This is a genomic window from Paenibacillus sp. ATY16 (genome assembly GCF_003399985.2).
In the GTDB taxonomy this organism is placed as follows: domain Bacteria; phylum Bacillota; class Bacilli; order Paenibacillales; family Paenibacillaceae; genus Pristimantibacillus; species Pristimantibacillus glycanilyticus.
On the sequence record NZ_NMOK02000055.1, the window covers coordinates 1 to 57416 of the forward strand.

General features: G+C 51.6%; 51 protein-coding genes and 1 riboswitch. Of the genes, 13 read left to right on the forward strand and 38 right to left on the reverse strand.

Annotation, left to right across the window (positions count from 1 at the left end):
- Positions 1-372 precede the first annotated feature (372 nt).
- From CFI03_RS29360 to CFI03_RS29390, 8 genes are all read right to left on the reverse strand, one after another.
- Entirely contained in the window at positions 373-1203 is an 831-nt protein-coding gene (locus CFI03_RS29360) for a sugar phosphate isomerase/epimerase family protein (RefSeq protein WP_116394434.1), read from the reverse strand.
- A 118-nt stretch (positions 1204-1321) separates the two neighbouring features.
- Complete coding sequence (locus tag CFI03_RS29365) at positions 1322-4249, reverse strand: S-layer homology domain-containing protein (protein ID WP_481857723.1); 2928 nt, start codon at positions 4247-4249, stop codon at positions 1322-1324.
- Complete coding sequence (locus CFI03_RS31490) at positions 4197-6977, reverse strand: hypothetical protein (RefSeq protein WP_481857722.1); 2781 nt, start codon at positions 6975-6977, stop codon at positions 4197-4199. The genes CFI03_RS29365 and CFI03_RS31490 overlap by 53 nt, the downstream gene beginning before the upstream one ends.
- Before the next feature lie 34 nt (positions 6978-7011).
- Positions 7012-7902 carry a carbohydrate ABC transporter permease gene (locus CFI03_RS29370; RefSeq protein WP_248762611.1) on the reverse strand — a complete coding sequence of 297 codons (891 nt, stop codon included), beginning with the start codon at positions 7900-7902 and terminating at the stop codon, positions 7012-7014.
- Between the two features lie 3 nt (positions 7903-7905).
- Entirely contained in the window at positions 7906-8790 is an 885-nt protein-coding gene (locus CFI03_RS29375) for a carbohydrate ABC transporter permease (protein ID WP_116394479.1), read from the reverse strand.
- Between the two features lie 95 nt (positions 8791-8885).
- The gene (locus CFI03_RS29380; protein ID WP_116394436.1) at positions 8886-10241 is read right to left on the reverse strand and encodes an ABC transporter substrate-binding protein; all 1356 of its coding nucleotides are present in this window, start codon (positions 10239-10241) and stop codon (positions 8886-8888) included.
- 129 nt (positions 10242-10370) lie between these two features.
- Entirely contained in the window at positions 10371-11933 is a 1563-nt protein-coding gene (locus CFI03_RS29385) for a response regulator (protein ID WP_116394437.1), read from the reverse strand.
- 3 nt (positions 11934-11936) lie between these two features.
- Positions 11937-13727, reverse strand: coding sequence for a cache domain-containing sensor histidine kinase (locus CFI03_RS29390; protein WP_116394438.1), 1791 nt, complete (start codon positions 13725-13727; stop codon positions 11937-11939).
- Positions 13728-14005: 278 nt separating this feature from the next.
- Between CFI03_RS29390 and CFI03_RS31385 the strand changes: the two genes are divergently transcribed.
- Positions 14006-16789 (forward strand): carbohydrate binding domain-containing protein, encoded by a 2784-nt coding sequence (locus tag CFI03_RS31385; protein ID WP_162862793.1) that lies wholly within the window; start codon positions 14006-14008, stop codon positions 16787-16789.
- Positions 16790-16854: 65 nt separating this feature from the next.
- Here the strand turns inward: CFI03_RS31385 and CFI03_RS29400 are convergent, their stop codons facing one another.
- Complete coding sequence (locus CFI03_RS29400) at positions 16855-17139, reverse strand: hypothetical protein (RefSeq protein WP_116394440.1); 285 nt, start codon at positions 17137-17139, stop codon at positions 16855-16857.
- A gap of 140 nt (positions 17140-17279) precedes the next feature.
- On the opposite strand from CFI03_RS29400, the gene CFI03_RS29405 reads away from it, so the two are divergent.
- Entirely contained in the window at positions 17280-17897 is a 618-nt protein-coding gene (locus tag CFI03_RS29405) for a DUF975 family protein (protein WP_116394441.1), read from the forward strand.
- Positions 17898-17947: 50 nt separating this feature from the next.
- Here CFI03_RS29405 and CFI03_RS29410 read toward each other — a convergent pair whose 3' ends face one another.
- The 10 genes from CFI03_RS29410 to chvE all read right to left on the reverse strand — a co-directional run bounded on the left by CFI03_RS29410 (position 17948) and on the right by chvE (position 29753).
- A complete protein-coding gene (locus CFI03_RS29410) occupies positions 17948-19222 on the reverse strand; it encodes a hypothetical protein (protein WP_116394442.1) in 1275 nt (424 codons plus the stop codon).
- On the reverse strand, positions 19203-19745 hold the full coding sequence (locus CFI03_RS29415; protein WP_116394443.1) for a sigma-70 family RNA polymerase sigma factor: 543 nt from the start codon (positions 19743-19745) through the stop codon (positions 19203-19205). Before CFI03_RS29415 ends, CFI03_RS29410 begins: the two co-directional genes overlap by 20 nt.
- Positions 19746-20130: 385 nt before the next feature.
- On the reverse strand, positions 20131-20565 hold the full coding sequence (locus CFI03_RS29420; RefSeq protein WP_116394444.1) for a rhodanese-like domain-containing protein: 435 nt from the start codon (positions 20563-20565) through the stop codon (positions 20131-20133).
- A 105-nt stretch (positions 20566-20670) separates the two neighbouring features.
- The gene (locus CFI03_RS29425) at positions 20671-21558 is read right to left on the reverse strand and encodes a LysR family transcriptional regulator (RefSeq protein ID WP_116394445.1); all 888 of its coding nucleotides are present in this window, start codon (positions 21556-21558) and stop codon (positions 20671-20673) included.
- A gap of 29 nt (positions 21559-21587) precedes the next feature.
- Positions 21588-22781, reverse strand: a complete 1194-nt coding sequence (locus tag CFI03_RS29430; protein ID WP_116394446.1) for a response regulator transcription factor — start codon at positions 22779-22781, stop codon at positions 21588-21590.
- A complete protein-coding gene (locus tag CFI03_RS29435) occupies positions 22747-24639 on the reverse strand; it encodes a cache domain-containing sensor histidine kinase (protein ID WP_116394447.1) in 1893 nt (630 codons plus the stop codon). Before CFI03_RS29435 ends, CFI03_RS29430 begins: the two co-directional genes overlap by 35 nt.
- Before the next feature lie 22 nt (positions 24640-24661).
- Positions 24662-25675, reverse strand: coding sequence for a substrate-binding domain-containing protein (locus CFI03_RS29440; protein ID WP_116394448.1), 1014 nt, complete (start codon positions 25673-25675; stop codon positions 24662-24664).
- 103 nt (positions 25676-25778) lie between these two features.
- The gene (gene mmsB, locus CFI03_RS29445) at positions 25779-26942 is read right to left on the reverse strand and encodes a multiple monosaccharide ABC transporter permease (RefSeq protein WP_116394449.1); all 1164 of its coding nucleotides are present in this window, start codon (positions 26940-26942) and stop codon (positions 25779-25781) included.
- A 6-nt stretch (positions 26943-26948) separates the two neighbouring features.
- On the reverse strand, positions 26949-28478 hold the full coding sequence (mmsA, locus tag CFI03_RS29450; protein ID WP_116394450.1) for a multiple monosaccharide ABC transporter ATP-binding protein: 1530 nt from the start codon (positions 28476-28478) through the stop codon (positions 26949-26951).
- A 108-nt stretch (positions 28479-28586) separates the two neighbouring features.
- Positions 28587-29753, reverse strand: a complete 1167-nt coding sequence (gene chvE, locus CFI03_RS29455; RefSeq protein ID WP_116394451.1) for a multiple monosaccharide ABC transporter substrate-binding protein — start codon at positions 29751-29753, stop codon at positions 28587-28589.
- Positions 29754-30012: 259 nt separating this feature from the next.
- Here chvE and CFI03_RS29460 point away from each other — a divergent pair, with 259 nt between their 5' ends.
- Positions 30013-30414, forward strand: a complete 402-nt coding sequence (locus CFI03_RS29460) for a VOC family protein (protein WP_116394452.1) — start codon at positions 30013-30015, stop codon at positions 30412-30414.
- A gap of 418 nt (positions 30415-30832) precedes the next feature.
- On the opposite strand, the gene CFI03_RS29465 is transcribed toward CFI03_RS29460, so the two are convergent.
- Positions 30833-31672 (reverse strand): helix-turn-helix transcriptional regulator, encoded by an 840-nt coding sequence (locus CFI03_RS29465; protein WP_116394453.1) that lies wholly within the window; start codon positions 31670-31672, stop codon positions 30833-30835.
- Between the two features lie 125 nt (positions 31673-31797).
- On the opposite strand from CFI03_RS29465, the gene CFI03_RS29470 reads away from it, so the two are divergent.
- Together CFI03_RS29470 and CFI03_RS29475 are read left to right on the forward strand one after the other, a co-directional pair.
- On the forward strand, positions 31798-32841 hold the full coding sequence (locus CFI03_RS29470) for a Gfo/Idh/MocA family protein (RefSeq protein ID WP_116394454.1): 1044 nt from the start codon (positions 31798-31800) through the stop codon (positions 32839-32841).
- A 99-nt stretch (positions 32842-32940) separates the two neighbouring features.
- Positions 32941-33879, forward strand: coding sequence for an aldo/keto reductase (locus CFI03_RS29475; protein ID WP_116394455.1), 939 nt, complete (start codon positions 32941-32943; stop codon positions 33877-33879).
- A gap of 64 nt (positions 33880-33943) precedes the next feature.
- On the opposite strand, the gene CFI03_RS29480 is transcribed toward CFI03_RS29475, so the two are convergent.
- The 7 genes from CFI03_RS29480 to CFI03_RS29510 all read right to left on the reverse strand — a co-directional run bounded on the left by CFI03_RS29480 (position 33944) and on the right by CFI03_RS29510 (position 40762).
- A complete protein-coding gene (locus CFI03_RS29480; RefSeq protein ID WP_116394456.1) occupies positions 33944-34351 on the reverse strand; it encodes a GNAT family N-acetyltransferase in 408 nt (135 codons plus the stop codon).
- A 13-nt stretch (positions 34352-34364) separates the two neighbouring features.
- Entirely contained in the window at positions 34365-34841 is a 477-nt protein-coding gene (locus tag CFI03_RS29485) for a GNAT family N-acetyltransferase (RefSeq protein WP_116394457.1), read from the reverse strand.
- Between the two features lie 135 nt (positions 34842-34976).
- Positions 34977-36107 (reverse strand): glycoside hydrolase family 88 protein, encoded by a 1131-nt coding sequence (locus CFI03_RS29490; protein ID WP_116394458.1) that lies wholly within the window; start codon positions 36105-36107, stop codon positions 34977-34979.
- Between the two features lie 44 nt (positions 36108-36151).
- Positions 36152-37564, reverse strand: coding sequence for a sulfatase family protein (locus CFI03_RS29495; RefSeq protein ID WP_116394459.1), 1413 nt, complete (start codon positions 37562-37564; stop codon positions 36152-36154).
- A gap of 7 nt (positions 37565-37571) precedes the next feature.
- Complete coding sequence (locus tag CFI03_RS29500; RefSeq protein WP_205411940.1) at positions 37572-38450, reverse strand: carbohydrate ABC transporter permease; 879 nt, start codon at positions 38448-38450, stop codon at positions 37572-37574.
- Positions 38451-38485: 35 nt separating this feature from the next.
- Positions 38486-39370: a carbohydrate ABC transporter permease gene (locus CFI03_RS29505; protein ID WP_116394460.1), complete on the reverse strand. Its 885-nt coding sequence runs from the start codon at positions 39368-39370 to the stop codon at positions 38486-38488.
- Between the two features lie 72 nt (positions 39371-39442).
- On the reverse strand, positions 39443-40762 hold the full coding sequence (locus CFI03_RS29510) for an ABC transporter substrate-binding protein (protein WP_248762612.1): 1320 nt from the start codon (positions 40760-40762) through the stop codon (positions 39443-39445).
- 129 nt (positions 40763-40891) lie between these two features.
- On the opposite strand from CFI03_RS29510, the gene CFI03_RS29515 reads away from it, so the two are divergent.
- The gene (locus CFI03_RS29515) at positions 40892-42367 is read left to right on the forward strand and encodes a sensor histidine kinase (protein WP_162862794.1); all 1476 of its coding nucleotides are present in this window, start codon (positions 40892-40894) and stop codon (positions 42365-42367) included.
- Between the two features lie 33 nt (positions 42368-42400).
- Entirely contained in the window at positions 42401-43087 is a 687-nt protein-coding gene (locus CFI03_RS29520) for a response regulator transcription factor (RefSeq protein WP_248762613.1), read from the forward strand.
- A 47-nt stretch (positions 43088-43134) separates the two neighbouring features.
- Here CFI03_RS29520 and CFI03_RS29525 read toward each other — a convergent pair whose 3' ends face one another.
- The 5 genes from CFI03_RS29525 to CFI03_RS29545 all read right to left on the reverse strand — a co-directional run bounded on the left by CFI03_RS29525 (position 43135) and on the right by CFI03_RS29545 (position 46750).
- Positions 43135-44097: a phosphotransferase family protein gene (locus tag CFI03_RS29525; RefSeq protein WP_116394463.1), complete on the reverse strand. Its 963-nt coding sequence runs from the start codon at positions 44095-44097 to the stop codon at positions 43135-43137.
- 39 nt (positions 44098-44136) lie between these two features.
- Entirely contained in the window at positions 44137-45039 is a 903-nt protein-coding gene (locus CFI03_RS29530) for an aldo/keto reductase (RefSeq protein ID WP_116394464.1), read from the reverse strand.
- 27 nt (positions 45040-45066) lie between these two features.
- Positions 45067-45624, reverse strand: a complete 558-nt coding sequence (locus CFI03_RS29535; protein ID WP_116394465.1) for a DUF2812 domain-containing protein — start codon at positions 45622-45624, stop codon at positions 45067-45069.
- Positions 45625-45629: 5 nt separating this feature from the next.
- On the reverse strand, positions 45630-45959 hold the full coding sequence (locus CFI03_RS29540; protein WP_116394466.1) for a PadR family transcriptional regulator: 330 nt from the start codon (positions 45957-45959) through the stop codon (positions 45630-45632).
- A gap of 191 nt (positions 45960-46150) precedes the next feature.
- Positions 46151-46750, reverse strand: a complete 600-nt coding sequence (locus tag CFI03_RS29545; RefSeq protein WP_116394467.1) for a DJ-1/PfpI family protein — start codon at positions 46748-46750, stop codon at positions 46151-46153.
- A 52-nt stretch (positions 46751-46802) separates the two neighbouring features.
- Positions 46803-46882: riboswitch (ZMP/ZTP riboswitch) on the reverse strand.
- Positions 46883-47016: 134 nt separating this feature from the next.
- Here CFI03_RS29545 and CFI03_RS29550 point away from each other — a divergent pair.
- Positions 47017-47730 carry a glycoside hydrolase family 25 protein gene (locus CFI03_RS29550; RefSeq protein ID WP_116394468.1) on the forward strand — a complete coding sequence of 238 codons (714 nt, stop codon included), beginning with the start codon at positions 47017-47019 and terminating at the stop codon, positions 47728-47730.
- Between the two features lie 196 nt (positions 47731-47926).
- Here CFI03_RS29550 and CFI03_RS29555 read toward each other — a convergent pair whose 3' ends face one another.
- From CFI03_RS29555 to CFI03_RS29570, 4 genes are all read right to left on the reverse strand, one after another.
- Positions 47927-48178, reverse strand: coding sequence for a hypothetical protein (locus CFI03_RS29555; RefSeq protein WP_248762614.1), 252 nt, complete (start codon positions 48176-48178; stop codon positions 47927-47929).
- 92 nt (positions 48179-48270) lie between these two features.
- The gene (locus CFI03_RS29560; protein ID WP_116394482.1) at positions 48271-48834 is read right to left on the reverse strand and encodes a glutathione peroxidase; all 564 of its coding nucleotides are present in this window, start codon (positions 48832-48834) and stop codon (positions 48271-48273) included.
- A 123-nt stretch (positions 48835-48957) separates the two neighbouring features.
- Positions 48958-49488: an NUDIX hydrolase gene (locus CFI03_RS29565; RefSeq protein ID WP_116394469.1), complete on the reverse strand. Its 531-nt coding sequence runs from the start codon at positions 49486-49488 to the stop codon at positions 48958-48960.
- A 6-nt stretch (positions 49489-49494) separates the two neighbouring features.
- A complete protein-coding gene (locus CFI03_RS29570; protein ID WP_116394470.1) occupies positions 49495-49959 on the reverse strand; it encodes a hypothetical protein in 465 nt (154 codons plus the stop codon).
- A gap of 148 nt (positions 49960-50107) precedes the next feature.
- Here CFI03_RS29570 and CFI03_RS29575 point away from each other — a divergent pair, with 148 nt between their 5' ends.
- The 3 genes from CFI03_RS29575 to CFI03_RS29585 are packed head-to-tail and all read left to right on the forward strand — an operon-like array spanning position 50108 to position 52746.
- Positions 50108-50905 carry an ABC transporter permease gene (locus CFI03_RS29575; protein ID WP_116394471.1) on the forward strand — a complete coding sequence of 266 codons (798 nt, stop codon included), beginning with the start codon at positions 50108-50110 and terminating at the stop codon, positions 50903-50905.
- Positions 50906-50915: 10 nt separating this feature from the next.
- Positions 50916-51734, forward strand: coding sequence for an ABC transporter permease (locus tag CFI03_RS29580; protein ID WP_116394472.1), 819 nt, complete (start codon positions 50916-50918; stop codon positions 51732-51734).
- A 22-nt stretch (positions 51735-51756) separates the two neighbouring features.
- Positions 51757-52746 (forward strand): ABC transporter ATP-binding protein, encoded by a 990-nt coding sequence (locus tag CFI03_RS29585; RefSeq protein ID WP_116394473.1) that lies wholly within the window; start codon positions 51757-51759, stop codon positions 52744-52746.
- Positions 52747-52805: 59 nt separating this feature from the next.
- On the opposite strand, the gene CFI03_RS29590 is transcribed toward CFI03_RS29585, so the two are convergent.
- On the reverse strand, positions 52806-54263 hold the full coding sequence (locus tag CFI03_RS29590; RefSeq protein WP_283094754.1) for a YncE family protein: 1458 nt from the start codon (positions 54261-54263) through the stop codon (positions 52806-52808).
- Positions 54264-54345: 82 nt separating this feature from the next.
- Positions 54346-55539, reverse strand: coding sequence for an ROK family transcriptional regulator (locus CFI03_RS29595; protein ID WP_116394475.1), 1194 nt, complete (start codon positions 55537-55539; stop codon positions 54346-54348).
- 248 nt (positions 55540-55787) lie between these two features.
- Between CFI03_RS29595 and CFI03_RS29600 the strand changes: the two genes are divergently transcribed.
- Both CFI03_RS29600 and CFI03_RS29605 read left to right on the forward strand, forming a co-directional pair.
- Entirely contained in the window at positions 55788-56420 is a 633-nt protein-coding gene (locus tag CFI03_RS29600; RefSeq protein ID WP_116394476.1) for a chromate transporter, read from the forward strand.
- 22 nt (positions 56421-56442) lie between these two features.
- Positions 56443-56973: a chromate transporter gene (locus CFI03_RS29605; protein ID WP_116394477.1), complete on the forward strand. Its 531-nt coding sequence runs from the start codon at positions 56443-56445 to the stop codon at positions 56971-56973.
- The last annotated feature ends 443 nt before the right edge of the window (positions 56974-57416 follow it).

Genomic DNA, 57416 nt, shown 5'->3' on the forward strand with positions numbered 1-57416 from the left:
GATCTTGGTACACAGACTATTTTACGTCATCTGGTAGAGTTACTTTCTCGATGGCTTAACGATGCGGCGCATCGTTAAGCTTGGAATGGTCAAGATGGAAGGTTGCTAGATTGCGGGGAGTGGTGCTCTATTAGCGGGCTGGCGGCAACAAACTGCGGTAGTACAGGTAAATGTGATCCACCGTAGCTCCGAGGGCCATCGTCATGCAAAAGTGCAGGTCATTCGCTCGTTGCAGCGCCTGGAATGGTCTAGATGGAAGGTTGCTGGATTGCGGGGAGTGGTGCTCTATTGGCGGCTGGCGGCAACAAACTTCGGGAGCACAGGTAAATAGAAAAGGCTCTCCCTGGCGGGAGAGCCTTTTTTTATCCTCGATTAAACATTAGCAAACACCTTATCAAAGCCGGCTTTGGAGCGTTCAAGCGCTTCCTCGACCGAGCTGACGATGTCGCCCGGCGCAAGAATTTCTTGCGCAACCGCGCCGGTGTAGCCGATTTTCTTCAAGCTGCGCAGGAAACCAGGCAGATCGATGACGCCTTCGCCCGGATACACGCGGTCATTGTCCAGCACCTGTTCGACCGGAATGTCTTTCGCATCGTTAATATGAACATGAACGATTTGCTCAGGGGACAGCTTTTCGATATCCTCCGTGCCCAGCCCGTTTGTATACCAATGATACGCATCAAACAGGAGGCCAACGTTCGGAGCATTAATCGCATCGGCAAATGCCAGCGTATCCTCCATCGAATAGATAAACGGATACTTCCAAGCCGTACGCAAATGATGCGGTCCAACAAACTCCAGTCCAAGCTTAACGCCGTAATGATTTAATATATTTGCAGATTCTCTAAGACGGCGGACCGCCTGAATGGTGAAAATCCCCGGGGATACGTCTGTTGCCGGCAAAATATACGTGCAGCTTGCCGTACAACCCAGCTGTGCCGCCGCTTTCGCCTGCTCCTCCAGCTGAGGCAGCCCGTCCCGGAACGCTTCGTCCGTCGTACGCCATTCAACCGGGAAGCCGCACGAACCGACCGAAATCCCGTTCGCCGACAGCAATTCCCGTGCGCCTTCCAAGCCGTATGTATGAATAAGACCCGCAGCATCCAGATCTACCGATTGAAATCCGTAACGTGCTGCCTGCTCAATAAAGGCTTTGTCATCACCGATTGGTCCAAGTCCTGCCCGCGTTAATCCTTTCAGCATCTGATCAGCTCCATCCAAATGTAAATAGGTACAAGTATCATTATACAAGAGCCTATCCCCCGTCTCTATTATAAAAAGGCGCCATAACTTTCGTTAAATGGCGCCTTTTTATTCTGTTTTACTGTAGCAGCCTGTCGAGCAGGCGGGCTAGCCCAACAGCCGCTTCGGCGCGGGTAACTTCCTTGTCCGGAGCGAAGTTTCCGCTTTCGGTACCATTCATCAAACCGGAAGCAAAAGCTTTGTCTACCGCCTCAAGCGCCCAGCCGGAGATCGCGTTAATGTCGTTATATTGATGTCTATCCGTCACGCCAACCGTCCCCATCTTAAGCTCAAAAGCTCTTACAATCAGAGCGGCCATCTCTTCCCGGCTGATCTTGTCGTTAGGCGCAAACGTATCCGCGTCGCGTCCATGAATCAGACCGGCTTGCGCGGCGGCCGCAACCGCATCGGCATAAAAGGCTTCTGCATTTACATCCGTAAACGGCAGGTTATCAGCCGCGGGCAGCTCCAGCACCTTCGCAAGAATAACCGCGAATTCACCGCGCGTAATCGACCGGTTAGGCGTAAAATGCTCCGTATCCGTACCGTTGATAATCTGTAGTGCTGCAAGCTGCCTAATGGAATCGCTCGCCCACGAACCATCCGGTACATCGGCAAAATGCTTCTCTCTCGTCAGCACCGCGTAGCTTCCCGACTGAGTAATAAACTCCCGGATAACTGTCCCTTCCTTATCCGTACGGCCGCCGGCATAAATCCATCCGCCGTCCGAACTGCCTGCATAAATGCCGGCAAGCTTTGGATTCAGCTCCTTGCTTACCGGGAGCTGCAGCAGAACAGGGTAGGCCCACTTCGTTAAAGGCTGCTTGATACCAGCTGCCGTCCATACGCCAACCTGGATATCGTATACCGTTCCCGATGCCTTCCACTTCTCGGTTGCTGCCGAAGAAGCTGGCGCCGAACCTGCCGAGGAAGTCAATGAGATATAGAGACTTGCTCCCGTGCCCTGCCCGCTTGCGGTGAGCAATTGGGAAGCGGCTTGCAGCGCGCCGGCACCTACCGTAAGGGCCGCATCGCCGATCTTAACTTGCAGATTGTTTTTCCCAAGCAGCGCTCCCGCCTGAAGCGGCAGCTTCAGCATGGTTACGCCTGCCGGAGCATTCAGCACAACCGTACCTTGCCCTGTAGGCTTGAGCTGATCGGCCGTCACTTCCCAAACCGTCTTATCTTGAGGGGTACCCGGATTAGAAGGCCCGCTTGGCCCCGGATCCGTAGGACCGGTTGGATCAGTCGGATCGGTATTCCCTTGATACAGTCCAATAGAGTCAAAGTACAACGTACCGCTGCCCACCGTACCGTCCCCTTGATTCACGTAAAGCGAGAACTCCGTAATCGCGTTCAAGTCCAGCGTGCCGTTGCCCGCCGTATTCCACGGCGCATGCACGAACTGATCAAACGGCATCTTCAGCACCTTTGCCTCCGTACCGGTCAACGTCACGTAGTACTCCCAGGTCTCGCCGTCCGACTCCTTGAATTGCACAACCAGCTTCCGGCCGGAACCGTCCGGCGTATACCAGAACCGGATACCGTCCTCGCCGCTCCAATCCGACAAGCCGAGCAGCTTTGTTGCTCCGGCAAAATTGGTTGCCGCATCCGGATAAGAGTATTCGTACTTCATGCCGAAACGTCCGCTTTCCTTATGCCCGGCATCCGGCGTTATCGTCAGGCTGCCGCCCCAAGGGTTGCGGGAATATGCCCCCAGAGCAACCAGCTCCCGGCCGTCATAATAATCGAAGTTGTCGATTACCGGAATAGTCGTCAGCCCAACATCGTCCAAGCTAACCGAATACGATCCGGTTGAGCCGCTGCCTTTGTTCACGTATATGGAGTATTCGGCTACGCTGGATACATCCATGATGCCATCCCCGGTTGACCATCTAGTACGGGTTAAACCTGCAAGCGGAATCGTCACTAACTGTTCCTCCGTACCGGCCATGCTTACCTGCGCTTCCCAAATATCGCCGTCGGTCTCTTTGAACTGGAAGGTCAGACCGTGATTCGCGCCGTTTGGCAGCATCCAGAACTGTACGGCATTGCCGCCTTCGGACCAGTTCATGGCGCCAAGCGCCTTGTTTACGCCGGCGTAACCTACCGCATCGGTTAAGGTGTAATCCAGCTTCAGCGCGTAGCTGCCGCTCTTTTTCCAAGCCGAATCCAGTGATGCTGTAATCATATCGCCGCTTGTATTGCGAGCATAAGCCGCCCCAACAAGCGAGGAGCTGCCTTGATAATAGTCGAACGAATCAATATCCTTGAGCTTCGCAGCCTTGATATCATCCAGATAAATCGCGCCGGTACCGGCTTCTCCCGCTCCGCGGTCCACATAAACCGAGAACTCCGCAATGGAGCCGATGTCGAGCTTCCCGTTATCCTTGCCGCTCCAGCTTGGCATGGCAAACAGATGGAAAGGAACGCTAACGGTCTGCGCGGCCGTGCCGGAAGTTGGGATCTTCGCTTCCCAATACTCGCCGCTTGTTTCCTTCACCTGCACCGTCACGCCCCGATTCCGGCCGTCCGGCTCCAGCCACAGCTGAATACCGTTGTTGCCGGTCCAATCAATGCCTCCAAGCTGTTTGGTCACGCCGCCAAAGCCCTTGCCGGTTAAATCATAAGCCAGCTTCAGACCTAAACCGCCTTCGCTCTTATGATCGGCATCCAGAGACAACGTAATCGGACCGCCATCCGGGTTAACCGAGTAACCCGCGGCCAGCTTGGTATTATCCCCGTCATAGCCTTCGAACGTATCAATCGTTGGCAAGCGATAAAGCTTAATATCGTCAATCATTAAGGTCGTATCGCCGGCCGGTCCGTCGAAATAGAATCCAAACGAAGCGGCCCCGCTCAAATCAACTTTACCGTTGCCCTGCCCCGCGTGGCTGCTCTTCCACCAATCAGGAATATAGAAGTTGCGGAACGGTAACTGCACCAGTACCGGCTCATTGCCGCTGATGCGGGTATCCGATTTCCACACTTCGTTTTGCGTGCCCATTCCTTCGGTCAGCTGCAGCGTAAGGCCAACCTCCTTGCCGCCCGGGTTTACCCACAGCTGAATGCCGCTGTTGCCCGACCAATCGGCGCCAGCCAGATCCTTCTCCATGCCGCCCCAGCCTTTGCTGAGATCCGTAACAAGCTTCATCGCATAGGCGCCGTTCACCTTGCCCGCCCACCTTGCCCGCCGTATCCAGCGACAACGTTACCGGCGAACCGTCCGCGTTCGCTTTGTATGCTGCACGGAGAGCGTTGTTCGAGCCTGTATAGCCTTCAAAATCATCGATAATCGCCGATTTCTTGATCTCCGCCGGCGGATCCAGCTTCGCGCCGCCTACCCCGATCTGCAGGCTGCTGACCTGCGGATTCCAGCGCTGGTCCTGATGGCTTTCCGGCACAACCGGGAACTCAAACTTCACGTAACGCGTGCCTGCAGGCAGCTGATAAGCGATATAGTCGGTTTTCGCCCAGTATCCTTCGCCCAGCTTGCTCGTCTTCACCACATTCGTAAATTCGGTAAAATCCGTGCCATTAGCCGAGGTATAGAACTTGAAGTCCGGCAGGACGTAATCGGCCGGGTTCTGCCTGGCGTACTCGTAGAACTTGAAGTAATTCATATCGCCGTCCGCCTTGTACGTGAACCATTCGTGCTCGTTGGACGTACGGGACAGCCGCTTCGCGTCGCCGCCGAAATATTCCGGCGTATCCGATGAGAAGCCAAGATTCGCCGAATGCGAATCCATCTTGAGGAAGTTATTCAGATCATCGGATAAAATCCCGTTCGTAATGCCGCCCTGCTGCACGGAGTCCGGGAACGTAAGCGCCGTGCCGTCATGCTCATACTCGATAACAACCTTGCCCAGCTGTCCCGAAGCCGATGCGGCGGGATAATCGATCCGCAGCACTTTTATGCCGTCAGCCAGTTCGCCGGTTGTATACGACCTTTTTTTCCACGAGCCGCCCGACTCCGCCGCTTCCGCATCAACTGGCTCAAACGCCGAGCCATCGGACGAAGCAGACAAACTGAAGTTTTGATCGCTGCTTGCCGAGGCAACATAACCTTCCACAGTTACGGACTTCACCTTTACCGGCGTGCCGTCATCATGAAGCGGAATCGCGTATTGCACGCTTTGCTGGTTGTCGGTTGCCAGAGCTTTAATACGGGATACATCCCCGCCAAAAGCACCCGGATCACGGCTTTCGTATTCCAGATCCGAGGTATGGCTGTAAAGCTTCCCGAAATTGCGCATTTCGTCCTGAATGACATGCTTTGCCGCAACTGGTCCAACAACAGCCGATGGTGCCGATTCTCCCGCGCTGTTCTTCGCCGTAACCCGGTAGTAATAGGTCTGACCCGATACGGCACTCGTATCGTCGAACAACTGGGATTCCGTAGGTACCGCGTCATACACGTTCTCGCCAACTACCGTCCAGCCGCCATCAGGCTGCTCCGAGCGTTCAACCCGGTAAGAAGAAGCGCCTACCGAGCCCAGCCAGCTGATCGTCGATACGGAATCAACCGGCAGCATCACGGGAGCTTCCGGCTTCGGCAGCGCAGGTGCTTCGCTGAAGCCGCGGATCTCAAACGCTTTGTCCCTAAGCGTATTCAGCATATTCGTCTCGTCAAAGCCGTCGCCCGAAGGGAAGCCCGGCCAGCGGTACGCCCCGTAAAAGACGCCGTTAAACGTCGATTCGGTATGCGGATAGAAGCCGCCGTCCCGGCTATGGTAACGAAGGCTCCAGATCATCGCGCCGGAGGTGCCGTTCTCGATCGCGTTATCGAGGAAAGCGCTGAGTTCATTCGTTGGCTTGAAGCCAAACTCTCCAACGATAAACGGCTTTTTGCCCGCTGCCTTGTTCTTGTCGACGTTCACCTGGGACGCATAACTCGGGTAATGGTCCGGGTAGTAGTGATTGGAGACGATATCGATCGCGTCATCCGTCAGGGAAGCATCGTCGATGCCGTATTTGCCGTCGAGCACGAGATGGTTGGCGTCGATGCTTTTAATATAAGCTGCCATATCATGCGTCCAGGCCGAAGACTGAGGCACCAGCTCGTTGCCCGTCTCCCACGCCAGAATCGTTGGATCATCCTTGTAAGCAACCCCGGTGAACGTATTCACGCGATTGAGCGTATACGAAATGACCGACTTGAAATCCGCGATCAGCTGCGGATCGGTCCAGAACGCGTCTTTGCTTTTGCCCCGGAAGGCCGCGTATTCCGCAATCCCGCCTTGCCATTGATACTGGTCCACAAAAGGAAGAATGAGATGAATCCCGTACTCTCCGGCCAGTTGGATCATTTTATCGTAAGCGACAAACGCATCTTCGTTAAAGATCAGCTTATCGTCCGAGCCTACGCCCATAATGTGGCGCACCATGTCGGCGGGATCATCCGCTTTGCGTACGGACAGCACGTACGGCCTAGTTACCGTTCCGCCCATCTGGACAAGCGTCTTGAACGCATCCTCCTGCTCCCACTCGGTTGGCGTTCGCCAGTAGATATCCTCTACCATCGACAGGGTTGGCACGTTGGCGGAAATAAACCGGAACTCCCGATCGCCGTCCATCAGCTTATCGCCGCTGCGCGTGATGAATGCGGATTTCGCAGCTATCGGCGCATCGGCTTCCTCCGCGTATACCCTCGAGCCCTGGATTCCGGGAATAACAACGGAAGCCGCTACGAGCACCGCGAGACCAAGCGACAGCATCTTCTTGCGTTTAAACATAAGTCCACTCCTTCAAAGGTAATTGAGACTTTAGTTATTTGACCGAACCGTTGACGATCCCGGAGAAGATGAAACGCTGCATAACGAGATAGAGGATAGTCGTCGGAATAAGAATAATAAGCAGCGCCGCGCATACCACGTTCCACTGCGCGCTGTTGACGCCCACGAAGTTCATCAACCCCGTCGAGACGACCCGCAGCTTCTGCGACGGCATGTACAGATACGGGATATACATATCGTTGTAGATCGATATGCTCTTCAGAATAACCGCCGTCGCCGTCGCCGGCGCAAGCAGAGGGAAAATAATCGAGCGGTAGATTCGGAACAGCGACGCGCCTTCGATCATGGCGTTCTCGTCGAGATCGTAAGGAATGTGGCGGATAAACTGCAGATACAGGTAGATCTGCACCACATCCGTCCCGATGTACAGAAGCACCGGACCGTACAGGGAGTTAAACAAGCCAAGCTCCTTGATAATGCCAAAGGTAGCGACCTGCGTAGTGACGGACGGAATAAGCGTGGCCGCCACGTAAGCGCCTAGAATCCAGGATTTCAGCTTGAAATTAAACCGCCCAAGCGCAAAGGCCACCATCGTCCCCATTAGCACGTTGCCTAGAACGGACAAGCCGAGAATCGTGCCCGTATTCATAAAAGCGTTCAGCATATCCCCGCGGTGGAACACCGTGGAGAAGTTATCGAGGTTAGCAAACGAATGCGGGAAATCAAAGACGCCGGACTTGGCATACTCCTCATTGCTCTTGAACGCGTTCAAGACGACGACATACGGCGGGAACAAAATAACAAACACGGCGGCAAGCAGCACCGCGTATTTCAAAGCCGCGGCAATCGTGCGGGAGGGCGAGACCGTGACCGGTTGAGCGGTTACGGTGCCGGCACTTTTTTTCAATGATGTCTCCAAGCTCATGCTCTAATCCCCCCCTCGCAAAATCAGCTTCCGCTGTACGAATATCACCAGCACAACGATAAACAGCAGCACCATCCCCATCGCCGATGCAAGCCCGTAATTGCTAAAGTTAAAAGCCGTCTCGACAGTCTGGGTAACAAAGGTCTGACTGGAGCCGGCCGGTCCGCCCTTCGTCATGACAAACGGCAGATCAAATACTTCAAGCGCGCCGCTGACTGTCAGCAGCATGCTGAGCTCCACGATCTTGATGATGCTCGGCCAGGTAATGTAGAGGAAGGACTTGAACGGTCCCGCCCCGTCAATCTTCGCCGCCTCGTACAGATCGCCGGGAATCGATTGTAAAGCGCCTAAATAAATAACCATGTTAAAGCCCATAAACTTCCACGCCGAGATAAAAGCAAGCGAGTAGTTGACGATCGCGGCGTCTCCCAGCCAGCTTTTGATCCAGGATTGCAGCCCGACGGAAGTCAGCAGCGCGTTCAGCGAACCGTTCTGCGCATCGTAGACATAGGTGAACATATAGGCAATGGCCACGCTGTTCATAATGTAAGGCAGGAAGAGCAATACCCGGAACGCGTTGCGCCCTCTTAACCGCGAGTTGAGCAGCACGGCAAAGAATAACGCCACGATGTTCTGGACGATCCCCCCGATAAAGTACACGAAGTTATGGGAAAGAACCTTGAAAATATCCGCGTTCGTAAAAATCTCCTTATAGTTGCTAAGGCCTACCCAAGCCTTCTCCGGGCTGTAGCCGTCCCATGAGGTAAAGCTCAGCCAAGCCAGATATAGCGCCGGGTAGAAGGAAAATACCGCAAGCAGCAGCAGCGGAAGCGTGAGGAAGGAGACTAGTATGACATAGCGCTGTACCTTGTAACTCATTGCAAACATCGGCAACCCTTCTTTACTCCTTGATAAGGAGGAAGAGAAAACGTTATCGATTCCGCCGATAAGCATCTTCTCTTCCTGTTAACCCGCTATGAACCTTATTTTCCTAAGGCTTTCTTGGCGTCTTTCCACTTCTTGTTGTAGGAATCAAATACCGCTTTCATGTCTTTGCCCATAATCGCGTCTTGAGCGAAGGCGCTTGTGTCGAATTGCATTTTGTTCGCAATCGCGAGGTAGTCGTCGTTCTCGGCAGCCATCTCGATTACCTTCGGATTGGTCGCCATAAATTCGTTCAGCTGAGCCAGCTTAGGCTTCTTGTCTTTCAGAACGGGGATAAAGCCCGCGTAATCGTCATAGCCGGATTCTTCGATCAGGAATTTGAGAAAGGCTTTTGCCGTTTCCGGATTTTCGCTGTTTTTATCGATGCCGTAGTAATAGTCGGAAGCCAGAATCACCTTCGCTTCGCCGCTGTTGTCGAGCGGTAGCGGGAAGAAGCCTACGTCCTCCGCGGCAGCGCCGTTGTCTACCACTTGCGGCACTACCCAGTTGCCAAGCAGGAACATGGCGATTTTGCCGGAAGCGACATCCTTCTTGGAGCCTTCCCAGTTCGTCGACATCAGGTCCTTCTCAACGTAACCGCTGTCCACCATTTTCTTCAGGATGGAGAACGCCTGCCAGTGCGGTCCATCCACCGCAAACGGTTCATCCTGCGTCGCCATCGTGTTGTGCAGGGACGGGTCATTGGCGAAAATAAACGCCTCCTGATCCCAGCCGTACAGCGGCCATTTGTCCTTGAAGTTAGTCGCGAGCGGGATGATGCCCGCTGCTTTCAGCTTTTCGGCTGCGGCATACAGCTCGTCGAGCGTCTTCGGAACTTCGGTAATGCCGGCTTGCGCAAAAGCTTTTTTGTTGTACGTGACGCCCATCGCGGCGCTGCCGGAGGAGATGCCGTACAGCTTGCCGTCCTGGCTGCGGTTGTCTTTGAAATAAATACGGTCGTTCAGGCCCAGATCATCGAGAGGAAGATAAAAGTTCGGCAGATCCGAGTTTTTCACCGTGCCTGGGATTAAGCTGATGTCGGCAAGTTCGTTGGATGCCATGCGGATCTTGGTGGTTTGGTCATAATCCTTGATCGCTTCGATCTCCACCGTCGCGTCCGGGTATTTCTCGTGGAATTTAGCCGCGTAGTTTTTGAGCTCCGTATCCACCAGGTCCGTCCGGTTGGTTGTGAACACTACCTTGCCCGCGATCTTCGGAGCAGCCGGCTCCTCGCTGGCTGCGGCGTTTGTTGCGGCTGCGTTATCAGCCTTCGTTGTTGCGGCGGCATTATCCGCTTTATTGTTGCTTGGCGCTGCCGTTCCTTCGTTGTTCCCGTTATTTGAGCCGCATCCTGCTGCCATTGTCATTGCAAGGCCTAACACGGCCATGGTGGAAATTAACTGTTGCTTTTTCAAACCCGACTCCCCCTCGAATATGTGGTGAATGCGCTTACTTACAAAACCGATTATAGAGAAAGCGCCTTCGCAATTTAATGTCGCGGTTTTTTGTTTATGGTCTTTAATTTGGGTCTTAAAAAAATAGGATTATATATTCCGGTACTCCTTAGGCGTAATGCCTACCATTTTTTTAAACACCTTATTGAAATAAATAGAATCCGGATATCCAACCTGTTCGCCGACCTCGTAGACCTTCAGGTCCATCCGCTTCTTCAGCAGCTCCTTCGCCTTCATCATGCGCAACTGCAGCACGTATTGCGTGATGGTCAGCCCCGTCTCCTGCTTGAATAACGTGCTGAGATAACTCGGGTTAAGGAATACCTTCTCGGACAGCTCGGTCAGTTCAAGGTCTTTATCGTAATCCTGCTGAATCAGCTGTTTAATCGTCTCAATCACCCGGTTGCCGCCCTCCTTGCGCGCGGAAGCAAGCCGGTACAGGGACAGCTCCAGCAAATGCTGGATTCGTTCCTTCAGCTCCGTCAGGTTAAAAAAGTCCGCAACCGACTGGTAGACGCCCACGCCCGGCGGCGTCAGCTTGACCAGCTCGTCAAGCAGGCCGTCTACTTTCTGTACGGCGGTATACAGCAGATTCGCCATAAACTGGACGAGATCCGGATAAGGCGGCCTCACCCGCTCGATCTCCGCGAACATCCGCTGAACCGCCGCCCCGATGCCTTCCGCATCAAGCCTTTCGAGCGCCTGGGTAAAGCCGCCCGTCAGCAGCCCGGTGAAAAAAGCAGGATCCGCTGGAGCGTTTGGTCCTTCCTTGCCCGTCACAACGGCAAACGCTTCGCGCTTGTAAATGCCGGCGCAGGACAACGCCAATGCCTCCTGATAAGCGCATATCGCCTTATCGCTCCCTTGATATCCGCCGCTGATTCCGATCGCAAACTTGCCTTTGGCGGCAAACTGCAGGTCGTTCATCAAGCGAAGCGCCGTTTTGTGAGCAAGCCTGCCCGTCTCCTCCTCCTTGGGAGCAGGAACCAACAGGGCGATAATCTGCGCCTCCATAGCCACGCTCTCTATGCCTTCAGCCGCCATCGTCCTTCCCCATTCCAGCAGTTGCTCCTTCATGCCCTGATTGGAAGCCCGGACGGCAAGCACCGCGTAAGGGCACTCAAATATAACCGGTAAGGAGAGCTCCTCCACCCCGGCGGATACAGCCGTATCCTTATCGCCGCCCAGCAGCCGGCGCAGCTGCTGCTCCTGCAGCAAAAGATCGCTCATTTGCGCTTTTTTGCTTAGCAGCTGCTCCTTTTCTTTTTCCTGCTTCGCCGCCTTAAGCTCCTCGTGAATATGAGTAAGGTTCGCCAGCAGCTCTTCCTTATCCACCGGCTTAATCAGATAATCCTTTACGCCATACTGCATGGCGGTACGCGCATAATCGAAATCATTATAGCCGCTCAAAATCAGACAGCGCGCATCCGGAAGACGGCGTCTTAATTCCTCTATGAACTGCAGCCCGTCCATATAGGGCATTTTAATATCGGTAATGACAACATCCGGAGAGAGACGGTCCAGCTCCTGGGAGGCCTCAAAGCCGTTCGAAAAGCTGCCGACAACCAGATATTCCTCGTTCAGCTTGGAAATGATCTTCTCCAGCCCGCGGCGGATCAGATCCTCATCGTCGATAATCATAATGCTCAGCATTTGTTATTCACCATGCTTTCTCGGAAGTTTTAGATAGACGGCTGTTCCTTCTCCCCACTTGCTCTCAATCTCCAGCCCATACGTCTCGCCGTAATGCAGCTTGATCCGTTCATTGACGTTACGCAGGCCTACCCCGGTCTTGGAGCTTCCCGCCTCGCGCGTACCGTTCATTGATTGGCGGAGCAGATCCAGCGTCATGCCGTCCATCCCCGCACCTTCGTCTTTAATAGAAAAAATAAGCAGCTGCTCCTTCAGCTCGGCCGACAAGCGGATCGTAACCTCGTTGGGCTTGCCCTCCATGCCATGGAGAATCGCATTCTCGACAATCGGCTGGAAGGTCAGCTTCATGACCGGGAAGTTCATCAGCTCCTGCGGAATGTCGAAGGCAACGACAAACCGGTTGCTGAACCGGTAGCGCAATAATTGAAGATACCGCTCCAAATGCTGCAGTTCTTCCCTTAACTCAACCGTCTCCCGCCCCCGGTTAATGCTGTATCTTAATAGCTTGCCAAGCGTAAAGGTCATCTCCGCGACCTCTTCGTCATCGTTAATCTCGGCGGTCATCCGGATGGTCTCTAACGTGTTGTATATAAAATGGGGATTGATCTGGCTTTGCAGCGCCTCCAGATCGGCCTCTTTTTTGCGGGACTGGATCACGTAAATTTCAGAGATCAGCTCCTTCATCCGCCTGAGCATGCGGTTAAATTCCGTGCCGAGAATACCCACCTCGTCCTTCTGCTTCACGTCAAAGCTGACGTCCAGGTTGCCGCCGCGCACCGTGCGCATCAGGTCCGTCATCTGGCGGAGGGATCTGGTCATCATAAAAGCCAATATAACCGAGACAAGCAGCGCAAAGCCGATAATCCCGATGGTTGTCGTAAGCGTGACGTTCCGCGTCAACTGGGCATCGTGATGCAGATAGTTCACCGGAACAAACGCGAATATTTTCCAGCCGGTATCCTTGGACACGGAGTAACTGCATATGTAAGAGAGGCCGTCGACCACGACATTAAAGCTGCCCTGATCGCCAACGGCTTTCTGAATGACCTCATTGCCCGTTATATTGGTAGCGGTCAGCACATGATCGCTGTCATAAGCCACATTGTTCTGGCCGTCAATAATAAGGGTCTTCCCGTTCGTTACCGTATTCAGCTCCTGCACGACATCCTCAATAACGTGAATGTCGGCATCCACCGCCACATAGCCGATTGTCTCCAGCGTGCCGATATCCCGGATGCTCCGGAGCACCGTGAACAGATATTGCGGAGTGCCGTTCGCGCGCATCACCCGCTGGGTCGGGATAATTACGGGATTGCCGTTGCCCTGCACAGCGAGCCGCTTCCATTCCTCGTAATGGCTCATCATATCCTCGCGGATGGCATCCGTCTTGATCCGGTAGAACACGTTGCCGTAATTATCGTAGAGATAGGCGGAATAGAGATTTTTCCTCATGCTGTCGAGCAGGCCGATATAGAAGTCCATCTGGCGCTGCTTCTCGAGCGTCATCTCCTGATGGCTCATGTATTGCTGCATTTCGACCGAGTAGAGCGGAATTTTGCTGACGGTCATCATGTCTTCCAGATGGCTGTCCAGATTCGCCTGCATGTTGCTGATCAGCTCGGTGACGTAATTTTTTGTATTCTTATTAATAGATTGAATGTAATTCTGATAGGAAATAAATCCCGTAGCCGAGATAGGAATAATAATAAGAACCACGAATACGATAATCAGCTTCTTCTGCATGGTCATGCTGCTAAACCCGTTAATATGGAAAAGGCCACGTCCTATGTTCATTTGCGCCGGCTCCCGTCACTCAAATATGTAAGCGTTTACTGTGATTCTGACACAGAGCCCAAGAAACAGGCAACCTTTTCTTCGTGTAAATCGGGAAGGCCTAAACAGAGTGCAATAAACCTAAAAATTAGCCAATAGTCAGGGGGCTGCGGTTGGCGTTAGATTAGTAGCACGCGGCCTGCGTATTTCGTGCGGAAAGGAGGTAAAGCGTTTACATTTTGTCCCAGGCCATGCGTGCTTGGCTGCTATTAGCCACCCAAATTGAAGGAGGTTATCGTGTGATCACCACTAGATTCCGTATGCTCTCCTACTCCCTTGCCCTGCTTCTGGCCTTTATGTCTTTGTTAGCTCTAGTCGGACCTCCGGCGAAAAAAGCTTCCGCCGCCGTCTCCGGCTTCGTCACCCGCTCCGGCAGCCAGTTGATGCTGAACGGCCAGCCTTTCCGCTACAGCGGTCCCAACATCTATTGGCTTTCCCTGGACGAGAATCCCGTCGAATATCCGACCGAATTCCGCGTAAACAATGCCCTGCAGACGGCAAAAGAAATGGGCGCAACCGTCGTCCGCTCCCATGCCGCCATCTCCTTCGGCTGTCCGAAGTGCATTATGCCATCGCTCGGTACATACAACGAGACCGCCTTCCAGAAGCTTGATTACGCCATCAAAGCAGCCGGCGACGCCGGACTTCGTCTTGTTCTCCCGCTCATCGACCAATACGATTATTACCACGGCGGCAAAAAATCATGGACGCGCTGGTTCGGCTATCCCGACGACGGCATCAGCTACACCGGCTACGAGTTCTACAACAAGCCGGAGATTATCAGCGCCTTCAAGCAGCATCTAAGCGTTCTCCTCAACCGCACCAATACCTACACCGGCGTCAAATACAAAGACGACCCGACCATTATGGCCTGGGAAACCGGCAACGAGCTGGGCTGGTACGACAATCCGACGGCCATGAAGAACTGGACGCAGGACATTGCCGATTATCTGAAAAGCATCGACGGCAACCACCTCGTCATGGACGGAACCTATGGCGTGAAGGACGCTCATCTTTCCATCTCAAGCGTAGACATCTACAGCGACCACTTCTACCAATGGCCGGCCGTTGGCGCCTGCTGCAAAGGCTTGTCGGTTACGGAACTGAATACGCAGGCAAGCAAGGTTCAAGCCGCCGGCAAAGCGATGGTTGTAGGCGAATTCGCTTGGAACCTGGAAACGTACGGTACGCTTGCGAACTTCCTCTCCGCCATTGAAGCCCAACCGGCGATTGCCGGCAGCAACTATTGGGCATTGTTCGGGCAGAACGACGATTATGGCTATAAAGTGCATAACGACGGATTCACCATCTATTATCCGGGCACGACAACGGATATGCGGACCAAAGCCCAGCAGCTGCGCAACCACGCTTACGCGATGCGCGGGATAGCCGTTCCTGCTGCGGGCGTTCCTGACGCGCCGCTTATTACGGGCCATCAGGCAAGCGGCGGCAAGGTTCAGCTGAAATGGAGAGGTGCGGCTGCGGCGGACAAATATACCGTCGAACGGGCAACAGCCGGTGCTAGCGGACCATGGACCGTTGTCTGCAATCAATGCGCGACGGACAATGATACACCATGGACCGATTCGACCTCCGTCTCGGGCACGGCTTATTGGTATAGAGTAAAAGCCCATAACCTTGCTGGGGTTGCCGGAGCCTACTCTCCTGTTTATGCTACTGGCGGAACGGCCCTGCCTGCTCCGGGCGCTTTTACGTTGTCGTCCCCGGCAAGCGGCGCCACGGTCCAAAGCGTGCTGCCGACATTCGGCTGGAATGCCTCCAGCAACGCCGCAAGCTATACGCTTGTTGTTGCGGACAACAGCTCCTATACGAGCCCGGTTATTAACGCCAGCGGACTTACTTCTACTTCTTATACTCCAGGCTCCGCGCTTGCCTACAACAAAACGTACTACTGGAAAGTAACGGCCGTGAACGGCACCGGGTCCACGGTGGCATCGAATGCCGGCCAAACCTTTACGACGGCAGCTCAATCCACGTCGGTTGCGATTGATGCCTTCGATTCGTACAGCTCGGACAGCGCGCTGCAAAGCGCTTATGTCCGCAATACGGACGGCGGCGCATTGACGGTTACAAGGGATACCGCAAACAAAAACGACGGCACCTACGGCATGAAATTTGCCTATACCATCGCGGCCTCTCCTGCCAACTTTGCAGGGGCAACCAAGCAGCTCGGCACGGCCGACTGGTCCGGAGCAACCGGATTATCGCTTTGGCTCAAGCCGGACGGGTCGAACCGGACCCTGACGATTCAGTTCAAGGAGACCAGCGGCGAGCTATGGGAAACGTACTATACGTTGTCCGGCACAACCGCGGGAATCGTCAATCTGCCGTTCAGCTCCTTCAACCATCCGGGCTGGTACAGCGGCGGCAACGGCGTGAAGGACCTGAATACGATTAAGGAATACAGTATCTACGTGAATCAGGGCTCCGGTTCAACGGGCAGCAGTTCGATTTATATCGACTCCGTGACGGCGGGTCAAGTCGGAGGAGGCACGCAGCCACCAAGCGATGCCATCGACAGCTTTGACAGCTACGCTTCGAACAGCGCGTTGCAGGCCGTCTACACGATGAACTCGTCCGGAAGCGCCATTACTCCAACTCTTGATACGTCCGTCAAAATCGACGGTACGAACAGCATGAAGCTGAGCTACAATATTACGACGGCCGCCAACTATTCGGGCGTCATTCACCCGATCTCCGCCAGCTGGACCGGCAAAACGGGCATCAGCTTATGGGTGAAGCCGGACGGCTCAAACCGTACGCTGACCGTCCAGTTTAAGGAAGCCGGCGGCGAACCGTGGGAGACGACCTATGTGCTCTCCGGCACAACGGCGGCAACGATCCAGGTTCCTTTCAGCAGCTTTGCGCGCCCAAGCTGGTACAGCGGCGGCAACAGCTCGCGCGATCTTGGCTCCATCGCCGAGATTAACTTCTATATTAATCAAGGCTCCGGCAGCACCGGCAGCAGCACGATTAATATTGATGCGGTAAAAACGTATTAAGACGGTTAAATAATAAAGCCCACTCAAGCGCAGGCTAATTGCCGGCTTGAGTGGGCTTTTTTCTCTTAGGATAATGTCGCGTATAAAAGCAAAGTCCCAATACTGCCCACCCATAACATAGGCACACAGTTCGATAGAATCGCTGCCCTTTTGTAACTCCGATGAAGAGTCCAGGCAACAATCGAGCAGGCGATCATAAAGAGCGGGTAAACGCCAAGACCTAGTACAAACAAAATGTTTAATGCCGAAAAGCCGCCGTCAAAGGACATGAAAGACATCCCAAACGTAAACAGCCACGGAATCAGAAACAGCAAATAAATAATCTGGCTAATAACGAGAAACTTCTTCAATGATTATCCCCCTAAATTCTATATGACCTTAATAGTTCGCTGTGCAGAAAAAATATCCTTTTCCTTATTTTCAGGAATGTTCCCCGCGTTCCCCCCGTATATTTAGATGGCTATTCATCTTATTATTTAAGGAGGTACATATGAACGCATCGTACTCGGAACTGAGGGCCAGAGCGAGAGAAAGCCTGAGAGGCAATTGGGGAAAAGCGATCGGAGGCTTTCTGCTGGCCATCTTAATGGCGGCCGTTATCGGTCTGATCAATTATTTGATCCCGGTGCTCGGCAATGTGATCAGCATTCTGATCAGCGGCGCCATCTCACTTGGACTCATCAGCTTCTATCTGGGCATTGCCAGGAAAGAAAATCCGCCTGTATCGGAAGTTTTCAGCGGCTTCGCCCAATTTATTAAAGCGTTCTGCCTGTACTTTATGATCGGACTGTTTACTTTCTTATGGACGCTGCTGTTTGTCATTCCGGGAATTATTGCGGCATTCCGTTACTCGCAAGCTTATTTTATTCTCCGGGATAATCCGGATATCGGCATTCTGGAAGCCATCAACGAAAGCAAACAAATCATGAAGGGCAATAAATGGCGCTACTTCGTTCTGCAGCTGACCTTTATCGGCTGGGCAATCCTGGCCGCGATTCCTTTTGGCCTGGGTTATCTGTGGCTGTGTCCATACATCAGCGTTACGCAGGCTCACTTCTATGATGAAGTGACCGGCAGACATTCGCCTCCAACCCCGGATTCGTTTTAAGCGTTTGCCAACAAGAAAGAGGCAGCGGGATTCCGCTGCCTCTTTCTTGATTAACCGGAGAAGTCGCTTTGCCGCAAATGAAACACCCATGGTCCGCGGAGGACAACGTCAGGACGGTTGATATGCAACGTTAGGTGCTTACTCCCCGGTTCTATCGTACATTCCAAATATACCACTTCGCCCGTTTTCTCCTTAAGCTTCGCCATGCCGCTCTCCTCGGCGCCAATCATATATAGCGAGGAAGGCGCCTTCTCGTCATAGTGAAGATCCGTGTAAACCCTAAGCGTCGTTGGGGAAGTCTTTTCCACGTGAGTAATGGTAACCGGATAACCGGCAATTTCGAAGGTTTGGTTCAGGCTATCCGTTGTCTCGGCCGGTACTTTTACTTTGACCTCATCTTGGTATTCGACGTTAATTTCCGGAATCGTAAGAGTGTAGGTTTCATCGGGCGTGCGGCCAAGCGGAAAGTACAGCTCGCTTTGGGGACTGCTCAAGCCTTGCACCGTGGTAATCTCCAGCTTTTTACCCGCTTTATTCACCACATGAAGCTTGAGACTTTCCTCATGCATGTAGACGCCATGGATCCCGTAATCGATGATGCGGAAATCCTGCCGTGGCGGGGTAATAATAGACACCCTTGCACTCTCCTCTACCTTATCGGTAATAGCCGTGATGGACAGCCCATTTGCCGTAGAGGTTGGACCAAGCTCGGAATAGCTGTCGAAGGATTCCGCCTTCGTTAGATGAATAGGCACTTCTATTCGAGCTTCTTCCCCAATCATCAGCTTGATATCACCCTGTACGTCCAGTTCTCCTTTATGCCAGAAAGAAGACGTCCAGATCGTTCCGCCCCATGAAGCCATAGTTGTGTCAATCGTTACGGCCTCACCCTGTGCATTAATTAGAGTAACATCCTTTAATCTGGCTGTGTTTTGCCCGGTCATCGTAATATAGGTCATTTCATGGTCGGACATCATGCCTTTAATAATAATCGTTCCCTCTTTCCCAACCTTTACGGTAATAGGCTTGCCCAGAATATAACGTTCTTCCGGAGACTTCTCTTCCTTCACCATTCCGGTACCGGGAATAAATTGCAAGGCATTCTGAATAGCCGCCCATACCTTCGTATGGTTAACTAATACCGTTGATATTAGAAGGACAACAATGACAGCAGCTATAGAAGTCCATCCGCGTCTTAATCGCGTAAACTTTCGTCTCTCTCTTCCTGCTTGCTCTATACCTAGGCGTGCCCTATAACGAAGCTGCTCAGAGGGAATGGGAATGGTCTGCATTTGCTGCTTTATTTTATCGGAGCCCGTATCCATAAACTCCATCCTCCTCTACCCGTTTCCTTAGCTTTTTCAACGCCCGATACAGCAAGGTCTTTCCCGTGCCTAGCGGTATATCCAATACTTCCGTAACTTCCCGGATCGTAAGATCATAATAAAATCGCAGAATAACAACGCTTTTCTCTTCCGGCTCCAAAGCCTCCACCAGTTCCTTTAACGTAATCGACAACGTAAAGTCCTCTTCATCGCTGACGGTAATCGAATCCAAATACTCCGGTCTCCATTGAATTTGTCTCTTCCGTTTGCGCAGCAGATCGATCGAACAGCTTATCGCTATCTTAATGAGCCAAGTTTTGAAGTAAGCAGGCTCCTTCAGCTTGCTTATCCCCTTGAACGACCGATATGCCGTTTCCTGAATAACGTCCAAGGCATCCTCTTCGTTCCCCACATGCACATATGCCGCCCTATACAAATCCTCTTCATGCTGCTGAAAAAGCTCCAAGTACGCGGACTCGTCGCCGCGCTGCGCCTTTCTCACCAGATCAATAATGCCCCTCACCTACTTTGCTTTAACCTCTCTCTTCTATAGATTAGACGCACGAGCGTTTCGTTTGGCTTTCACAAGAGAAAAAAATTCAAGCAGGCTAACCCAGCCCGCCCCCGGCCGCATGCGACAAACTCTAACGAAACTGTAACACGCTATTTCAGCAAAATGGAGCCTTTTGGAATTCTAACGAAACTACCTATCGTTATTCCCTGTGTATATGCCTCTTTTCACTCAAAATCGGCCAAATAGCGTTACCACGTTTCGTTAGATTAGAAATGAAGTTATTTTTGGGCAAATAAGGTTTCGTAGTTTCGTTAGCGGGGGGAGCGGATCGATCAGCACAGCAAAAAAACCAGATTCCCCTCTCCGGGAATCTGGTCCGCCACTCATTCATTCACTAGCCCACCATCGGTGCGGTTTCCACATGCGTGCCTTCCACCGGGTTGCCCTCTTTGCGCCAGTACTCGATGCCGCCGATCATTTCTTTTACTTTAAAGCCTAAGCCGGAGAGGCGCGCCGCGCCTTTGGTGCCGCCGTTGCACGCCGGGCTCCAGCAGTAAACGACGATGAGCTGCTCCTTCGAGAACGATGCCGTTGTTTCCGCCGTCATCTCTCTGGAAGGCAGGTTAATCGCCCCCGGAATGTGGCACTCGGCATACGCTTTCGGGCTGCGTACATCAATCAGTAGAAAGTCGTCAAGGCCGTGCTTCATATCGTAGTAAACATCCGCTACGTCCGTCTCAACGGAAAGCTTGTTGATATAGTGGCGGTGCGTAGCTTCCGGTGATGCGGCAGGAGTTTCAAGGACGAGCGAAAATGGTTGGTTTGTCATAGGGAGTGCCTCCAGTTAGGGGATTTGCCAAATGCCTTGGCTTGTTGAATTCAATATAGCATGATCCCTAACATCGGAGTTATCGATCGTTTTCGATTGCATACTTCAATGATTCTGATGATTGCCCTCGCCGATTAATTCCACGAAGCCAACAAAGGCTTTGGACTGCCATTTCTTCTTCGAATAAATCAGCTGGGTATAGAACCTGCAGGCCGGATGGTTAAAAGGCAGCGCAATCAGCTGCTGCTTCCGAATTTCCTCGGCAGCCGCGATACGCGGCAGCAAGGCAACGCCAAGACCATAAACCACGCATTGCTTGATAGCCTCCATGTTCCCGAATTCGTAAGAAGGCTTACTGTCTATCTCGCCATCCCGCAGCACTTTGAGCAGCATGGCCCGGTACGTGCAGCCATCCTCGGTGAGGATAAGAGGCTCGCCCGATAAATCCTCTGCCCGGACCTCGCTTAATGCCGAGAACCGATGCTCGGGACTCGCGATAATAACAAGCTCCTCTTCTCTCAACACCACCGTATGGAGCTCCGGATCCGAGAACGGCGGGTCCAGGATAATGCCTACATCCATCGTCCCCTCTTTGACGGCTTCTATGATAAGAGGCTCATTCCCAGGCTGCAGCATGATGTTAATATCCGGATACTGCTGGCGGTAAGCCTGCAAATACGGCGGCAAATAATAGGCAGCCAACGTCTCAATCGTGCCGATGGACAACGTTCCTTTGGACTGCTTCGACACGATTTCTTTCGACTCTTCGTGGAGCCTGATCACTTCTTTCGCGTAAGGAAGCAGCGCTTCGCCGGCGATCGTCAGCCTCATGCTCCGGCCGAACCGTTCAACCAGCACGGCTCCGTACGACTCCTCCAGCCGCTGGATTTGCGTCGTAATGCTGGACTGGGCATAGCCCAGACTTTCCGCCGCGCGGGTGAAGCTTCCGTGCTTCGCGACTTCGCAGAAGGTTTTCAAATAGGTTAATTCCACGCAAGACACCTCCTTTTCCAAAAAGCCAGCTAATTCCGTTTCCGATACTGATTCGGGGGCAGCCCCGTCGTTTTCTTGAATGCCGTACTGAAATAATGCTGAGACTCATAACCCGTCTTCTCGGCAATTTCATGTATGGCCAGGTCCGTCTCGTTCAGCAGCCGAATCGCTTCCTTCATCCGGGCGGTTGTCAGCATGCTTATAAAAGAAGTCCCCATCTCTTGCTTGAAAATACGGCTCAGATAAACGGCCGACACGTTCAACTCGCCCGCAATTCCCTCAAGGGACAAGTCCCGGTTCTCATAGCGGTCCGCAATAATCTCCTTCGTCCGCCGGACAAAGGGACTTAGCTTTGTCTCCCGGTTAACGGAAGCCCGTGCCTCCGCGTAAAGCGAGGGTACATCCCCCGATGAGCCTTCCTGGTAGCTGGCCACAATCTCAATCTTCAAATAGCCCGCCACATCCGCTTCAATCTGCTTAAAGACCGCCTCCTGCGGCTTGCCCCAGATCAGAACAACAATTAATCCTACTTTATCCCGGAAGTGAGCGGAAGTAAACGGCTCAAGATGCTCTTCCATAATATTTTCGATAGCAAACAAGAGAAGCTGACGGTCCTTCTCCGAGAAAAACGCCTTGCCCTTCGACTGCTCCGGCCACCGGATGACGCCTACATAGTCCGGTTCCTCGCCCGGCATCCGAAGGAATGAAAGCTGCTCGCGAATCTCCGCTTCCCCCAGCTCTCCCTTGATCCATTCGAGGCAAAATCTTTCCCTGAGCAGCGCGAGGTTTTTATCGATCTGCTTGGAAGCCATCTGCAGAAGCTCTTCGTTAACGGTGGTTTCCTCCAGCTTCTGAACGACTCTCGCCAGCACTTCTCCCAGCATATCGGGATTCACTGGCTTCAATATATAATCGTCCACCTCCAGCTTGATCGCTTCGTAAGCATAATTAAATTCATCATGGCCGGTAATAATGACGATCTTGCATTTGGGAAGCTGCTCCCGAAGGTGGCTGATCAAGGTGAGGCCGTTCATAATGGGCATGCTCAGATCGACGAGCAGAATATTCGCCTGCTTTTCCACGGCGAGCTCCAGCGCTTCCTCCCCGTCCTCGGCTTCCCCAACGACCTCCAGCTGCAGATCCTCCCATGGTATAGAGCTGCGGATTCCTTCCCGGATAATGGACTCATCATCCGCGATTAACACCTTCCATGTGCGTATCATGCGTACCCTGCCCCTTCCGATGAATAATAGGATGCTTAATGATTACCGTCGTTCCTGCCTTCTCTTTGCTCTCAATCGCAATGCCGTAGGTCTCGCCAAAGCTTAAGCGGATCCGCTCCTGCACGTTCCGGAGACCGTAGCTGGCCGCTTGCCCCTGCGGACGGCCGGGCGACGCTGCAACTACGGTTGTCCTCTGCGCCGCATTAGCCTCATGAACCGAAGGAACGGCCTGAAGCACCGCCCGCAGAGCTTCAAGTCTGGCTTCCGTCATTCCCGCTCCGTCATCTTGAATAACCAATTCCAATATCTCTTCCCTAATAATGGCGCGGATCGTTATCATCCCCGGCCCGCGGCGTTCCTTAATGCCGTGATAGATCGCGTTCTCTACAAGCGGCTGAAGAATAAGCTTCAGCACGAACAAGTTGTCGCTGCTTCCGTCTACTTCGATGTTATAGTTCAGCTTATCTTTATAACGGGTTTGCTGGATTTTCAAATAGCTACGGATATGCTCGAGCTCGTCGGTGAGCGGAATCATCTCCTGGCCTTTGCTTAGCCCGATGCGGAACAGCTTGGACAAAGCCTCCACCATCTCCGTCGCTTCCTTCGCTCCGTCCTTGCGGGCCAGCCACTGGATCGTATCCAGCGTATTGTACAGAAAATGCGGCTGAATATGGGCCTGCAGGCTGCGAAGCTCCGCCTCCCGCTTAAGGCGTTGCTCCGCCCATACTTGCGAGATCAGCCGGGTCATCTGCGACAGCATCTTGTTAAAGCTGCGGCCGAGCAGGCCAATCTCATCCTCCCGCTCCTCCGGAATGCGAATGCTCATATTGCCCTCCTCAACCTTGCGCATGAAGGAGGCCAGCTGCGAGATCGGCCGGGAGATTGAATGGGACAGGTAATACGAGGCGGCAATGCCAAGCATGCACACGATAAACACGAAGGTAACGAGGTAGAGGTTAATGTCCTTAATCTCCTGCACGCTGTCCTGAACGGCAAAGACCCCAACGGTCGTCCAATTCGTGAAGGAGGATTTCTGATAAATAAACTGCAGCTTCTGGCCCCCTACCGTTTGAGCGAACATGCCGGATAACTGCTGGCCGGGCAAGGCAACACCCAGACTTCCGACTTTGGAGTTTTTGGGTGCGTAGATGCTTTCGCCCTTATCGTCGATCACCATCAAGTAGCCGGATTTTCCAAGCCGCACATCCCGAACCGTCTCCGCGATGACCCTCAGCTTAAGATCAATAAGGACAACGCCTAACGTCTTCTGCGTATCCGGATCCTGAATGGCGCGGACAACCGAGACAACCTCGCTGTCCTTGTAATTGGAATGGGTCGTCACGTTCCGGTTGGCCGGATGGCCGATAATTTTGAAAATCCCTTTCGCCTCAACAGCCTCTTGATACCAGGACTCCTTCGCCAGACTGTCTCCCGTCCGGGCATACATCTCGTTGCTGAAATAATCGCCGTTAGGCCGTACGATGATAATTCCCGCCACCTCGGAGTAAAGCGAGGTAAAGCCCTGCAGAAATTTGGACATGCGGTATTCCTCATGATCATCGTTAATGGCTTTTTTCCCTTCGCTCAGGAAAGCCTGAATTTCCGGATTCATCGATATAAAATAGGAGATATTCTGAATATTGCCCGCGTAATAATCCAGCGACTTATTCACATTGTCGATAAGCTGCATCGTATGGCCGTTGACCTGTTTCTCAACAATGCCGTTAACGATCCACCCCATTAATAACCCAATAACAAGGGAAGGCAAAATACTGATCAGCAGGAAGTGAAGAATAAGCTTGTATCGAATAGACCAGTTGTTCAGCTGGAAGCTCTTCCGGAGCTGTTTGAATACCATGATTAGCGCTCCTCTTTACCCGTTACTTGGCATAAAACTGGTCAACGTCACCAGGGGTCACTACCGTAATGCCCGTATCGATGTTCGTCGGCAGCGGCGGAATGCTGGAATCCCCGTTATTGGACATCGGATTTACGATATGATTGCGGAGATGGAACAGCTGCATAAGCGACCAATACCCCATATTCCACGTCCCCTGCGCCAGAGTTGCCGAGATCGTGCCGCTCTTAACCATATCAAGCGTCCCTTTATCCGTGTCAAAGCTGATGATCTTGACCTGATCCAGCTTGTTTAACCGCAGAATGGCATTGCCCGCGCCAACCCCTCCGTTTGCCTCCGTTACGAAAATGCCGCTCAGATCCGGGAACTTGCCAAGCAGATCGCGCACCTTCTGCTCCGATATCATCTGATCGCCTTTGCCGTCGGCAATCCCAACCAGCTGAAGATCGGGAAATTCCTTCTCCAGCGTCTCCTCGAAGCCCCTTGTTCTCTCTTGATGGTTCAACTGATTAGGCAGCGTAATGACGCCAACCTTGCCGGTTCCGCCCGTCAGCTCGGCCATCTTTCGGGCTGCCGTCACCCCGGCGTTATAATTATTGGTGCCGATGTAGGAATACGCTTTGCTGTTTGGCGCATCCGCGTCGAACATGACAACGGGAATGCCCGCTTCCACCGCTTTATTAATCGCGGGGTTCAAAGCTTCGGAATCGATGGCGCTTACGGCTATTCCCGCGGGACTGCGCGCGATAACCTGCTCGAGCACCATCATTTCCTCCTGCACGTCGTATTGCGTGGAGCCCCGGTATTCCACCGATACGCCAAGCGCTTCCGCCGCGTCCTCGAAGCCTTTCAGCCCGTTTTTCCAATAGTCGATACCGGCCAGAAAATTCACCATCACGTACTTCTCGTCCAGCGTACCGTGCAGCCCTTCGGGCTCATCCAGCAGTCCGCTGTTGTCTTCCTTGACGAATACCATATACAAATAGGCCATCAGCGTCCCAATCAGCACGATATAGACGAGCAACAGCTTCTTCACCCGGATCCCCCCCCAATATGCAAAAAACCGCTTTCATTAACATAGCAGTTAAGCGCGTCTAGACACAAGAAGTGTTTAGACGCGCTAAGAGACGGCTCTGTTACTAAGCAGATTTGTTTTTGTTATAGAGATCGAAAGCGACCGCGAGCAGCAGCACCAGACCCTTGATGCCTTGCTGATAATCGATGCCCAGACCCACCAGCGACATCCCGTTATTCATGACGCCCATAACGAGACCGCCAACGATCGCCCCGATGACCGTACCTACTCCGCCCGTTGCCGAAGCCCCGCCGATAAAGACGGCCGCGATGGCATCCAGCTCGAAGTTCACCCCAGCCTTCGGAGTAGCCGCGTTTAGCCTTGCCGCAAACACAAGACCCGCAAGGGCGGCTAGCACGCCCATATTGACGAAGACCCAGAAGGTCATCTTTTTCGTCTTCACCCCGGACAGTCTTGCCGCCTTCTCATTGCCTCCAAGCGCATAGATATGACGGCCCATCACCGTTTTGCGCATGACGAAGGTGTATAGGGCAATCAGAATAAACAGCATGATCAGAATGTTAGGAAGACCTTTGTAGGAAGCGAGCACATACGTGAACAGGTTCGTAATAATCACGACGGCCGCCAGCTTGATCAGGAAGAAAGGAATCGGCAGCAGCTCAAGCTTGTATCTTTTCTGAACCAGACGCCCGCGCCACTCCATAAAGATGTACAGCACCGACAGCACGATTCCGATCAACACCGTGAGCAAATGAATGTCCCAGCCCCCCGGTATGTCAGGCAGGAATCCGGTACTTATCGAGCGGAAGCCCTGCGGGAACGGAGCAACCGACTTGCCGTCCAGTACCAGCATTGTGAGGCCGCGGAATAACAGCATTCCCGCCAGCGTGACGATAAAGGACGGAATCCGTACGTAAGCAACCCAGAAGCCCTGCCAAGCGCCAACGATAGCGCCGAACACAAGCGACAGCACCATCGCCACCGGGAAGGACATCCCGTGTTTGACCATCATAATGGCCGATACCGCGCCAACAAAGGCCGCAACGGAGCCGACGGAAAGATCGATATGGCCGGTGATGATAACGAGCAGCATGCCGATGGCCAGAATAAGAATATAACTGTTCTGCAAAATCAGGTTCGTAATATTAAGCGGCTTCAGCAGAATGCCGTCGGATAGAAACTGAAAGAGCAGCATGATTAGAATAAGTGCAATAAACATGCCGTACTGCCGGATGTTGCTGCGTAATAATTTCAGCGCGGTTTCCATGCTGTCCTACCTCCTGCTTTTCGTCATATACTTCATAAGCGTTTCCTGGCTGGCTTCGGCTCTTGGCACTTCCCCGGTAAAACGTCCTTCGTTCATGACATAGATCCGGTCGCACATCCCGAGCAGCTCCGGCAGCTCCGAGGAGATCATCAGAATGCCTTTCCCTTGCTCCGCCAGCTGATTTATAATGGTGTAAATCTCGTATTTCGCCCCTACGTCGATGCCCCGGGTTGGTTCATCGAGAATAAGGAGGTCCGGACCGGTAAAAATCCACTTGCTCAGCACAACCTTCTGCTGGTTTCCTCCGCTCAGGTTGCCGGTTTTCTGATGGACGCTTGGCGTCTTGATGTTCAGCTTCTTGCGGAAGCCTTCCGCCTCGGTTATCTCTTTGTAATCGTCCACCACAAACCATTTGGAAATGCCCCATAGGTTGGCAAGCGTTGTATTGCGTTTGATATCGTCCATCAGGACAAGCCCGTATTCCTTGCGGTCCTCAGTTACGTAAGCAATGCCCTCGTCAATCGCTTTGCTGATGTCGGGCAGCCGGATTTCCCGGCCTTCCTTGAACAGCTGGCCGCTGATTTTTTTCCCGTAGGACTGACCGAAAATACTCATCGCAAGCTCCGTGCGTCCTGCCCCCATCAGCCCCGCAATGCCAACAATCTCGCCGCGGTTAATATGGAAGCTGACTTCGTCGATCACTTTGCGTTCCGCTTGCTGCGGATGATAGACGTTCCAGTCTTTGACCTCGAACAGGACATCGCCGATGTGCGGCACCCGCTCCGGATAACGATGCGTCAGATCGCGCCCAACCATCCCTTTAATAATCCGGTCCTCGGTAATTTGATCTTCGCGAACCCGCAGCGTCTCGATCGTCTGGCCGTCGCGCAGAATCGTAATGGAGTCGGCTACCTTCATAATTTCGTTCAGCTTGTGAGAGATAATAATGGACGTCAGCCCCTGCTCCTTGAACGCCAGCATCAGATTCAGCAGATTCTCGCTGTCCTCTTCGTTTAGCGCTGCGGTTGGTTCGTCCAGGATAAGCAGCTTTACTTCCTTCGATAATGCCTTCGCAATCTCGACAAGCTGCTGCTTGCCTACCCCCATCGTTCCTGCAAGCGTGTTCGGGGATTCGGACAAGCCCACCGTTTTGAGCAGCTCGCGCGTCTTCACAACCGTCTCGTTCCAGTTAATAATGCCGCGGCTTGCCTGCTCGTTGCCTAAGAAAATATTTTCAGCCACGGACAGCTGCGGAATAAGAGCAAGCTCTTGGTGTATGATGACGATGCCAAGCTGCTCGCTGCTTCCGATATCTTTAAATTCGCAGGCTTTGCCCTTGAATAAAATGTCGCCTTCATAGGATCCAAACGGATATACGCCGGAGAGCACCTTCATCAGCGTCGACTTGCCCGCGCCGTTCTCTCCCATAAGCGCGTGTATTTCGCCTTCTTTTACCTTTAAGTTAACGTTCTCCAGCGCCTTTACGCCCGGAAAGGTTTTGGTGATTCCCCGCATTTCGAGTAGGATATCAGTCAAAGCTATCACCACGCCTTCAGTTGGATAAGGAATACGGAAAATGATTTAGCAACGGCTTTGAGGCCGTCGCTAAATCATTTGGCTGCCGCAATGCTTCATTCAATACGATTATTTCAGTTCGTCCTCGGTGTAGTAGCCCGAATCGACCAGTACTTGCTTGTAGTTCGTGCTGTCTACCGATACCGGCTCCAGCAGGAAGGAAGGTACTACCTTCACGCCGTTGTTGTACGTTTTCGTATCGTTCACTTGCGCCTCTTTGCCTTCGATTACCGCTTGAGCCATGCTGACCGCTACCTTCGCAAGCTCACGGGTATCTTTAAAGATCGTGGAGGTTTGTTCGCCGGCAATGATGGATTTCACCGAAGCAACCTCGGCGTCCTGGCCCGTAATGATTGGCATTGGCTTATCCGCCGTGCCGTAGCCCACCCCTTTCAGGGAAGAGATAATGCCGATGCTGATACCGTCATATGGCGACAATACAGCGTTTACCGTGTCGGTTGCGTAATTCGCGCTCAGCAGGTTATCCATCCGGGATTGCGCGGTTGCGCCATCCCAGCGGAGAGTTGCGACCTGTTCCATTTTCGTCTGGCCGCTCTTCACGACCAGCTTGCCGCTGTCGATGTAAGGCTGCAGAACCGACATCGCGCCGTCGAAGAAGAAGTACGCATTGTTATCGTCCGGGGAACCGGCGAACAGCTCGATGTTAAAGGGCCCTTTGCCGTCCTTCAGGCCAAGCTTATCTTCGAGGTAGGAGGCTTGCAGCACGCCTACTTTGAAGTTATCGAAGGTCGCGTAGTAGCTGACATGCTCGGTATTTTTGATCAGGCGGTCATAAGCGATCACTTGAATGTTCTGGTCGGCCGCTTTTTGCAGCACGTCCGTCAGGGACTCGCCGTCGATTGCCGCAATAACAAGCACCTTAACGCCCTTCGTGATCATGTTCTCGATTTGGGAAACCTGGTTCTCGATTACATCCTCCGCATACTGAAGGTCTATCGTGTAACCAAGCGCTTCGAATTCCTTCTTCATGTTGGCGCCGTCGCCGACCCAGCGCTCCGACGATTTCGTCGGCATGGAGATGCCGATTTTGCCTTTTTCGGTGGAGGCACCCGTGTTGGTGCTTTCCGCGCTGTTTCCGGCCGATGCGTTATTTGTAGCTTTCTCGCCGCCATTGTTGCTGCTGTTGCCGCCTTTGTTACTGCTGCCGTTCGCGCCGCAAGCGGCAAGCACCACGATTAATGCGGTTAACATCAGGATCGATAACACTTTTTTCATTTCTGTCTATCCCCTCTCGATTTGTGAGATGAATGAGCCGATAGACAAATCATACAAGCGGAAGCTTTTTAAATCTTTTCACTTCGTTAACTCGTTTTTATAAAAAAACAAACAAAAAAAGACTTAAGCAGATAAATGGTTAATCTGCTTAAGTCTCTATTTATTTTCTTGACTCTCCCCAGCCGAAAGATTCGCTTCCGTTCCCAAATTTAGAGTATAGTAGGACTAGTTGAAAAATATATTCCAGGAGGCTAGAGCCATGTCACAGGAGATTTGGATTAACCTGCCGGTCAAGGATGTTCAGAAATCAACTGCCTTTTTTAATCAGATCGGTTTTCAGGCAACTAACGTAGGCAACGAGAGGGCCAAGCTTTCGATCGGCCAGACTACGTTCCTGCTCTTCCCCGATGCGGCCCTTGAGAAATTCTCCGGCGCGAAAGTTGCCGATACCTCCCAATATGCAGAGGTCTTGTTCTCGCTTGGCGCTAACAGCAGAGAAGAAGTTGACGAATTTATTCAAAAAGTAGAGTTTGCCGGCGGCACCATCTTCGGCAAGCCAAGCGAATCGGACGGCTGGATGTACGGCGCAGGCTTTGCCGACCTGGACGGCCACCGTTGGAATCTGCTGTACATGGATGAGAGCAAAATGCCGAAAGGCTAGGGCACACCCAAAATCCGACGTAGGATGGGGCAGCTCCTTCTTCTGCGTTATGGCTGAAACTCCATTAACCTAGCACCAGTGAGGCAAGTTCATTATTTAATGAGCTTCTTCGCGTTCTTATCGAATGCTATCGCTACTTATAAAGCGATAGTGAGGCTGGCCTCATTATCTATGCGGGTAGAGGTACGAATAAGGCGGAAAAACTCACTCTGCCCGCTTTAGCACCCTATTGCGTGCGTAGTCAATAACGGAGAAAAGCCTCATAAATAATGAGTTTTCCCGCTGATTTAAGTGATAAGATACAAAATCAGGGGCCATCCCATTTATGGGACAGCCCCTTCGTTACAGTCCAATCCAGCCCTGGTTCCTCAAGTCCATAACCGACTGTTGATGCGGCTACTTTCGTTCTCTAATTAAGTTAAACCCCGTACAATCTTCGGTATGCCGTTGGCGTCATCCCTTCATGCTCCATAAACCGCTTGTTGAAATAGCTGACGCTCGGATAACCAGCCTCCTCCGCAATCTGGCCGATGTTATCGTCCTTCCGCTCGAGCAGCCATTGCTTTGCCGCCTGCAAGCGGCAGCGGGTAATAAAATCCATGGGCGTCATACGCGTGGCGTTCCGGAACAGCTTGCAGAAGTAATAAGGCGACACGCCCACCCGCTCTGCCCACTCCTCCAGGATAAAAGGCTTCACCGCATCCTGCTGCATAAGCGGAAGCAGCTCCATAATCCGCTCGCTTGAAGTCCCCGTCTTGTTCCCTTGCAGGGCAGACGCGTGCTCAACAAAAACCGTCAACAGCATGTAGGTAAGCATAGATAACTGGGCTGGCCGCAGCATCCGGTGAGTCTCCGCTTCGCATAACAGCTCTTCATGCGCCTGCTCCCAAATCTGGGGCTGCCTGAGCTTCCATAGCGGACTTTTATGAAAGCCCTGCTCAATCAGATAATCCCGAAGGCCTGTACCCCCGTAGAAATGAATCCATCGCACGTCCCACGGCTCATCTTGACTGCTGTAATAGCGCTGCTTCTGCAGCGGAAAATACAGCACGGCTTCCCCTGCCCGAAGTTCATGAACAACGCCGTCAATCTCCGCGTAGCCTTTGCCGGAAACACAATAATGGATGTTGAAATTGTTCAAAGCGCCCGCCTCCCGGTAAACGCTATGCTCGTGGTCAAACCGATAATGGCCAACCGATTCAGGCATGCAAAAATACGGCATATTCGGAAGCGTAAGCAGATGGCTTTGGCGTTTCATATCAGGCACCTCATTATGACAATATTGTTCTAATGGTATACAAAATAATATCATTTTAATTTTAATTATCTTCTCCTATAATCGCAATATAGTCATAAATCATTCTAACGAAGCGAGGGTGAAGCATGAGCAAAAAGCTTAGATGGGGCATTCTGGGATGCGCTAATATTGCAAAAAACGCGGTAATTCCGGGCCTTCATTTATCCGATTCGAACGAAGTGGCCGCGATCGCGAGCCGCGACGGAGAGAAAGCCAGACAAACGGCTGAAGAGTTGAACATTCCTACTGCCTATGACAGCTACGAGGCGCTTCTTGCCGACAGCTCGATTGACGTTATTTATATCCCGCTGCCGAACCATCTCCATAAGGAATGGGCCATCCGCGCAGCCGAAGCAGGCAAGCATATTTTGTGCGAGAAGCCTCTCGCTCTGAACGCACATGAAGCGGCAGAGATGGCCGAAGCAGCCGACAAAGCAGGCGTTCTTCTGTCCGAGGCGTTTATGTATCGCTATCATCCGCGCTATCAGCAGATTAAAGAGCTGATCGCTTCCGGTGCAATCGGTCAGATTCGGGGAATCCGAAGCGCGTTTACTTTCAACAACCCGAACGACTCCAAGAATGTCCGCTTCCGCAAGGCTTGGGGCGGCGGCTCCATCTATGACGTAGGCTGTTACCCGATTAACGTTGCGCGTCTGCTCTTGGATAAAGAACCGGAAGCGGTTACGGTTAACGCCCTCTTCTCGCCGGAGCATGACGATGTCGATATGATGGCCTCCGGCCTGATTGAATTTGACGACAACGTATCGCTTACCTTCGACTGCGGCATGTGGGCGGCATTCCGCAATCCGCTGGAGATTCTCGGAACCGACGGTATTATCGAAGTTCCGTCCGCGTTTGTTACGCCAACGGCGGAAAGCAGCCATATCTACCTGAACGCAAACGGTGAGCGCCGCCAGATTGAGGTACCGTACGTGAATTCGTATACGGCGCAAGCGGATTCCATTGCGCGTTCCATTACAAACGGTACTCCTCTGGAATTCCCGACATCCGATGCCATCCGCAATATGAAGGTTATTGATGCTTGCCTGTTATCTGCCCGTGAACATGCGAGAGTCCAATTGAGAAAACCTCTATCGAGGCCTCTCGAAGATGAGCGACCGCGTTTATAGGTAGGTTTTATCGCCAAATCGAATTTCAGTTTTCAACGGTTATCAAAACTTATAAATTCTATTGTGGTAAAATAATGATCTCTGAGGAGGCTGCTAACTATGGAATTCTTAAAGCTGCAAGGATTGGACAAACCGGTATCCCGCTTGATGAAAGGGACGGACTATTTCTACCACGACTCTTATGAAAAAGCCGCTGCCAACATGGACGCCTACTTCGCCATTGGCGGCAACTGTTTTGACTCCGCTCATATTTACTGCGGCGGACAAAGCGAGGAAGTGATCGGCCGTTACCTGAAGGAGCGAGGCAACCGAGATCAATGGGTGATCTTGACCAAAGGCGCCCATCATGACCATAACGGCCCGCGCGTCAGCCGCGAAGCGATCCGCAGCGACCTGATGACGAGCCTTGAGCGCCTCCAAGTCGATACGATCGACATGTACGGTCTTCACCGCGATGATCCCAACGTCCCTGCAGGCGAAGTAATTGAGATTCTGAATGAGCATATCAAATCCGGCGCGGTGCAAACGATTGGCGTATCCAACTGGACTTGGCAGCGCATTCAAGAGGCGAATGACTACGCAGCGGCAAAAGAACTTGTTGGCTTCTCGTTCAGCAGCCCTAACCTCAGCCTTGCGAAAGCCAACGAACCGTTCTGGTCCGGCTGCGTGTCCGTCGACGACGAGACTCTTGCCTGGCATGAAGCCAACCAACTTCCGCTGTTCTCCTGGTCCTCGCAGGCTCGCGGCTTCTTTACCGGCCGTTTCACGCCGGAGGATCGCAGCAATGCCGATCTGGTCCGCGTCTTCTACAGCGACGACAACTGGGAGCGCTATGAGCGCGCGAAGCAGCTGGCCGAGCAAAAGAACGTCACGCAAATCCAGATCGCGCTCGCTTACGTGCTTAACCAAGCCTTCCCGACCTGCGCCCTCATCGGTGCCCAATCGCTCGAGGAGCTCCGCTCCTGCGACGAAGGCTCGCGCATCAAGCTGACACGCGAAGAGATGGCATGGCTGGATCTGAGCTCGGATAAGAAATAAATAATCGTAAATAAAGACCGCTCCTGCTTGCAGGAGCGGTCTTTTTTACAAGCTAAATTAATGGCTAGGACCCCGGCCTCCTGACCATAAACCGCTCCGCATTACGCCTAAAGCCGAACTGCTCATATAGTCCATGGGCATCCAGCGTACCGAGCAGCCCCGACAGTCCTTCGTATTGCTGCACGATCCACCCTACAAGCTCCTTGCCTAAACCATGCCCCCGATGCTCTTCATCTATATAAACATCGGCCAGATAATAGACGGTAGCCCAATCCGTTATGACCCTGGCAAAGCCTACTTGCCTATCTTCATAATAAATACCGTAGCACGTGGAGTTCTGAATCGACTTCTCGATTGTTTCCTTTGTCCGCTGATTCGCCCAATAACTCTTCGCCAGAAAGGCTTGTATCGTATCCAGCTCAAGCAGGGACTTGTCGTCGCTAAACCGGTACTTGTTATATAGATGCTCCATGTTCAATGGCCTCCTAAATGAAACTCTTTGTAAAAGTAACTCGGTCATATCCTTCTGCAAAAAAGTCCTTCTCTTCATTAACCAAGTTAAATCCGATGCTGCTGTAAAAATCGATCGTCCCCCGATTTCCCGGATGGCCAAGCGTATACAAAATCACCTGCTTCTCTCCGAGTTCTCTCAGTCTATCGCAGATTTCGCTAAGCAGCGCCCGGCCAACGCCTTTACGTGCCGCACTCTGCTTAACAACAACGCCAACAATCTCGTAATGACCAACCTCGTCATTAAAAATAAAACCCGTGTGCCCAAAAACTTCACCCTTATCCTCCGCAATAAAATAATCGCTTCTGCTGCTAGAAGGAGATGAGGCGAAATAGTCCGCCCACCTTACGGGATATCTAGCAATAACGAAAGGCGGAAATTGCAGGGGATATTCTTCAAAAAGAGAAATAACAACATCTTGATCGTTCTGTTGGAGTTGGCGGATAAGCAATCGAGTTCCTCCTTCTGGCGGTGATATCATTACCCCCATTTTACAATTAAATCTCTGTGCCCACACTCGTATCTTCTAAAGTCACGCAAAAAAGCTGACGGTGGCCTTTGACCATCATCAGCTAATTTAAACGCATTATTTGTTATCCCGCTCATACCAATAACCCGGTATGCCGCGTTCCAATCGCATTAACGCTTCCAAGTAATAATAATCTCCCCAGATCATATAGTCATCCAGACCATTATTTCCCCGGACATGATAAGAGCCATGCTTCAGCAAGCCCTCCGCCTCTTCGCCAATCGTAGCATAATTGCTCACGAGGGAGCGCATCGTTTGATCCAGCCCCTGCTTGATCCAGCCGCGGTCGGCATCATCTTCAGGCAGCAGCTCCAGCAGCTCCAGCATCCCGCAGGCCGTTATGGCCGATGCCGAGCTGTCGCGGCTTGTATCGGCCGTAATCGGCGCATTGAAATCCCAGTAGGCGACATGATCTTCAGGCAAATGCTCAAGAAAGTAGCTCAATAACCGTTTTGCCGTCGTGAGGAATGCAGCATCCCTGGTATACCGGTAAGAAAGCGCGAATCCGTATATGCCCCATGCCTGACCGCGCGTCCAGGTTGAACCATCCGTATACCCTTGATGGGTGCCGCCGCAAAGCGGCTCGCCGGTTTCTCTATTGAAATAAAAGGTATGGTAGGAGGAATCGTCGCCGCGCACCAGATATCTTCTGGAAAGCTCGGCCTGCTTACGGGCAACCTCCGCATACCGCGGCTTTCCCGTCACTTCCGAAGCCCAATATAACAAAGGCAGGTTCATTAAGCAGTCGATAATGATCCGGCCGCCGTTAAGCTCGTCGTTTTCCGGTCCCCATGCTTGCAAGAAGCCGCCTTGCTCACGCCATCGGCCGAGTAAATGATCGGCCGCCTTAAGCGAAAGCGCTTGATAGCTGCCGTCCCTCTCTACAAACCATCCGGCAAGTACCGATAATCCAAACAAAAATCCGATATCGTGATGCTCGATGCTTATTTTCGCATCCAATCGCTTCTTAAAGTCGGCAATCTGCCGCTTAGCCTGCTCTTTGAAAAAGACATCCCGGCTATATTCATAACTTAGCCAGGTCAGCCCGGTATGAAATCCTTCAATCCAATCTGCATTCCCGGACCATTCATAGCGCTTTTCGTTCGTAATATGCGGAAAAGCTCCTTCATGCATTTCCAAATTCCGCCGAACCTTGCCGACTGCATCTTCAATCGCTTCACGCCACATTGCCGTATCCTCCCTGCCCTTTTATGGCTAATTGGTCATGGCCCTTATACCAGTTCAAACGGATCCTGCGTGACGTCTAACCAGCCTTGCAGCTCCTCTTCCAACGCCAACAGCAGCCCCGTCTGCGGCCGCTCCTTCATCCTAACGGGATGAAGCTGGTACGGGTCCTTCTCTAGGTCATACCAGATGCGCTGCACTTCGACGCCCGGCGTGTACCCTTTATGAACGACATACGTGTACTTCCTTGTTCGAATGCCCCGCCAGCCATATTTCCGGTTGTCCAGCCCCAGAGTGGCGTAGCTCTCGATAGCCTCTTTTCTCCCCGGGAAAGCGCAAAGAAACACCGATGAAATATCGGTATGGCTGGTTCCGAGAATATCGCCCGATAGATTCAGCCCCTGGGCAGAGGCAGGAACGGGAATTCCGGCTAGCCCAAGCAGCGTAGGCATGATATCGACGCTATTAAAAAGCACATCCGTGCTGCCCTGCTTGATCGTGCCTCTCCAGCTCATCAAACAAGGGATGCCAATGGATTCTTCATGCCACGAATGCTTCGCCATCAAGCCATGCGAGCCCATGAGCTCCCCGTGATCGGAAGAAAGCACGATTAACGTGTTCTCCGATAGCCCCAGCTCCTGCACCTCCCGCCAGATGCGGCCAAATTGCTCGTCCATTCCGGTTATCGCCGCGAAATAATCCCGCGTATACCGGAGCAATGCGTCCATTCCGCTCTCAAACGGCTCTCCCGTATGGGCGGCGAGCTGATCCGGACTAATATTCGGCCGTAATTGCAGCTCCCTTCCTTTGTAAAGGTCCTTGTAACGCTCGGGTACAAGCTCAAAAGGACTATGCGGCGGATTCCAAGAGATGAACAAGGCAAACGGGCCCTTGTCGATCCCGCGCCCTTTTGTCCGGATAAAGTCCAGCGCCACATCCGTCTCATGCTCAAGCGACCACTGATCCACTTGGATCATCTCCGGCGTATCCTTCCAATAATGCGGCTTCAAGTGATGATCGTACGCGCCGTAGGAATACCAGAAATCAAAGCCGTGCCGCTTCGGCCCCGGCGGAGTATAGGCATCCCACTCCCGAGCACCGGATTCCGGCTCCGGGCATTCGTTCTGCTCGGGCAGATCCAAATGCCATTTGCCGATATATCCGGTCTGATACCCCGCTTCCTTCAAAACATCGCCGATACAGATCTCATCCGGGCTCAGCATGACATCCGCCCCGTTCTTGCAGTTCGTATACACGCCATTGGTTTGCGGATACCTGCCTGTCATAAGCGCTGCGCGGTGAGGGGAGCAAAGCGGCGTACAAGAAAGCGCATGGTTGAACACCAGACTCTCCTGTGCGAACCGGTCGATATTCGGCGTAAACACCTGATCTTCGCCCATAAACCCGGCAGCCTGCTTGCGCCATTGATCTGCAAATATATAAATGATGTTTGGCTTCATCTGATGTTCACCCTTTAACCGCGCCGGCGGAAATGCCCTCTACAAAGTGGTCCTGGGCCAAAAAGTAAATAACTATAGTCGGTATAATCGCGCACACCGCGGCCGCCATTAACGGCCCATACTCCGTCGCATGCTCGGTTTGAAAATGCTGCATACCGAGCTGGAGGGTAAACAGGCTGTCCGAATTCAAGTAGATTAACGGACCCAGAAAGTCGTTCCAGGAATGCATAAAGGTAAAGATAGTCAAGCTGGCAATCGCCGGACGAATAAGCGGCAGGATAATACGCGCATACACCCCAAATTCGCTTAGTCCATCGATTCTGGCCGCCTCCGAGAGTTCTTCCGGAATGGACATAAAAAACTGTCTGAACAGAAAGACGCCAAACGGGCTAAAAGCTCCGAGCAGAATGAGCGACCAGTGCGAATCCATCAGTCCGATTTTCTTGATTAACACAAATTGGGGAATCATCATGACCTGATAAGGCACCATCATCGTTGCTACATATAAGAAGAACAGCTTATCGCGTTCCGGAAACTTCACTTTGGCAAAGGCATACGCAGCCGTCGAGCATGTTATGATCTGCAGCAACGTGGTTAGCACGGCGATTTTTATCGTGTTGAGGTAATAGGTGAAAAACGGAAGCTCTGTCCATACCTTGCTGTAATTCGACCAGAAAAAACGGCTTGGAATCCACTGAATCGGGAAACTGAATATTTCCGATTCCGATTTCACTGAAGCGGACAGCATCCACAGGAAAGGAACGACCATCGACAGGGCTACGGCCGTGACAACGGCGTACAGCGCTGTTTTTCTAAACCATTGTCCAAATTGCTGACGCCTTGCTATTGTGATCATTGTCTGACTTGCTTCTACTCGCGTACTCATTGCTTGCTTCTCCCCTCTCTAACCCGCTATATCCGTCAGGAATAATTCACCCATCGTTTTTGCCCTCTAAATTGAATCAGTGTAATAACGAGGATGATCGCAAATAGGACATAGGCCATGGCAGAGGCATAGCCGTATTCGTAACGTTTGAAGGCCGTATCGTAAATATCGTATACAAGCATATGCGTTGAGCGGCCCGGTCCTCCCTTGGTCAAAACATAAACCAGGTCGAATACCTTGAACGAATTGATAATGCCCATAATAACCGTGAAGAAAATAACCGGGGACAGCATCGGCAGGGTAATATTGCGGAACTGGGATACCTTGCCCGCGCCGTCAATTTCCGCCGCTTCATAGAGATCCTTCGGAATTCCTTGCAGGCCTGCCAAATACAAGACCATGTAATAACCAATGGAATGCCAGATACTGACGATAATGACGGATAGGAGCGCCCATTGCGTTGACGCAAGCCAGGCGGGAGGATTAGCAATGCCTAGGCTTCTCAGTAATCCGTTTATCGGTCCCATGGTCGGGTTATAGAGCAGCTGCCATACGACGGCTACGGCAATGGTTGCTGTAATGTGAGGCAGGAAAATGGCCGTTCTAAACAGCTTAACGCCTTTTATCCCTCTGTTAAGGGCAACTGCGGCCAAGATGGCGAGAATCAGCGTAGCAGGTACGGAGACCGCCGTCATAACCAAGCTGTTAATCAAGGAAATCCGGAACGTGTCATCGCTCCAGAGGCGCGTGTAATTTGAAAATCCGGTAAATTTGATTTCGCCGAATCCGTTCCATTCGGTAAAGCTTATCAGGAAGGAAGCGCAGACCGGAAAGCAGATAAAGATTAAGAACCCCAGAATGTTGGGAAGTAAAAACGTATACCCTGTCAAACGATTACGCCTTAACGATTTACTCGACATTTCCTCACCTCATCTGAAGCAGCCGGGCTCTGCTCTTCAAGCAAAGCCCGCCTTCTCTGTTCTGTGCATTCCTTATTTTCCGGATTTGTAATCGTCGGCGTATTTATCAGCCCATTCGGAGGTTATGCGCTGACCAATCTTGTCGATGGCCTGTTCGGCCGATTGAGCACCCGTTAAGGCCAGCTCCCCTTCTTGCAAGTACACGCCTTGCACAAGAATGTTTTTGACGCCCGGCAGCAGCGGATATTCCGGATATTCCTTTTGCTCGACGAAGTAGTGAATGTTTTTGGGCTTCAAGCTGCCATCGCCAATATAGATCTTGCGAATATCGTCATTCATGTAGCCGGTGAGGAAGCCTTTAGCCGCAAACTGCTCTGCGCCTTTCGCGCCGCTCATGAATTGAACCACTTTAAAGGCCTCTTCTTTATGCTTGGAATCTTTATTTACCATCAGAGATACCGGAGTAGCTAAGCTTGTATTGGCAGCTACGCCATCCGGATGCGGGATAGGCACAACATCCCAATCGAAGTCTATCTTTTTCTCCGCCTCGGCTTGTCTAAGCTGAGCGACATGCCAGTCCCCGATCAGGTTCATCGCGACATTGCCTTTCTGGAAGGCGGAGTTGTAATGAGCCGAGGTCGAAATTTGCTCCGCCCAGCCCATAATGGAGCCGTCCTTTTCCAGATCCATCCGGAATTGCAGCCCTTCCTTAAACGGCGTTAGATCCTTGTCGATAATGGAAGCGCCGGTCTGAACGCCCTGCATATACCAGGTTTGCGCCCAAGGCTGCAGGAACGCGCCGTAAATTTTATTCGCCCCTTCGCCTTTGGTCATTTGTTTGGCCAGCTCGCGGAATTCGCTCCAGGTCATGTCGTCTTTCGGATAGGCTACGCCCGCCTGATCGAATAGCGTTTTGTTGTAGTACAGCATCCAGTTGGATTTCCGGTAGGGAAGTCCGTATACTTTGCCGTTTACTTTCAAGGAGTCGTATAGCGGACCATAACCGGAGACGTCGACGTTATCTTGCTTGATATAGTCATCGAGCGGCTCCAGAATGCCCGTGTCCAGGAAAACGTCCATGTTGCCGCCGAACAAATCGATATTGTCCCCGGAGGAGAGCTGCATGCGAAGCTTTTCGTAATATTGCGCTTGCGGTATAGTCGCGAATTCGACTTGAATATTAGGATTTTCCTTGCTGAACTCCGCGTAAGCGGCCTTGAACGTTTCCAAATCATCCTGAAGGACCGTGGCCTTCAAGTGAACGACCTCCGTCTTATCCTGCGAAGATGAAGCCTTGCTGTTATTGTCTGCAGTCTGCCCGTTAGAACCGCAGCCGGCCAGCAACCCCATCAATAATGAGCCCGTTACGGCAAGCTTTAAACTTTTCCTCATTGACACTCACCCTTTTTTTGATATGATTTGTGTGCGTTTTCTTAATTTGAATATTACGTAAATGCCGGGCTGGCCGATAGATGAATGTTTTATACCCCCACTTTGCACGAAGAGAAGGAAGTGACTTTTTTGCTGTTCATTACACTCTTGCTGCTCATCTTCACGATTTTGTTTACGTATAAAAAGCTAAATCACGCATCGACCCGCTTCATGTACGGAATTATTATCGGTTGGGTGCTTTCTTTCATCTCGTTCACCTTGTACCTTAGTAAATTCAATTATTACTTTAATGTCATTCATAGCTTCTTTGACTTCAGTCCCGGAACCTGGAACTATCTTGTATTAACCCAATTCAATCCGAACTGGCTTATCCGTATTCTGAATATCGGCGTCGGACTCTTCTACTGCTCATTGCTAGGCTTCGCCATAGCCTTTACGCATAGCCTTGGCCCGAAGAGTCAGAGAATCGGCTACGCGAGCATCCTATTCTATTTTGCGATTCAAACCGTCTACTTTGATCCTTCCATTCAAATCTCTTTAAGTAATGAAATTCATCATCCGCTAGTGTTTAACTTGATAGAAACCGTCTTGAAAGGCCTTCGCTACCTCATACTTTTTGTTGCGTTTGGCTTGCTGCTCAATTATTATTTGAATTATCCGAAAATTAGGTTCATTAAAAATTTGACCTTATATCATGTCCTGCTCTTTATTCCGCTTGTCGTCATCCATCTGTTTCTTTTCTCATGGGCCCCGAAAGTACTGGTGAGAGCCACCTATTTGAAAGGGTATTACAACTATTTGCAGCCGCCGTTAAGCTATCAATCCATTCTTCTTCCGGTGTTTCCGTATGCGATTTATTTGATTCTATTCTTAATGATCTATCTGGTCTATAAGTTTCATTCGATAGAGAATTACCGCAAAAATCGCGATATCCAAATTAACAAAAGCATTGATACGGCCACTCTCGGTACGCGAGCTTTTACCCATGCCCTGAAGAATCACTTGATCGGCATTCAATCTGAAGCGGCTTATCTAAAAAAGCGCCATCAGGCTGATCACGAATCCTCCTATAGCCTTGATTTGATCCTTGAATCTTCTCATGCAGCGTTAAACAGCATCAACGACGCCGCTGAAAAGTTGAAAAATATAAACTTGAATCTGCAGCCGATGTCTATCGACCTGCCGGTACAACAAGCGGTTGCCCGGCTATCCGAGCTGAATGTCCGCTGCAAGGTGCAGACTTCGCCAAGTTTGTCGCCAGCCATTTGCTATATAGATTCGAACCATTTGAGCGAAGCCATTTATAATCTGCTTCTTAATGCCAGCGAATCCTTGCAATTCCGGGAGGACGGTCATATCGCTATCGAAAGCAGCCAGCAGAACGGCTGGGCGCTTATCCGGATTTCAGATAACGGTCCCGGCATCGCGGACGAGCATTTAGAGACGATCTTTGATCCTTTCTTCACCACGAAAGCTTCGGTAAACAACTGGGGAATCGGCTTGTCCTATTGCCATAAAATTATCCTGGGACATGACGGCAAAATTGTAGTAGACAGCAAAAAAGAGGCGGGAACAACCTTTACGGTGTTCTTGCCGATCATTTAGATAGAGACGCAGATGAAAGGGGATTTTTGTACCATGACACAACAAACCATCCGTATTCTCATCGCCGATGACATGGAAGCCCATCTTCGAAGGCTGGAAAGAACATTCGCAGGGCATGATGAATTTATATGCGTGGCGCGTGCTTCCTCTGGACATGATGCGCTCCTCCAGGCCGGCCTGCACCAACCCGATGTCATTCTTATGGATATCGAGATGGAATCCCAATATGCGGGTATTCAAGCAGCAAAATTAATCAACGAGAAATACCCGCGCATGAAAATTATCGTCCTCACCGTTCACAAGGATGAGAATTTCATTTTTGCAGCTTTCCAAACCGGAATTACCGATTATTTATTGAAAAACGCAGCCGACATTGAAGTTCTGGACGCTGTCCGCGCAGCCTACATGAATGCCTCTCCCATCCGCCCGATGATTGCCGAGAAAATCCGCGAGGAATTTGCGCGCGTGAAACGAGCCGAGAACAGCCTGATCAATATTATTCAAATCATTTCCGATCTTACGCCAAGCGAGCTGCAGGTTCTAAGGCTGTTATGCGAGGGCAAGAAACGGAGGCAAATCGCGGAAGAACGCTGCGTCGAATACGAAACGATAAAGAAACAGATTAATTCCATTCTGCGAAAATTCCAAATGCCCGACTCGGCGATGGTCATTCAGACGATTAACGATCTTCGCATATTCGAGGTCATGAAGAAGCTCTAAAAAAAAAAGCTGATGGCGGCTCAATTACCGTCATCAGCTTTGCTATTTTACAAGGCTTGCAGCTGCTTATAGCCCTCTGCGAAATTCTCGTAAGCCCACTTGATATGATCCTTGCTTTCGTATTTGCGATAAGTGCATTCAATGGCCATGATGAGATCGAGATAGAAATCGTACAGCACGCGTCTTCTCTGCTCTGACTCGGTTAAGCCGTTAATGCCGTATCCCTCGCAGAACGCGCCTAAAGTACTCTTCGCGAAGCGGCCGAAATAAAATTCGCTGAGCGGGTCGCCCCAGAAGGCACGCTCGAAGTCGATCAGCCCGGAGATTCTGCCTTCATGGACAAACACGTTGCCATCCCACAAATCCCAATGAATAAGCGAAGCTTCTTTAACTACTCCCAACAGATCTCTGTAATGAAGCACTTCCTTCTCGATTTCCGCATAGGATACCGGCAGCTCGACGCCTGCATCCTTGCCGTCGGCCAGCACATCCGCCATCATGCCCTCAAACGCTTCCGACCAGTTATCCTTCCTGCGGCCCTCCGGTTGAAGCGACCCAAAGAAGCTGTTCTTATAGGCATTAATGGAACGGCTGTAGCCGCCAAGCTCGCGTGCGATGGCCTCCCGCTCCTCCAATGAGAGAGAGTCCCTTATTTTATTCATGGCAGTTCCTTCTACGTATTCCATGAAAAAATACTCCGCCGGGATGATCGAACAAGCAGCATCGTACGCATAAACGCGCGGAACAGGAAGTCCTGGCGTGTCCGCTACGAGGCGCATGGCTTCTACTTCCGTCCGCATCATGTTCTTCTCGTAACGCATGACCAGCTTATCCGCGGAAGGCGCAATCTTCAGGACGGTCTTCCGTCCATCTTCCAGCACAATCGAGTAAGCCATGTTCGCCCAGCCGTCCGTAAGCTCGCTTGCCGAAAAATAAGCCTGTCCAAAAGCCTCCCGTACGATCGTTTCGATCTCCTTGTCATTCAACCTGTACTTGTTCGCATTTTCCATTGCGCCTGACAACCTCCGGATCTTGGAATCGGGCTTGGCTTAGCGGTGAACCTTGTACACGCCCGCTTTGCTTAAGCGGCGAATAAGCTGTACTTCTTCTTCCGTTAATGGCGAAATATCCGCCGCGGAGATATTTTGCAGAAGCTGCTCGCGGGAGCTTGCACCCGGAATCGCCACGGCTACAGCAGGATGACTAAGGGAATAACGAATCGCCAGCTGCGACAGGCTCCGTCCTTCCGATGTCAGTTGCTCCAATTGCCTGCGAAGCTCAAGAAGCTCATCGAGTTCATAGTCCAGCACGCCTTTGGACGGCTGGCGGTTTGCCGCAAGCGCGCCGCTTGCAACAGGCCCACGCGCGATCAGGCTTAGCCCCTTTTCTTCCAGCAACGGGAGCACCGTTTCCTCTGCCCGCCGGTCCACGATGCTATACTGATTCATAACGCTAACGATGGAAGACCGCGAAGCATACTCCCGAATGACATTCGGACGGATCGAGGAAATGCCGTATTCCCGGATTACGCCCTCCCGCTTCAATTGCTCGAACGCTTCGATCGTCTCGTCAATCGGATCCTCGATCGTCCCGCCGTGCAGCTGGTACAGATCGATGTAGTCGGTTCCCAGCCGTCTAAGGCTGTCTTTCACGGCGGATAAAATATAGGCTTTCGACGGATCCCAAGCCCAGCCCTCCTGTCCGGCTATTCTCCGGTTGCCGACCTTGGTCGCCAGCACCACCCGCTCACGGCGTCCCCGGATGGCCTTGCCGACAAGCTCTTCGTTCCGGCCGCTGTCATACAGATCGGCTGTATCCAGCAGAGTAACTCCACGCTCCAAGGCTTCATGAACAAGGGAAATGGCCTTCTCTTCATCCGTACCCAGCGACATGCAGCCAAGTCCGATCTCCCCTACATATAATTCCGAACCGCCCAATTGATTTTTTCTCATAGCAGATTTGCTCCTCCGTTATCCAGATTAAAGTTTAAGCGCGTTTACTTTCTTCTGCATCCTCCAGCAGCCATATCCCAATACGCCGAACAAGAGCAGATATAGGACTGTCACCGGCAGGCCTATCGTCCAAAACCTGTCGCCGCTGAGGAAGTTTCGCAGATTAACCATATTGGCAAGCATGATAATCAAATTAACGAGCATCATAATGGCCATTACCCTTTGCATTCTTTTGTACAGTTGAATCAGCGAGTCCCGGTCCGTATAAAGCCGCGGTTCTTCCCCTGGCTGCCACTCCCTGCGAAAATAATGCCAGAGCGAGCCGTAAGAGCTGACATACTCCCAGCCTGCGTCCCGATACAAATCAATATACTCCTGAAACTTGCTGCTTCCAAGCCCTTGCCCCGTCTGATAATCCAGCCTGTACGTATACCGGACCGATTCATCCTTTGCGAAGAAGCTGCTTGCCATACTCGCTTTCTTGAAATGCAATCCGTCACGGGACATCTCGTTAATCCACTTCTCTTCTTTCTCAAAGTCCCAGCTCATCGTCAGCCGATTCCGCTTAATCAGCTTGTCGCTCATACGCCTCACCCTTTCTTCGTAATCAGAGCTTGCCGCCCTACGTTCAGAAGCTCTTCCAGTCTTGCGATCTCCGCTTCGACTACCAGCATGCCGTTCTCCGTAATGGCATACATTTTGCGGCGCGAGTCCGCTCCCTCCGGAACGGGATATTGCTCAATCAGCCCTTTGCCCAGCAAGGTATTAAGCGCCGTATATAAAGTGCCTGCACCAAGCTTTACGCGCCCGCCGCTCCTCTTCTCGGTATCCTGCATAATGCCGTATCCATGCGATGGCTCCGTATAGAGAACGATCAGGATATAATAAAACGCCTCGGTAAGCGGCAGCATCTCTTTCATGTCTTTTCATCCTTCCCACCACTCGAACTATATCGTCTGTCGATATATCTTATGCTTATATATTAAGTCTCGATATATCGACTGTCAATATAGTTTGTGGAAAATTTATCAAAACAAATCTCACAAAAAAAAGAACATGCCGTGAGTCTCGACATGCTCTGATAGGTTTCTTTCATCATTGCCAAAGTGCATCAGGAATGCTCTATTGGCACCCAATCGTATTCCATTAGTTTTGCGGTATGCAAGGCTCTCTCCTCGCCAAGAAGGCGGCTGATGACATAGAGGGACATGTCTATGCCGGCCGAAATGCCGGCAGACATTATTATTTTTCCGTTATCCACATATCTGGCGGTCTCGGATATTTCGGCGGATGCCGGTGCAACCTGCCTCAGCTCATCGGTTGCAAGACGATTCGTCGTCAGCTTCAGCCCTTCCAGCACTCCCGCCTTCGCAAGGAGCAGCGCGCCCGTGCAGACGGATAGCAGAAGCTCCGACTCGTCAGCGCATTTCCCGATCCAATCGGTCAGCACCTTGTTGTGCATTTCCTGACGGGAGCCCCAGCCGCCGGGGATAAGCACGATATCGGGCTTGGGACAGTCGTGAATGGTATAGGCCGAATTGACGCTCAGATTGCCTAAGGCCGTAACGGGACTGTTATTCTCCGCCACGGTGAACACATGGAAATCCTGCCCGCGATTGCTGCCCGTAATAAACACTTCAAACGGTCCCGTAAAGTCCAGCACTTCCACGTTGTCGTAGATCAGAATAGCTACATTTCTCCTCTTCTGCATCCGCTTCATCCTCCCCAATAAAAAAGAGCATCGCCTCTCTTCACGAGAAACGATACTCTGCCCAGGCGTACGGCTCATGACATATGTGCTCCCTCGTGGTTCTCCACGTTTACGCCAGTCACACATACCAGATATTTACTTTTATCATAAACCGGGCATATGCGCGGGGCAAGTTAAATTTCGCGGAAACAAATAAGGACATGCTGACGTCTATGTATGGGAATGTTCAAAGTAAAATTAAAGGCAGGAACAAAGGATAGGTGGCTATGAAGCTAAAAAGATGGCAGAAAAGCACCGCGTGTATACTGCTGCTCTTCGTGATCGCCGGTGTATTGGAATATAAGGGCATCATTTGGCATAACAACCTGTTCGCGTCTAAATACAAGGTTCGGGGAATCGACGTGTCCCACTATCAGGGCGAGATTGATTGGGGCAAGGTTGCCGGCAGCGGCAAATGGCGGTTCGTCTATATCAAGGCAACCGAAGGAAAGGATATGACGGATAAGGACTTCAAATCGAATTGGGAGCAAGCAAGAAGCCAAGGGATGAGGACCGGCGCTTATCATTTTTTCACGACGCAAAGCACCGGCGCCCAGCAGGCGGCGCATTTTATCGAAGAGGTACCCAATGAGTCCGCCAACCTCCCGCCTGTTATCGATATCGAGATTGCTCTTGATAAGGATGTCGCCCGCATACAGCGGGAACTGACCATCCTCTCCAGCGATCTGGAGGAGCATTATAAGCAGAAGCCTATCTTGTATGTCACTTACGATACCTTTAATACTTATATAGCAGGCAGCTTCAAGGATTACGAAATCTGGATCAGGGATATCGTCAAGCATCCGCGTTTACGAGGAGACCGCAGCTGGTTATTCTGGCAATACAACAACCGGGGTCATATCCCCGGCATCGATGCGTACGTCGATATTAATGTTTTTAACGGAGACTACGAGCAATTTAAAGCAAGGTTTGAGCGCTAAAAAATAGAAGCCGAAACTTCTTGGGAAGCATCGGCTGACGGATTACTTTTCGATTTTATAGGTAAACTTCCACTCGGCCGTATTCCCCGAATACCTGCCGCGGTTCTCCGTCACAACGACCTTCAACGCTTTATTGACGGTTTTTGTGATGGAAGATGCTTTTACCGTATCATTGGCTGAATTGCTATCGGGAATTTTATCCTGCTCTTCGGCATATAATGCTGTCCGTCGATTTCAAGCTCAGGGTGATACTTTTGTTTTTCTGTGCTTCCTTGCCGTTCACGTAAGCCTTAGTCAACCACTCGTTACCGACATGATTATTCTCAATCAGCTCCACGCTGACTAGCGTCACTTTGAATTTGGTTGATTTGTCCGAAGCCGAGACCGGTTGCATAAGCAGCGCAAAAACAGCCGTAACCGCCATAGCTACCTTCAAAAGCTTGCTCAATGCGAATGCCTCCCTCAAATTTTTCCAATAGAGAAATTTCTTCCGGGACGCATGTTTATCCTGCCTCTTTACTATTTTCGCAATAATTAGACTTATTGCTCCGAGGATAACGCCTCCTCGATGGCCAATTCCAAATCGGCTGGCTGCGTCGTTGGCTCGAATCGGGCGATAACCTTACCTTCCCGGTTAACGAGGAACTTGGAGAAATTCCACTTTACGCCGTCTCCTTCATACAGGTCCGGATGATTCTGCTGGAGAAAATCCTTCATCCACAGCTCATCGGAATTGTCCGCATCAAAGCCCCGGAAAGGTGCCTGCTCCGTCAAATATTGAAAGAGCGGATGAACGGATTCACCGCGGAGCTCTACCTTTTCGAACAGCGAGAAGGTTACTCCAACATTGCGCCGGCAATGCTCTTCCACCTCCGCATTGCTGCCGGGCTCTTTGCCGTTGAACTGATTGCACGGGAAACCCAATATTTCGAAGCCGTGCATCCAATATTTTTCGTACAAATGCTGCAGGCCTTCGAACTGCTTGGAATAGCCGCATTGGCTTGCTGTATTCACGATTAGAAGAACCCTGCCGTAAAAAGCAGACAGATGAATAGGCTCCCCATTTATCTCATTAACCTGAATGTCATAGATGGACTTGTTCATCATTAATCCCTCTCCCCTTTTTTATATTTAATCCATCATATAACCAAGAAGCCTATTTGAATAATATATAAAAACAATAATCTTCATAGGCAATTTCAATAAAGTATATATTGGAAAAAAGGCTTATAAAAAGCCTTCTCTCTCCATGAACTTCACAGCTTCTTTCAGAATAATCCGGTCGCGCATCAGCATAAAAAGCTTGGCGTGATTATCGCCGCCGCCCGCCACTGCTTTTTCCATAATATCCAGCGCTTGTGCGGCAGACAGCCATTGAACAGACATTCCGAGCTGTTCTTCGGCTTCGGTGAGAGCAGCCTCACCCGCGCCATGCCGCGCTTTTGCCAGATAACAATGCGAATGCTGCAGAAACCCGTTCCGATTCTTATGCTCCTCCACAAAGCCAAGCTTGCAGAGTACATCCGCTAAGCAACCGGTCTCCTCTTTTATTTCCCGCACAAAAGCTTCCTCGGGGGACTCGCCTTCCTCCATTCCTCCGCCGGGCAGCTTGTAGAGATCAAGCTCGGCCATATACATCATCGCAACTTGTCCATGATCGTTGAATAGCACTCCCCTTGCGGCATAACGCGAGACGATATCCAGATACGCCGGGTCGCCTCCTATAAGATCACTGTCGGTTATCTTTAGGCTTAGCATGATCCCTTATCTCCTTTTTAAACTTAACGGTTCAGGCAACTGATTGCCTTCGTTTTTAAAGGCATTAAACTTCTTGACCAGGTCCAGGTAAGCCTGCTCCCGGTCTTCGCCAGTTCCCTTCATCTCCTGCCAATCCTTAACGCTTGCTTCCCACGGGATGCCTGCTCCTTTCCGGCGAATGTATTCGATCGGATAATCATCCACGGACCAGTTCTTTTCATGGTCACGCCTTTTTCTAAACACATATCGCGCTCCTTCAATCAGCAGTGCCATGCAGAGGCTGGGAATAAGACTATTAACGGCGTTATCGGGATTAAAGTGCCTCGCAGAGGAATAAATGCCGTCGCATATTAGGAAAAGCATTAAAGCATACAAGAGCCATCTCAAGCCTTTGGCCAGCTTCCTAAACCGTTTAAAGTTCAGCAAAGTTAAATAAAATACCACGATAAGAATGATCAGAATCATTGCCACTTCCGTTACGCCTCCCCTGCAATCTTAGGTCTAACCTTATAAATAACTATATTAAAAATATCCGTAGCCTACGGGATTCAAATCGATTAATATAAGAGCATTGTAATTGTCATATTTTACATATGAAGTCACTTTTAAGGGGGTTAATATGCTTCAGGCTTACTGGTACATAACGAAAATGAAGCTACTCGTTAATCTGACTTACCGGTTTGAAGTATTCACTTCCGTTGCAACCAATCTTATTCTGATGCTGGCTTCCGTATTCTTATGGCAGACGGCTTACAAAGGCGGCTCCGGATCGGTAGAATCGCTTAGCCTGCAGGATATTACGACCTACACCATTCTCTCGATCATTATCTCTACCCTCTTCGTATGCGATGTACAGAATACCATCTATTACAAAATACGGGAAGGCCAAATTGTGACCGACTTCTACCGCCCCATTCCTCTTTTTGCCTGCTACCTGGCCGAAGATATCGGCGAGATGCTCAGCTCCTTGTTAAACAGGGCGCTTCCGCTTGTCGTATTTGCCTCCATCTTTTTTGGCATTCCGTGGCCCGCTTCCTTCGGGAGCTTCCTGCTCTTCCTTCCAAGCTGCCTGTTAAGCTACGCCATTCTATGGCTGCTTAGCGCGCTTATCGGACTGATTGCGTTCTGGGTGATGGAGCTTGGCAACATGGGGAATGTCAAGGACGCTATCGTCCGCGTATTGTCCGGCAGTATCGTGCCGCTGTGGTTTTTCCCGGAATCGGTGCAGACCGTCTCGAAATTTCTTCCGTTCCAATACACGTACCAGACTCCGCTCGGCATTTATATCGGCAACACCAGCATGTCCGAAGCCTTTACCTCCATGGCTGTTCAAGCCGTCTGGATCGCGGTATTGTATCTGATCCTGGCAGCCGGATGGGCGCGCACGAAGAAAAAAACGTTAATCCAGGGAGGCTGAGAAGGTCCTTATGGTATCTACGATCAAGCATTATGTTTCCGTCGCTTCCTGCTGGGCGCGTCTCGCCGTGCAGCGGCAGCTGGAGTATCCGCTGTTCCTGTTCAGTTGGCTCCTCATGATTCCGATTCAATACTTCTCCGGCATCTGGATGCTCAAGATTATCGTCGACCGCTTCCAGGCGCTTAACGGCTGGGATTTCCCGCAGCTTACCTTTTTGTATGGACTTGGCCTGATCAGCCACGGCATCTTTGTCGTCTTCTTCATTAATACGTGGAGTATCGACCATATGGTCATCAACGGCGGCTTCGACCGTCTTCTGCTTAGGCCGATGAACGTTTTCTTCCAGCTCGTTGCGAGCTACGTGAATTTTATCGGGTTAATCGATTGCATACCGGGCGTTATCATCTTCCTCTATGGGGCCGATATCGCCGGCTTTGACTGGACGCTCGCGAACATCGGCAAGCTGATTCTCGTGCTGATCGGCGGTATTCTGATCCGTGCCGCGTTGTTCACCAGTCTTGGAACGATCGCATTCTGGACCAAGCGCAACGGCTCCATGGTTGGCTTCGCCCTGACGATGCTCGAGCGCGCAACCATGTATCCGCTTAGCATGTACCCGTACTTCCTGCAGGCGTTATTCACCTTTATCATCCCAATCGGCTTCATCAGCTTCTATCCTGCCGCGGAATTTCTGAATGCGGACAGCGGCGGCCTCGATCTCCCGCTAAGCTTTGCGCTGTGGACACCGCTCGTGGGCGTGATCTGCTTCCTGATTGCGGGCGGCATCTTTAAATTCGGCATGAGAAATTACGAGAGCGCAGGCTCTTAAACCATAGGGGGATCTGACTGGAATGGAAACCGTTATTGAGGTTAAGGATCTCGTGAAAGAATATATAATCGTAAAAAAAGAAAGCGGGCTTCGCGGCTCGATCAAAAGTCTTCTCTTCCCGAAAAAAACGAAATTTAACGGCGTAAACGGCATCAGCTTCTCCATCGCGCCAGGCGAGATTGTCGGCTATATCGGACCAAACGGCGCAGGCAAAAGCACCACCATCAAAATGCTGACCGGCATCCTCCATCCGACCTCGGGCTCCATCAAGGTATGCGGCATCTCTCCGCAAGCCGACCGGAAGGCCGTCGTCCGCAAGCTTGGCGTTGTATTCGGGCAGCGCACGCAGCTGTATTGGGATTTGCGTCTCGGGGAATCATTTGAGCTGCTGCGCCGGATTTACCAGATTGATCAACAAGCCTACGACGACAATCTCGCCATTTTAACCGACGTGCTGAAGCTGCAGGAATTCATCAATACGCCGGTGCGCCAGCTGTCGCTTGGCCAGCGCATGCGCGGCGATATCGCGGCGGCCATGCTGCATTCGCCGTCGGTCTTGTTCCTCGACGAGCCTACGATTGGGCTGGATGCCGACGCCAAGCTTGCGATCCGCAACTTCATTAAGGAGATTAACCGTACCCGCGGCGTTACCGTTATTCTGACCACTCACGATCTCGATGACGTAGAGCAGCTCTGCAGCAGAATTATTGTCGTTAATAACGGCAAGCTCGTAGAGGACGGTCCTATCGGCTCCATCATCCATAAGCTTACTCCTCACCGCTTGCTGGTTGTGGAGCTTCACGAGCCGGCCGACGATCTCATCACTCCGCATGCCACCGTTATCAAGCAGGAAGGGCTGAAAATCTGGTACCAGTTCGAAAAGGAAAGCATCTCCGCTTCGGAGCTTATCGCCGCCCTCTCGCAGAAGCTTCCGATTCAGGATATTAGCGTCAAAGAGCCTAACGTGGAAGACGCGATCCGCGAGGTCTATAAAACGACGGCAACTAGGTAAGCAAAGGTATGAGAAAAGCCGGGGCATACTCCATTTGGAGTGTGCCCCGGCTTTCGCTATTATTCATGAAGAGCCATACCGCTAGGGCTGGCGTCTGTATCAATCTTGTTCGTCACCTCAAAGGTCTCTCCGTCAATGACGGTTATCCCGTCGCTTACCGCTACATAGATCCGGTTGGTCTTTGTATGAACGGCCACCGCCTTCGGACAGCTTCCTACCGGAATAGTCTCAATAACCTTGTGTTTGGATGCATCAATAACCGAGACGGTATCGCTTCCGGAATTCGAGACGTACACCAGATTGGCGAAGGTATCTACTCCGGCCGCATAAGGATTTTTGCCGATCCCTTCCGTTATTGTTTTCAAGACCGTGTTGGTCCCGCCATAAATAACGCTCAAGCTATCGCTTAAGAAATTCGGCACATAGATGAGATTCGCGTCCTCGTGAATACCCGCAAGGCCCGGCTCATGTCCGACAGGAATATCCGGGAACAGCCTTGTATGGGTGTATCCGTCTATAACGGAAATATCATGATCCGGGCTGCCGTTTGCTACGTAAATCCGATTCGTATCGGCATTAATAACGATTCCGGCAGGAATGTTGCCTACGCCAACGGAATCGATAAGATGGTTGGCTTCCCCATCCAGAACATCCACGGTATTAAGAAGCGAGCTTGCAATATAGACCCGGTTGGTCTTCACGTTGACGGCTGCGAGCGACGGAAACGGGCTTACCGGTACAACGGCTACCGCTTCCTTCGTGCTCCCATCCAGTACTATAAGCTGATGCTTGCCGCTGTTAATTGCATAAATCCGGTTCGTCACCGGGTTAAGAGCTATCCCCTTAACGGAGCCGGCAGTCGGCAACGGAATCATATCGGCGACGGTATCCGTCTCCCCGTCGATAACCAGGATCTGTCCCTTCTCTGACAAAGAGACAAACAGCTGATTGTTCCTCATTGCTGCCGGAGTTTTGTCCTCAGCGGGAGCCGGCATTGGAGTTAGTGTTGGAGCTACTGTTGGAGCTGGGGATTGAGCTGCTGTTGGAGTTGGCACTGGGGCTGGCGTTTGAGCTGCTGTTGGAGTTGGTACTGGGACCGGTGTTGGAGCAGGAGTTGGCGTTGGAGCCGCTGCAGCCAGTTGCGAGACCTGGACTTCGGCCGAAGGTGGAGTAATGGAAGGATCTGGATCTTCTATAAGCTCGGTCTCAAGCAGCTCTTCGGCTTCGTAATCCGGTTCTTGCCCGGTCTCATCGTCAAGCATATCCAGCCATTGCGGCAGCTCCTGCAATTTCCTTTTCCGTAACTTCCTTGCCGGTTGTTTGTAGCGTTGTTGCGGAGTTACGGGTACGGCAGCGGCTGCCGTTGTCTTCGGAACGCTTGGCTTCACCGCTTTTTTCTGCTGTTTCTTTGGTTTCACTGTCTGTTCTATGCGACTAGGGGGGCTTAGAAAACCCGACTGCTTCTGAGGCAGGTACATCAGCAGCGGTGCGGATTCTTTTTTGCCCCGGCTATACATTTTCACGCGCTTCCCCTCCCCAAGCATACTTAACCGCTTATTTATTATAAGTAGGTAAGTATGGAATGGCTTGGGTATTTGCTTATAATTTCATGCGGCTTCTTACCATTAATGCGGCACCCGTCACAACCGCGTCTTCCTTTAATCGGCCCATCGAAAATTGCGGGATATACGCTTCGCCGTAATACGTCTTCTTAACCGCTACCTCTGTCGCTACCCGATAATACATGGGATTGGCGCTAATCAGAGCCCCGCCTAGAATAATCAGCTCCGGGTGGAACGTATTGATCAGATTCGCCAGCCCTACTCCGAAATAAGAGGCGGATTGCCGGAATATCTCCCGTATAAAAGGATCGCCGGCGTTTAGTCCCTCCGTAATCGTGTCCAGGTTTACTTTTTCCGGTGCAACGTTATTTAATAATAAGCCGCCTCCAACCTTCAGCCTCGTCCGCACCTGTCTTTCCAGCGCTTGAACCGAAGCAAAGGTTTCGAGGGAGCCGTAGTTGCCGGATTCCTCCAGCCTAGGGCCATCCACATCGATAATCATTTGCCCGATGGAACCCTCCATGTCTACCTTTCCGTACACGATTTGTCCATGGGACATCATGGCCGATCGCAAGCTGATCCCCGCGGAGACGTACAACGCATGCTCCACGTTATCTTGCCTCATAGACCAATGCTCTCCAACCAGAGCCGTATTAGCTCCATTCTCAAGCAAGGTCGGCAGCCCCGCGGCCTTCTCGAACATCGCGCAGATCGGAACCTGTTCCCAGCCCTTAGCCGGAAAATACTGAGGATTAATAATAACCCCGCTGCTGCGGTCAAGCGGTCCTACCGCCCCGATCCCCAGCCCCAGAATACGGCTCTGCGAGAGGGCATGATCCTTCATAAAAGCAAGCATCATACCGACCGTATGGGCAACCAGACGCTCTGGCGTCATCGTCTCGTCCATCCGCCACCGGACAACGGACTTCTGATTCATATTCATGTCAAATAAACCAAGGGTCGAAGTGAACCTGGAGATTTCGAGGCCAAATATATATCCGTAATCGGGATTAATCTGATAGAGAAGCGGTTTTCTGCCGCCCTTCGACGGACCTAATCCGGTAACGAGAATAAGCCCTTCCTTGGCCATATCGTCCAATAGACGGGTCATTGTGCTGCTCGTAATATCATGGGCTTCAAGCAGCTCCGCTTTTGCAATTGGTCCAAGATTAGCGATGTAATCGTAAATAAGCTGTTTATGCGAGGGGACGGAACGCAGAGAATGACTCATCGTTTCATCCTTTCCGGGTAGATTGTCGTTGCTACCTGCAATTATACCCCAGATCAAGAATAGGGGCTATGCCGATTGGTTCTCTCCACTTTATTCAATTTTGAACAAAACTAAACAAAGTACAAAGGGTTATTCACTCGTTTTTATCGGTATAAACATTTCTTATAATCCAAATTGTCCAAACTTTAATTCAAAATGAATTTAAGTTGCTATAATAGCTATGTAAGAGTCAAAAGGAGAGAGTTTATATGCAGACAAACTGGAAAGAACGACTCTATTTTTTGGCACAGTTATTCTGGGTATTTGTACGGATCGGTCCTTCCACCTTTGGCGGCGGTTATGCCATGATGCCCGTCATTGAACGTGAGGTCGTTAATAAGCGCAATTGGATTGCCGAGAAAGAACTTGCTGATGTCGTATCGCTAGCCGGATCCGCTCCGGGCGGCGTTGGCGTCAATGCCGCAGCCTTCATCGGGTACCGGAAAGCCGGCATACCGGGAGCCGCTATTGCGGTTATTGGCGTAACATTGCCAACCTTTATTATTATCATCACGCTTAGCCTTTTTTATCTGAAGTTTCAAGACAATCCCAAGGTTGTGGCTGCCCTGAAGGGGGTTCACGGCGCGGTTGTGGCACTGATCGCAATGTCCGCGTACCGAATGGCCAAAGCCGCTATCTTTGACAAGACAACGTTAGTCATGCTGGTCCTTGCGCTTCTCATTCTGCTCGCGCTTCCGCTTACTCCGCTATATATCGTAGCAGCAGGCATCCTGGTTGGTATCGGCATGGTTCGGGTCAAGGAGAAAACGGGCAAACAAGCCAATACGGAAAAGCCATCCTCCAGCAGCCAAGAGCTGATGTATCCGGAGTATTATATTTGACAAGCGCAAGGGAGAGTTACGTATGATCTGGGACTTATTCCTGACTTTCTTCAAAATTGGATTTATCTCGTTTGGCGGCGGTTATTCCGTTATTCCGATGATACAAAGCAAGGTGATCTCGCACGGATGGATGACAACCGCCGAATTTCAGAAGGCCGTTTCCCTTGCCGGCATGGCGCCGGGGCCAATCGCCACTAATGCCGTAACGTTAATCGGCTACGATACAGCGGGAATAGCCGGCGCCATTGCTGCCTGCGTGGGAATTGTCCTCCCGTCGCTGCTCGTCGTAATCGTGTTGTCGGCCTTCTTCTTTAAGCTTCGGAATAACAAGACGATGAAATCCCTCTTTTACGGCCTGCGGCCCGTCGTTACCGGATTAATTTTTTATGCGGCGCTTCATTTCGGCGGCTTCGACAAGCCGGGCAGCTACACCTGGACGACCGGGTTTACGCTGCTGATCTGCGCAGGCTGCCTATGGCTTTTGTTCAAATACAAGCTGCACCCGTTAACCGTGATCGCGGCGGCGGGAGCAGCCGGAATTATCTTTTTATAGCCATTTTGAGTCCCCCGCGGCAAGCTGGTAATCTTGCATGAGATACCATTTTGAAAGCGGGGGATTTCGTTATACCCCGTGCCTTCTTTCGTAAACGCGGCCAGCTTTCCCGCCTCCCAGCTGCCTTCACGATGCGGCGCATCGTTAAGCATAGCCACCGCACCGCCCGCAACACTCACACTTCCCGCCAACATAAGCAATAAGACCCTCTCAGGGTCTTATAATGACTAATATTACTCGTTTTCGCCAAATAAGACCCTGCCAGGGTCTTATCCCAACGCCGTACTCCCGCATCACTTACATTTCCAGCCCAACCTAAGCAAATAAGACCCTCTCAGGGTCTTATAATGACTAATATTACTCCGCTTTCGCCCGATAAGACCCTGCCAGGGTCTTATCCCAACGCAGCACGGGTAGCGTCAAGAAGTTTGTGTAGTAGGGAT

What these genes read in the sequence shown, in the direction of transcription:
- CFI03_RS29490 (WP_116394458.1), bottom strand. Translation starts at nt 36,107, where the DNA reads ATGTGGCGTGAAGCGATTGAAGATGCAGTCGGCAAGGTTCGGCGGAAT.
- CFI03_RS29405 (WP_116394441.1), top strand. Translation starts at nt 17,280, where the DNA reads ATGAACGCATCGTACTCGGAACTGAGGGCCAGAGCGAGAGAAAGCCTG.
- CFI03_RS29525 (WP_116394463.1), bottom strand. Translation starts at nt 44,097, where the DNA reads ATGGAAAATGCGAACAAGTACAGGTTGAATGACAAGGAGATCGAAACG.
- CFI03_RS29365 (WP_481857723.1), bottom strand. Translation starts at nt 4,249, where the DNA reads ATGGGCACGCAAAACGAAGTGTGGAAATCGGATACCCGCATCAGCGGC.
- CFI03_RS29510 (WP_248762612.1), bottom strand. Translation starts at nt 40,762, where the DNA reads ATGAGGAAAAGTTTAAAGCTTGCCGTAACGGGCTCATTATTGATGGGG.
- CFI03_RS29550 (WP_116394468.1), top strand. Translation starts at nt 47,017, where the DNA reads ATGAAGCTAAAAAGATGGCAGAAAAGCACCGCGTGTATACTGCTGCTC.
- CFI03_RS29560 (WP_116394482.1), bottom strand. Translation starts at nt 48,834, where the DNA reads ATGAACAAGTCCATCTATGACATTCAGGTTAATGAGATAAATGGGGAG.
- CFI03_RS29410 (WP_116394442.1), bottom strand. Translation starts at nt 19,222, where the DNA reads ATGGATACGGGCTCCGATAAAATAAAGCAGCAAATGCAGACCATTCCC.
- CFI03_RS29535 (WP_116394465.1), bottom strand. Translation starts at nt 45,624, where the DNA reads ATGAGCGACAAGCTGATTAAGCGGAATCGGCTGACGATGAGCTGGGAC.
- CFI03_RS29435 (WP_116394447.1), bottom strand. Translation starts at nt 24,639, where the DNA reads ATGGTATTCAAACAGCTCCGGAAGAGCTTCCAGCTGAACAACTGGTCT.
- CFI03_RS29580 (WP_116394472.1), top strand. Translation starts at nt 50,916, where the DNA reads ATGGTATCTACGATCAAGCATTATGTTTCCGTCGCTTCCTGCTGGGCG.
- CFI03_RS31490 (WP_481857722.1), bottom strand. Translation starts at nt 6,977, where the DNA reads ATGTTTAAACGCAAGAAGATGCTGTCGCTTGGTCTCGCGGTGCTCGTA.
- CFI03_RS29530 (WP_116394464.1), bottom strand. Translation starts at nt 45,039, where the DNA reads ATGAGAAAAAATCAATTGGGCGGTTCGGAATTATATGTAGGGGAGATC.
- chvE (WP_116394451.1), bottom strand. Translation starts at nt 29,753, where the DNA reads ATGAAAAAAGTGTTATCGATCCTGATGTTAACCGCATTAATCGTGGTG.
- CFI03_RS29520 (WP_248762613.1), top strand. Translation starts at nt 42,401, where the DNA reads ATGACACAACAAACCATCCGTATTCTCATCGCCGATGACATGGAAGCC.
- CFI03_RS29585 (WP_116394473.1), top strand. Translation starts at nt 51,757, where the DNA reads ATGGAAACCGTTATTGAGGTTAAGGATCTCGTGAAAGAATATATAATC.
- CFI03_RS29390 (WP_116394438.1), bottom strand. Translation starts at nt 13,727, where the DNA reads ATGAACATAGGACGTGGCCTTTTCCATATTAACGGGTTTAGCAGCATG.
- CFI03_RS29590 (WP_283094754.1), bottom strand. Translation starts at nt 54,263, where the DNA reads ATGTATAGCCGGGGCAAAAAAGAATCCGCACCGCTGCTGATGTACCTG.
- CFI03_RS29595 (WP_116394475.1), bottom strand. Translation starts at nt 55,539, where the DNA reads ATGAGTCATTCTCTGCGTTCCGTCCCCTCGCATAAACAGCTTATTTAC.
- CFI03_RS29565 (WP_116394469.1), bottom strand. Translation starts at nt 49,488, where the DNA reads ATGCTAAGCCTAAAGATAACCGACAGTGATCTTATAGGAGGCGACCCG.
- CFI03_RS29375 (WP_116394479.1), bottom strand. Translation starts at nt 8,790, where the DNA reads ATGTTTGCAATGAGTTACAAGGTACAGCGCTATGTCATACTAGTCTCC.
- CFI03_RS29605 (WP_116394477.1), top strand. Translation starts at nt 56,443, where the DNA reads ATGATCTGGGACTTATTCCTGACTTTCTTCAAAATTGGATTTATCTCG.
- CFI03_RS29370 (WP_248762611.1), bottom strand. Translation starts at nt 7,902, where the DNA reads ATGAGCTTGGAGACATCATTGAAAAAAAGTGCCGGCACCGTAACCGCT.
- CFI03_RS29385 (WP_116394437.1), bottom strand. Translation starts at nt 11,933, where the DNA reads ATGCTGAGCATTATGATTATCGACGATGAGGATCTGATCCGCCGCGGG.
- CFI03_RS29420 (WP_116394444.1), bottom strand. Translation starts at nt 20,565, where the DNA reads ATGACAAACCAACCATTTTCGCTCGTCCTTGAAACTCCTGCCGCATCA.
- CFI03_RS29505 (WP_116394460.1), bottom strand. Translation starts at nt 39,370, where the DNA reads ATGTCGAGTAAATCGTTAAGGCGTAATCGTTTGACAGGGTATACGTTT.
- CFI03_RS29575 (WP_116394471.1), top strand. Translation starts at nt 50,108, where the DNA reads ATGCTTCAGGCTTACTGGTACATAACGAAAATGAAGCTACTCGTTAAT.
- CFI03_RS29495 (WP_116394459.1), bottom strand. Translation starts at nt 37,564, where the DNA reads ATGAAGCCAAACATCATTTATATATTTGCAGATCAATGGCGCAAGCAG.
- CFI03_RS29360 (WP_116394434.1), bottom strand. Translation starts at nt 1,203, where the DNA reads ATGCTGAAAGGATTAACGCGGGCAGGACTTGGACCAATCGGTGATGAC.
- CFI03_RS29470 (WP_116394454.1), top strand. Translation starts at nt 31,798, where the DNA reads ATGAGCAAAAAGCTTAGATGGGGCATTCTGGGATGCGCTAATATTGCA.
- CFI03_RS29465 (WP_116394453.1), bottom strand. Translation starts at nt 31,672, where the DNA reads ATGAAACGCCAAAGCCATCTGCTTACGCTTCCGAATATGCCGTATTTT.
- CFI03_RS29545 (WP_116394467.1), bottom strand. Translation starts at nt 46,750, where the DNA reads ATGCAGAAGAGGAGAAATGTAGCTATTCTGATCTACGACAACGTGGAA.
- CFI03_RS29460 (WP_116394452.1), top strand. Translation starts at nt 30,013, where the DNA reads ATGTCACAGGAGATTTGGATTAACCTGCCGGTCAAGGATGTTCAGAAA.
- CFI03_RS29600 (WP_116394476.1), top strand. Translation starts at nt 55,788, where the DNA reads ATGCAGACAAACTGGAAAGAACGACTCTATTTTTTGGCACAGTTATTC.
- CFI03_RS29475 (WP_116394455.1), top strand. Translation starts at nt 32,941, where the DNA reads ATGGAATTCTTAAAGCTGCAAGGATTGGACAAACCGGTATCCCGCTTG.
- CFI03_RS29540 (WP_116394466.1), bottom strand. Translation starts at nt 45,959, where the DNA reads ATGAAAGAGATGCTGCCGCTTACCGAGGCGTTTTATTATATCCTGATC.
- CFI03_RS29480 (WP_116394456.1), bottom strand. Translation starts at nt 34,351, where the DNA reads ATGGAGCATCTATATAACAAGTACCGGTTTAGCGACGACAAGTCCCTG.
- CFI03_RS29500 (WP_205411940.1), bottom strand. Translation starts at nt 38,450, where the DNA reads ATGAGTACGCGAGTAGAAGCAAGTCAGACAATGATCACAATAGCAAGG.
- CFI03_RS29430 (WP_116394446.1), bottom strand. Translation starts at nt 22,781, where the DNA reads ATGATACGCACATGGAAGGTGTTAATCGCGGATGATGAGTCCATTATC.
- mmsB (WP_116394449.1), bottom strand. Translation starts at nt 26,942, where the DNA reads ATGGAAACCGCGCTGAAATTATTACGCAGCAACATCCGGCAGTACGGC.